This window comes from Streptomyces sp. NPDC054765 (assembly GCF_053612065.1).
The window spans coordinates 1,510-57,349 of record NZ_JBSHBP010000036.1 but is presented as its reverse complement, the minus strand read 5'-3'; the positions used below and the strand labels follow the sequence as shown (position 1 = coordinate 57,349).

Annotated in this window: 51 protein-coding genes, 3 pseudogenes and 1 riboswitch (1 of these 55 cut by a window edge); of the genes and pseudogenes, 19 read left to right on the top strand and 35 right to left on the bottom strand. The window is 70.5% G+C overall.

What is annotated here, in order from left to right:
• On the bottom strand, positions 1–757 hold the 5' portion of the coding sequence (locus tag ACWGJY_RS22510) for a cytidylyltransferase domain-containing protein (protein WP_453262606.1). 470 nt of this gene lie to the left of the window's left edge; only the first 757 of its 1,227 coding nucleotides appear in the window; the start codon lies at positions 755–757; its stop codon lies beyond the left edge, outside the window.
• A 56-nt stretch (positions 758–813) separates the two neighbouring features.
• The gene (locus tag ACWGJY_RS22505; protein ID WP_453262605.1) at positions 814–2,184 is read right to left on the bottom strand and encodes a DUF6716 putative glycosyltransferase; all 1,371 of its coding nucleotides are present in this window, start codon (positions 2,182–2,184) and stop codon (positions 814–816) included.
• A gap of 187 nt (positions 2,185–2,371) precedes the next feature.
• Between ACWGJY_RS22505 and ACWGJY_RS22500 the strand changes: the two genes are divergently transcribed.
• From ACWGJY_RS22500 to ACWGJY_RS22490, 3 genes are read left to right on the top strand one after another with little or no spacing between them, the layout of a single operon-like run.
• Positions 2,372–3,352: a glycosyltransferase family 2 protein gene (locus ACWGJY_RS22500; protein ID WP_453262604.1), complete on the top strand. Its 981-nt coding sequence runs from the start codon at positions 2,372–2,374 to the stop codon at positions 3,350–3,352.
• Positions 3,352–4,707, top strand: a complete 1,356-nt coding sequence (locus ACWGJY_RS22495) for an alpha-2,8-polysialyltransferase family protein (protein ID WP_453262603.1) — start codon at positions 3,352–3,354, stop codon at positions 4,705–4,707. The genes ACWGJY_RS22500 and ACWGJY_RS22495 overlap by 1 nt, the downstream gene beginning before the upstream one ends.
• A complete protein-coding gene (locus ACWGJY_RS22490; RefSeq protein ID WP_453262602.1) occupies positions 4,704–5,882 on the top strand; it encodes an acyltransferase family protein in 1,179 nt (392 codons plus the stop codon). The genes ACWGJY_RS22495 and ACWGJY_RS22490 overlap by 4 nt, the downstream gene beginning before the upstream one ends.
• A 95-nt stretch (positions 5,883–5,977) precedes the next feature.
• Here the strand turns inward: ACWGJY_RS22490 and ACWGJY_RS22485 are convergent, their stop codons facing one another.
• Positions 5,978–6,670 carry a TetR/AcrR family transcriptional regulator C-terminal domain-containing protein gene (locus ACWGJY_RS22485; protein ID WP_453262601.1) on the bottom strand — a complete coding sequence of 231 codons (693 nt, stop codon included), beginning with the start codon at positions 6,668–6,670 and terminating at the stop codon, positions 5,978–5,980.
• A 37-nt stretch (positions 6,671–6,707) separates the two neighbouring features.
• On the opposite strand from ACWGJY_RS22485, the gene ACWGJY_RS22480 reads away from it, so the two are divergent.
• Positions 6,708–8,336, top strand: coding sequence for an FAD-dependent monooxygenase (locus ACWGJY_RS22480; protein WP_453262600.1), 1,629 nt, complete (start codon positions 6,708–6,710; stop codon positions 8,334–8,336).
• 2 nt (positions 8,337–8,338) lie between these two features.
• On the opposite strand, the gene ACWGJY_RS22475 is transcribed toward ACWGJY_RS22480, so the two are convergent.
• From ACWGJY_RS22475 to ACWGJY_RS22440, 8 genes are all read right to left on the bottom strand, one after another.
• Positions 8,339–9,280, bottom strand: coding sequence for an urease accessory protein UreD (locus ACWGJY_RS22475; RefSeq protein ID WP_453262599.1), 942 nt, complete (start codon positions 9,278–9,280; stop codon positions 8,339–8,341).
• Positions 9,277–9,987, bottom strand: coding sequence for an urease accessory protein UreG (ureG, locus tag ACWGJY_RS22470; protein ID WP_453262598.1), 711 nt, complete (start codon positions 9,985–9,987; stop codon positions 9,277–9,279). Before ureG ends, ACWGJY_RS22475 begins: the two co-directional genes overlap by 4 nt.
• 155 nt (positions 9,988–10,142) lie before the next feature.
• Complete coding sequence (locus ACWGJY_RS22465) at positions 10,143–10,829, bottom strand: urease accessory protein UreF (RefSeq protein ID WP_453262628.1); 687 nt, start codon at positions 10,827–10,829, stop codon at positions 10,143–10,145.
• A 116-nt stretch (positions 10,830–10,945) separates the two neighbouring features.
• Positions 10,946–12,670 carry an urease subunit alpha gene (ureC, locus tag ACWGJY_RS22460; protein WP_453262597.1) on the bottom strand — a complete coding sequence of 575 codons (1,725 nt, stop codon included), beginning with the start codon at positions 12,668–12,670 and terminating at the stop codon, positions 10,946–10,948.
• Complete coding sequence (locus tag ACWGJY_RS22455; protein ID WP_453262596.1) at positions 12,670–13,080, bottom strand: urease subunit beta; 411 nt, start codon at positions 13,078–13,080, stop codon at positions 12,670–12,672. Before ACWGJY_RS22455 ends, ureC begins: the two co-directional genes overlap by 1 nt.
• 37 nt (positions 13,081–13,117) lie before the next feature.
• Positions 13,118–13,423: an urease subunit gamma gene (locus ACWGJY_RS22450; RefSeq protein WP_453262595.1), complete on the bottom strand. Its 306-nt coding sequence runs from the start codon at positions 13,421–13,423 to the stop codon at positions 13,118–13,120.
• 4 nt (positions 13,424–13,427) lie between these two features.
• Complete coding sequence (locus tag ACWGJY_RS22445; protein WP_453262594.1) at positions 13,428–14,330, bottom strand: urea transporter; 903 nt, start codon at positions 14,328–14,330, stop codon at positions 13,428–13,430.
• 684 nt (positions 14,331–15,014) lie between these two features.
• Complete coding sequence (locus ACWGJY_RS22440) at positions 15,015–15,614, bottom strand: TetR/AcrR family transcriptional regulator (RefSeq protein WP_453262593.1); 600 nt, start codon at positions 15,612–15,614, stop codon at positions 15,015–15,017.
• Positions 15,615–15,682: 68 nt separating this feature from the next.
• On the opposite strand from ACWGJY_RS22440, the gene ACWGJY_RS22435 reads away from it, so the two are divergent.
• Positions 15,683–16,672: a DMT family transporter gene (locus tag ACWGJY_RS22435; protein ID WP_453262592.1), complete on the top strand. Its 990-nt coding sequence runs from the start codon at positions 15,683–15,685 to the stop codon at positions 16,670–16,672.
• Positions 16,673–16,729: 57 nt separating this feature from the next.
• Here ACWGJY_RS22435 and ACWGJY_RS22430 read toward each other — a convergent pair whose 3' ends face one another.
• On the bottom strand, positions 16,730–18,127 hold the full coding sequence (locus ACWGJY_RS22430; protein ID WP_453262591.1) for a GntT/GntP/DsdX family permease: 1,398 nt from the start codon (positions 18,125–18,127) through the stop codon (positions 16,730–16,732).
• A 63-nt stretch (positions 18,128–18,190) separates the two neighbouring features.
• On the bottom strand, positions 18,191–18,718 hold the full coding sequence (locus ACWGJY_RS22425; protein ID WP_453262590.1) for a gluconokinase: 528 nt from the start codon (positions 18,716–18,718) through the stop codon (positions 18,191–18,193).
• 131 nt (positions 18,719–18,849) lie between these two features.
• On the opposite strand from ACWGJY_RS22425, the gene ACWGJY_RS22420 reads away from it, so the two are divergent.
• On the top strand, positions 18,850–19,551 hold the full coding sequence (locus ACWGJY_RS22420; protein WP_453262589.1) for a FadR/GntR family transcriptional regulator: 702 nt from the start codon (positions 18,850–18,852) through the stop codon (positions 19,549–19,551).
• A gap of 81 nt (positions 19,552–19,632) precedes the next feature.
• Here the strand turns inward: ACWGJY_RS22420 and ACWGJY_RS22415 are convergent, their stop codons facing one another.
• Both ACWGJY_RS22415 and ACWGJY_RS22410 read right to left on the bottom strand, forming a co-directional pair.
• The gene (locus ACWGJY_RS22415) at positions 19,633–19,845 is read right to left on the bottom strand and encodes a hypothetical protein (RefSeq protein ID WP_030981280.1); all 213 of its coding nucleotides are present in this window, start codon (positions 19,843–19,845) and stop codon (positions 19,633–19,635) included.
• Positions 19,846–19,970: 125 nt separating this feature from the next.
• Entirely contained in the window at positions 19,971–21,569 is a 1,599-nt protein-coding gene (locus ACWGJY_RS22410; RefSeq protein WP_453262588.1) for an acyl-CoA mutase large subunit family protein, read from the bottom strand.
• Between the two features lie 133 nt (positions 21,570–21,702).
• On the opposite strand from ACWGJY_RS22410, the gene ACWGJY_RS22405 reads away from it, so the two are divergent.
• Positions 21,703–22,575: a L,D-transpeptidase family protein gene (locus ACWGJY_RS22405; RefSeq protein WP_453262587.1), complete on the top strand. Its 873-nt coding sequence runs from the start codon at positions 21,703–21,705 to the stop codon at positions 22,573–22,575.
• 346 nt (positions 22,576–22,921) lie between these two features.
• On the opposite strand, the gene ACWGJY_RS22400 is transcribed toward ACWGJY_RS22405, so the two are convergent.
• The 4 genes from ACWGJY_RS22400 to ACWGJY_RS22385 form a co-directional block, all read right to left on the bottom strand.
• Positions 22,922–23,998 (bottom strand): hypothetical protein, encoded by a 1,077-nt coding sequence (locus ACWGJY_RS22400; protein ID WP_453262586.1) that lies wholly within the window; start codon positions 23,996–23,998, stop codon positions 22,922–22,924.
• Positions 23,998–24,837: an RNA polymerase sigma factor gene (locus ACWGJY_RS22395; protein ID WP_453262585.1), complete on the bottom strand. Its 840-nt coding sequence runs from the start codon at positions 24,835–24,837 to the stop codon at positions 23,998–24,000. Before ACWGJY_RS22395 ends, ACWGJY_RS22400 begins: the two co-directional genes overlap by 1 nt.
• A 946-nt stretch (positions 24,838–25,783) precedes the next feature.
• On the bottom strand, positions 25,784–27,289 hold the full coding sequence (locus tag ACWGJY_RS22390) for an ATP-binding protein (protein ID WP_453262584.1): 1,506 nt from the start codon (positions 27,287–27,289) through the stop codon (positions 25,784–25,786).
• Between the two features lie 342 nt (positions 27,290–27,631).
• Complete coding sequence (locus ACWGJY_RS22385) at positions 27,632–29,359, bottom strand: beta-N-acetylhexosaminidase (protein WP_453262583.1); 1,728 nt, start codon at positions 29,357–29,359, stop codon at positions 27,632–27,634.
• Positions 29,360–29,749: 390 nt separating this feature from the next.
• On the opposite strand from ACWGJY_RS22385, the gene ACWGJY_RS22380 reads away from it, so the two are divergent.
• The 5 genes from ACWGJY_RS22380 to ACWGJY_RS22360 all read left to right on the top strand — a co-directional run bounded on the left by ACWGJY_RS22380 (position 29,750) and on the right by ACWGJY_RS22360 (position 33,905).
• The gene (locus ACWGJY_RS22380; RefSeq protein WP_453262627.1) at positions 29,750–30,277 is read left to right on the top strand and encodes a 2-oxo-4-hydroxy-4-carboxy-5-ureidoimidazoline decarboxylase; all 528 of its coding nucleotides are present in this window, start codon (positions 29,750–29,752) and stop codon (positions 30,275–30,277) included.
• A gap of 204 nt (positions 30,278–30,481) precedes the next feature.
• The gene (gene sdhC / locus ACWGJY_RS22375; protein WP_030066793.1) at positions 30,482–30,862 is read left to right on the top strand and encodes a succinate dehydrogenase, cytochrome b556 subunit; all 381 of its coding nucleotides are present in this window, start codon (positions 30,482–30,484) and stop codon (positions 30,860–30,862) included.
• Between the two features lie 6 nt (positions 30,863–30,868).
• On the top strand, positions 30,869–31,357 hold the full coding sequence (locus ACWGJY_RS22370; protein ID WP_453262582.1) for a succinate dehydrogenase hydrophobic membrane anchor subunit: 489 nt from the start codon (positions 30,869–30,871) through the stop codon (positions 31,355–31,357).
• A 20-nt stretch (positions 31,358–31,377) separates the two neighbouring features.
• The gene (sdhA, locus tag ACWGJY_RS22365) at positions 31,378–33,132 is read left to right on the top strand and encodes a succinate dehydrogenase flavoprotein subunit (protein WP_453262581.1); all 1,755 of its coding nucleotides are present in this window, start codon (positions 31,378–31,380) and stop codon (positions 33,130–33,132) included.
• Positions 33,132–33,905: a succinate dehydrogenase iron-sulfur subunit gene (locus ACWGJY_RS22360; RefSeq protein ID WP_453262580.1), complete on the top strand. Its 774-nt coding sequence runs from the start codon at positions 33,132–33,134 to the stop codon at positions 33,903–33,905. The genes sdhA and ACWGJY_RS22360 overlap by 1 nt, the downstream gene beginning before the upstream one ends.
• A gap of 258 nt (positions 33,906–34,163) precedes the next feature.
• Here the strand turns inward: ACWGJY_RS22360 and ACWGJY_RS22355 are convergent, their stop codons facing one another.
• From ACWGJY_RS22355 to ACWGJY_RS22310, 10 genes and pseudogenes are all read right to left on the bottom strand, one after another.
• Positions 34,164–34,667, bottom strand: a complete 504-nt coding sequence (locus ACWGJY_RS22355) for an FBP domain-containing protein (protein ID WP_453262579.1) — start codon at positions 34,665–34,667, stop codon at positions 34,164–34,166.
• A 114-nt stretch (positions 34,668–34,781) separates the two neighbouring features.
• Positions 34,782–35,426: a hypothetical protein gene (locus ACWGJY_RS22350; RefSeq protein WP_453262578.1), complete on the bottom strand. Its 645-nt coding sequence runs from the start codon at positions 35,424–35,426 to the stop codon at positions 34,782–34,784.
• A 28-nt stretch (positions 35,427–35,454) separates the two neighbouring features.
• On the bottom strand, positions 35,455–35,970 hold the full coding sequence (locus ACWGJY_RS22345) for a hypothetical protein (protein ID WP_453262577.1): 516 nt from the start codon (positions 35,968–35,970) through the stop codon (positions 35,455–35,457).
• A gap of 225 nt (positions 35,971–36,195) precedes the next feature.
• On the bottom strand, positions 36,196–37,476 hold the full coding sequence (locus ACWGJY_RS22340; protein ID WP_453262576.1) for a putative T7SS-secreted protein: 1,281 nt from the start codon (positions 37,474–37,476) through the stop codon (positions 36,196–36,198).
• Positions 37,476–37,802, bottom strand: a complete 327-nt coding sequence (locus ACWGJY_RS22335; RefSeq protein ID WP_453262575.1) for a hypothetical protein — start codon at positions 37,800–37,802, stop codon at positions 37,476–37,478. The genes ACWGJY_RS22340 and ACWGJY_RS22335 overlap by 1 nt, the downstream gene beginning before the upstream one ends.
• A gap of 77 nt (positions 37,803–37,879) precedes the next feature.
• The gene (locus ACWGJY_RS22330) at positions 37,880–39,061 is read right to left on the bottom strand and encodes a S8 family peptidase (protein ID WP_453262574.1); all 1,182 of its coding nucleotides are present in this window, start codon (positions 39,059–39,061) and stop codon (positions 37,880–37,882) included.
• Between the two features lie 115 nt (positions 39,062–39,176).
• Positions 39,177–40,631 carry a hypothetical protein gene (locus ACWGJY_RS22325; RefSeq protein WP_453262573.1) on the bottom strand — a complete coding sequence of 485 codons (1,455 nt, stop codon included), beginning with the start codon at positions 40,629–40,631 and terminating at the stop codon, positions 39,177–39,179.
• A 57-nt stretch (positions 40,632–40,688) separates the two neighbouring features.
• Positions 40,689–41,000, bottom strand: a complete 312-nt coding sequence (locus tag ACWGJY_RS22320; protein ID WP_453262572.1) for a hypothetical protein — start codon at positions 40,998–41,000, stop codon at positions 40,689–40,691.
• A gap of 338 nt (positions 41,001–41,338) precedes the next feature.
• Positions 41,339–42,005 (bottom strand): annotated as a pseudogene (locus ACWGJY_RS22315) (hypothetical protein).
• Positions 42,006–42,027: 22 nt separating this feature from the next.
• The gene (locus ACWGJY_RS22310; protein ID WP_453262571.1) at positions 42,028–42,318 is read right to left on the bottom strand and encodes an SCO4848 family membrane protein; all 291 of its coding nucleotides are present in this window, start codon (positions 42,316–42,318) and stop codon (positions 42,028–42,030) included.
• Between the two features lie 10 nt (positions 42,319–42,328).
• On the opposite strand from ACWGJY_RS22310, the gene ACWGJY_RS22305 reads away from it, so the two are divergent.
• Complete coding sequence (locus ACWGJY_RS22305; RefSeq protein ID WP_453262626.1) at positions 42,329–43,771, top strand: D-alanyl-D-alanine carboxypeptidase family protein; 1,443 nt, start codon at positions 42,329–42,331, stop codon at positions 43,769–43,771.
• Between the two features lie 93 nt (positions 43,772–43,864).
• Here the strand turns inward: ACWGJY_RS22305 and ACWGJY_RS22300 are convergent, their stop codons facing one another.
• The 3 genes from ACWGJY_RS22300 to trpS form a co-directional block, all read right to left on the bottom strand.
• Positions 43,865–44,926 (bottom strand): YhjD/YihY/BrkB family envelope integrity protein, encoded by a 1,062-nt coding sequence (locus tag ACWGJY_RS22300; RefSeq protein ID WP_453262625.1) that lies wholly within the window; start codon positions 44,924–44,926, stop codon positions 43,865–43,867.
• A gap of 383 nt (positions 44,927–45,309) precedes the next feature.
• Positions 45,310–45,894 (bottom strand): 2'-5' RNA ligase family protein, encoded by a 585-nt coding sequence (locus ACWGJY_RS22295; RefSeq protein ID WP_453262570.1) that lies wholly within the window; start codon positions 45,892–45,894, stop codon positions 45,310–45,312.
• 205 nt (positions 45,895–46,099) lie between these two features.
• The gene (gene trpS / locus ACWGJY_RS22290; protein ID WP_453262624.1) at positions 46,100–47,110 is read right to left on the bottom strand and encodes a tryptophan--tRNA ligase; all 1,011 of its coding nucleotides are present in this window, start codon (positions 47,108–47,110) and stop codon (positions 46,100–46,102) included.
• A 215-nt stretch (positions 47,111–47,325) separates the two neighbouring features.
• Between trpS and ACWGJY_RS22285 the strand changes: the two genes are divergently transcribed.
• Together ACWGJY_RS22285 and ACWGJY_RS22280 are read left to right on the top strand one after the other, a co-directional pair.
• Positions 47,326–47,781 (top strand): hypothetical protein, encoded by a 456-nt coding sequence (locus ACWGJY_RS22285; protein WP_453262569.1) that lies wholly within the window; start codon positions 47,326–47,328, stop codon positions 47,779–47,781.
• Positions 47,782–47,915: 134 nt separating this feature from the next.
• Positions 47,916–48,536 (top strand): annotated as a pseudogene (locus ACWGJY_RS22280) (DUF4158 domain-containing protein); the annotation flags it as partial.
• A 31-nt stretch (positions 48,537–48,567) separates the two neighbouring features.
• On the opposite strand, the gene ACWGJY_RS22275 reads toward ACWGJY_RS22280, so the two are convergent.
• The gene (locus tag ACWGJY_RS22275) at positions 48,568–49,173 is read right to left on the bottom strand and encodes a helix-turn-helix domain-containing protein (RefSeq protein WP_453262568.1); all 606 of its coding nucleotides are present in this window, start codon (positions 49,171–49,173) and stop codon (positions 48,568–48,570) included.
• 144 nt (positions 49,174–49,317) lie between these two features.
• Here ACWGJY_RS22275 and ACWGJY_RS22270 point away from each other — a divergent pair, with 144 nt between their 5' ends.
• The 3 genes and pseudogenes from ACWGJY_RS22270 to ACWGJY_RS22260 all read left to right on the top strand — a co-directional run.
• Complete coding sequence (locus tag ACWGJY_RS22270; RefSeq protein ID WP_328384787.1) at positions 49,318–50,304, top strand: alpha/beta fold hydrolase; 987 nt, start codon at positions 49,318–49,320, stop codon at positions 50,302–50,304.
• A gap of 216 nt (positions 50,305–50,520) precedes the next feature.
• Complete coding sequence (locus ACWGJY_RS22265; protein ID WP_453262623.1) at positions 50,521–50,796, top strand: zinc finger domain-containing protein; 276 nt, start codon at positions 50,521–50,523, stop codon at positions 50,794–50,796.
• A gap of 203 nt (positions 50,797–50,999) precedes the next feature.
• Positions 51,000–51,634: pseudogene (locus ACWGJY_RS22260) on the top strand (cytochrome P450); the annotation flags it as partial.
• Between the two features lie 110 nt (positions 51,635–51,744).
• Here the strand turns inward: ACWGJY_RS22260 and ACWGJY_RS22255 are convergent.
• The gene (locus ACWGJY_RS22255) at positions 51,745–53,016 is read right to left on the bottom strand and encodes a serine hydroxymethyltransferase (protein ID WP_453262567.1); all 1,272 of its coding nucleotides are present in this window, start codon (positions 53,014–53,016) and stop codon (positions 51,745–51,747) included.
• A 41-nt stretch (positions 53,017–53,057) separates the two neighbouring features.
• Positions 53,058–53,149: riboswitch (ZMP/ZTP riboswitch) on the bottom strand.
• A 138-nt stretch (positions 53,150–53,287) separates the two neighbouring features.
• On the opposite strand from ACWGJY_RS22255, the gene rocD reads away from it, so the two are divergent.
• Positions 53,288–54,493: an ornithine--oxo-acid transaminase gene (gene rocD, locus ACWGJY_RS22250; protein WP_453262566.1), complete on the top strand. Its 1,206-nt coding sequence runs from the start codon at positions 53,288–53,290 to the stop codon at positions 54,491–54,493.
• Positions 54,494–54,745: 252 nt separating this feature from the next.
• Here rocD and ACWGJY_RS22245 read toward each other — a convergent pair.
• A partial coding sequence (locus ACWGJY_RS22245; RefSeq protein WP_453262565.1) for an Ig-like domain repeat protein occupies positions 54,746–55,840 on the bottom strand: 1,095 nt, incomplete at its 5' end.

The following is a 55,840-nucleotide window of genomic DNA, read 5'->3' as shown; positions in this document are numbered from 1 at the left end:
TCGGCAGGGCCCCGGGGCGGGCGGCGTCCAGCAGCGGCGCGAGCGCGCGGGCGCGGGCCAGGTCGTGCGGGTCGTCGATCTCCAGCACCCGCGCCGGGTCGGTGCGGACGAGTTCGGTGCGGCCGAAGAAGCGGTGGCCACTGGTGCGGAAGCCGGCCGCGTCCATGGCGTAGGCGGCGCCGGTCTCCAGCAGGTCCTGGGGGCGGTCCTGGCGGCGGGGCCGGAAGGACTTGTCGTGGTTGACGCCATGGCCGCCGTCCATGGCGGCGGCCGCGCCGCCGACCACGGTCTCGGCGTCGCGCCAGACGAAGCCGTGGAACGGCGCCACGGTCAGCGCGCTGTCCGCGCCGTCCTCGACGACCGCGGCGGCCACCGCGTCGATGTCCTCGCGGACCAGGAAAGGGCTGGTGCACTGGACCAGCAGCACCGCGTCGACCGTGGTGTGCTGCTCGGCCTCGTAGGCGTCCATGGCGTGCAGGACGGCGGCCTCGCTGGTGGCGGTGTCGCCCGCGATGTCGCCGGGGCGGCGTACGACGACGGCTCCGGCGCCGCGGGCGGCGGCCGCGATCCCGGCGTCGTCGGTGGAGACGACGACATCGGTGACCAGGCGGGCGGCCCGGCACTCACGGACCGCGCGGGCCACCAGGGGCACTCCCCCGACGGCGGCGAGGTTCTTGGCGGGCACGCCCTTGGATCCGCCGCGGGCGGGGATGACGGCCACCACGGTCGGCGGGCTGCTCTGCGGGTTCGGCGGCATATCGGGCTCCTTCCGGGGGCCGTGCGGGCTCCGGGGGCTGGCGGGCGGCGGGAGGGTCACAGCTGCCCCCAGCGGCGGATCGCGGGGGCCACGCGCTGGACGCCGTGGCGGTAGGCGCCACGGGCGGCCTCGCGGACCGTCTCGCGGGCGACCCGGCGCAGTCCGCCGGTCTCCTCGGGGGCGTCGGTGTGGCCGGCGACCGGCTCACCGTGCGGGTCCAGGCCGTGCCGGGCGAGGATGCCGGGGAGGTAGCCGGGGGCGGTGCGGGCTGTGTAGTACGGGGTGAGCGGCGGCAGCCGGTCGGCGGTGCGCAGCGCGGTGACCCGGGCGCGGACGGCGTCGAAGGCCTGCTCGTAGTTCCCGTCGGCGGCGACGCCCTGCCGGGCGAGCCAGCCGGGGTCGGGCTCGGGGCGGTGCCCGGCGTCCAGCTCGTCCCAGGAGGCGAGGCAGCCGGAGCCGAGGAAGTGGTGATTGCCGAGGATCTCGCGGATGCCGAGGTCGGTGAGGACGGCGGTGGGGATGCCGCGGTGCAGCGACTCCAGGGCGGCGGTCGAGCTGACCGTCACCATCAGGTCGGTGCGGTCCAGGACCTCGCCCATGTTGCCGTACACCAGACGGCAATTGGCGGGCAGTCCACCGGGGGCCTTGGCGGCGAGCTTCTGGTAGGGCAGTTCCTCGATATGGGTGGTGTGCTCGCCCGGCTTGCTGCGGAGCTTGATCAGCACCTCGCGGTCGGGGTGCATACGGGCGTGCTCCACCGCCCGGCGCAGCAGGTACGTACGGTCCGCGCGGCTCTCCGGGACGGAGGGCTGGGCGGCGAACACCACGGTGTAGGGGTCGCGCCCGTCGGTGGAGCGGCCGCCGGTGGAGCGGCCGCTGTCGTAGGGCGCGCCGCCGAGGAACGGCAGGGCGCATTCGACGACGCCGGCGTCATCGGCGCCGACCCCGCGGTAGACCTCGCGGAACCGGTCCGCGTCGTGCCGCGAGTTGGCGAGGACGACATCCGCGCCGTGCCGCAGCAGCAGCCCGTCGGCGAGCTTCTCGTAGACCACGCCGACATAGCCGGTGACGACGACGGGGCGCCGCCCGGCCCCCTGCCAGGCGCGGGCGAGACCGTGCAGCATCGCCTGCACCGCTCCGCCGACACAGGCCAGCACGACGACGTCGTAGGGCGTACGGTCAGGGGACCGCGCACCGTCCTTCATGCGCTCCAGGAAGGCGGTGCCCCTGATTTCGCGCAGCGAGTCCGCACGGGCGCCGACCTCGTCGAGCTGGCGGACCGTGGGAGTGGCGCGGCCGCGGAGAAGGTAGCCGTCGAGCCGGATGTCCGATTGGATTCGGTACGCTGTCAAAGCGCCCCATTTCCATCGGGTATCCGAGTCGGCGAGCACGGCGACCCGCAGCGAAGAAGTGGTACGTGATGGCACGCCGAAGACGCTAGGAAGGCATTCCGTTTGGCGGGCCAACTGGGCCGCAACAAAGGGTTAACAGCGGATCGACGAATGACTAACCAGATCGATTGCCTGCCTGGTTAACCATCCCGCCATTCTTCGTTCACCTGGAGGCCTGCGCCCGGTAAAGACGAATGCCGCCTGCGCACCTAACGTCACCCGGGTGGTTAAGCTCTCCGTCATCGTGCCGTTCTACAACGTGCAGACATACGCGCCCGACACTCTGAAAAGCCTGGCGGCCAATGCCCGCGAGGACTTTGAATTCCTGCTCGTCGACGACTGTTCTCGCGACGAGACCCCGCAGATCCTCGCGCGCGCCGAGCGTGAGCTGCCGGGCGCCAGACTCCTGCGGCACGAACAGAACGGCGGCCTGGCCACCGCCCGGAACACCGGCCTGGACGAGGCCCGCGGCGAGTACGTCACCTTCCTGGACGGCGACGACTGGCTCGCGCCCGGCTACTATCCCCAACTCCTCCGCACGATGGAGGAGTTGGGGTGCGACTTCGTCCGTACCGACCATGTCCAGTGCACCGCCCGCGCCCGCACCGTCCACCGCGTCCCGCACGGGCGGCGCTCGGTGGTGCTGGACCCGCGCGAGGTGATCCTGCCCGCCGACCGCTCCACCTCCGTCGACTACGCCTACGCCTGGGCCGGGATGTACCACCGCCGGCTGCTGGACGAGGGCGTACTGCATTTCAAGGACGGACTGCGCACCGCGGAGGACCGTCCGTGGATCTGGCGGCTGCACCGCGAGGCCGAGTCCATGGCGGTGGTCTCACTGCTCGGTGTTTTCTACCGGCGCGGAGTGGCGTCCTCGCTCACCCAGATCGGAGATGTGCGGCAATTGGACTTTATTCGCGCCTTCGACCAGGTGATCGAGGAAACGGCGCAGGACCGCGATGCCGATCTTCTGCTGCCGAAGGCGGTGCGCACCTATTGCGCGATCATTTCCCACCATCTCGGTTCGATCGAACGTTTCGAACCGCAGGTCGCCCGTAAATTGCGCGCGATGAGCGCCGCGGCCATGAAACGCATGCCGCAGAACGTACTGAAAGAAGCTCTGGAATCGATGGATGTGCAGCGCGCGTCCCGGCTGCGGCGGCTGCGCCGCCGCCCGTCCCCCACGGCGGAGGTCGCCGCCTGATGTCCGCCCGACCGCGTACCCAGATCTTCGTGGCGTCCACGCTCTACGGGGCGGCGACGCTCGCCGCCGCGCTGGACGCCGACTGCTTCGCACCGGCCGACCGCCGGCTGCTGCTGCTCAGCAACAACGCGACCACCCCCGAGACCACCGCGTCGCTGGACACCATGCCGGGCTTCGAGCGGCTGCGCGGCCGCTTCGACCGGGTGCTGTCGTGGAACGAGACGATCAGCCCGTTCCACCCCGGCGGCTGGTCGCCGCGCGCGGACGACGTCCCGCTGTGGGAGCGCCATCTGCGGCTGCTGTGGGGCCTGGGCGAGGACCGGATCGAGCTGGTCGTGGAGTCCATCCAGGTCAATCCGGCGCTGGCGATCGCCCAGCTGTTCCCGGACGCGCCGATCGATGTCTACGCCGACGGGCTGATGAGCTACGGGCCCACCCGCAACAAGCTCGACCCGCTGATCGGCACCCGTATCGGCCGGCTGCTGCATCTCGACCTGGTGCCGGGCCTGACACCGCTGCTGCTCACCGAGTTCGACGTCGCACCGCAGACCGTGCCGACCGAGGCCTTCACCAAGGTGCTTGCCGAACTCGCCGACGTCAGTGGCGAGTTGGCGGTCCCGGAGGGCGCCGCGCTGCTGCTCGGCCAGTACCTCTCCGCGCTGGGCATCCTCACCCCCGAGGAGGAAGAGGAGCTGCATGTGCGGATGGTGCGCGGCGCCGCCGAGCGCGGCCACCGCGAGATCGTCTTCAAGCCGCACCCGTCCGCGCCGGCCCGCTGGTCGCGGCTGCTGGAGCGGGAGGCCGGAAAGCTGGACGTCGCACTGACCGTGCTGGACCGCCCGGTGCCGGCCGAGGTGCTCTACCAGCGGATGCGGCCCGCGCTGGTCGTCGGATGCTTCTCCACCGCGCTGCTGACGGCGGCCACGTTCTACGGTCTGCCGACCGCCCGGACCGGCACCGGACTGCTGCTGGAGCGGCTCACGCCGTACCAGAACAGCAACCGGGTCCCGGTCACGATCGTGGACGCCCTGGTGCCCGATCTGGCGGACCGCAGTAAGCTCCCGCGCTCCTTCGCCACCGCGGAGAGCGTCGAGGGCCTGGTCGCCGCGGTCGGCTATGCGATGCAGCACCAGATCTACCCCGGGCTGCGGCCCGCCGCCGAGCGCTATCTCGCGGCCCACCTCGACCAGGTCACCTGGCGCTACTTCAAGCGCCGCCGGCTGACCGCGCTGGCGCTGCCCGGCGCGATCCCGTCCCAGCTGTCGTTCCTTCCGCGCAATGCCACCGTCCGCAGGGTCGCGCGCCGTGCGCGTGCGGTGCAGCGCCGGCTGAAGAAGCGGGCCGCGTTCGGATGACCGCACCCCAGCTGACGACCGGCGCGCCGCCCGCCGCGCCGGATCCCGTCACCACCGCCCCGAAGCCGGCAATACGGGGGCGCAGCGCGGGGGTCCCGCCGGCCCTTGAGGCCGGCGGAGGACCGTCGCGGCTGCGCGCCCTGGACGGGCTGCGGCTGCTCGCCGCGCTGATGGTCGCCGCGTACCACTACGGGGGCCGCAACGGCGAGATAGCGCAGGCCTGGGGCGGCTCGCCCGCCCACCAGTTCCCCACCGCCGCGCCCCTGTTCGCCTACGGCTGTCTGGGCGTCCAGATCTTCTTCGTGATCAGCGGCTTCGTCATCTGTCTCAGCGGCTGGGGCCGGACGCTGCGGGCCTTCATCGCCAGCCGCGTCTCCCGCCTCTATCCGGCGTATTGGGCCGCGGTCCTGCTGGTCACCGCGGTCTTCGCGCTCCCCTGGGTCGCCTACAAGGCGCTGCCGCCCAGCGAGGTGCTGACCAATCTGACCATGCTGCAGCAGCCGTTGGGCGTGCACCGGGTGCTCGGGGTGTGCTGGACCCTCTGGGCGGAGATGCGCTTCTACGCCCTCTTCGCGCTCTGTGTGGTGCTGCCCGGCGCCACCCGCCGCCGGGTGGTGCTGTTCTGTGCGGGCTGGACGCTGGCCGCCGCGCTGGCGCAGGCCGCGCACCAGCCGTTCCTCGACACCGTCCTGATGCCCCAGTACGCCCCGTTCTTCATCGGCGGAGTGGGCCTGTACCTGCTGCACCGCTATGGCGCCCGCGATCCCATCGCCTGGGCGATAGTGCTGGTCAGCTGGCTGATCGGCCAGCATTACGCGGTTGCCGGGCTGTGGCACGCACCGTCGGCCACCGCGTTCTCCTACCGCTCGGCGGCCGCCGTCATCGCCGTCGTCACCCTCGGTTTCGCCCTGGTCGCCGCGGTCGCGCTGGGCAGGCTCCAGTGGGCGAACTGGCGCTGGCTGACCGTGGCCGGCGCGCTGACCTACCCGTTCTATCTCGTGCACGAGCATCTGGGCTGGGTCGTGGTGCGGGCGCTGCACCACGGCTTCGGACTGCCGTCGTACGCGACGCTGCTGCTGACCGTCGGCCTGATGCTGCTGCTCGCATGGGTGCTGCACCGTTTCGTCGAGCGTCCGCTGACGCCCGTGTTGAAGCGGTCGATCGACCCGCGGTGAACGGATCGGCCGACCCTCGGTGAACGGATCGGCCGACCCACGGTGAAGGGGTCAGCCGACCCGCGGTGAAGAGGCCGGCCGCCCCACGGCGCTGATCAGCTCTCCGCATCCGGGCCCAGGGTGGCCGCGATGCCCGCGACGATGATGCGCAGCCCGGCCTCGAAGGCCTGCTCGATATCGCCGAACATCTCCCGGCCGGCCAGCGCCGCGAGCGGATAGTCGTCGCCGATCCGCCGCTCGCGCTCGGCCTGGTCGTAGGCCGGGTCGCGGGCCTGGGGCCGTCCGGGCTCCGGGTGGACCGACTGCTCCTCGATCACCAGGCCCACGGTGTAGTGGTACGCGGTCCACCAGGCCCGCGACGCGTCGCGCAGGGTGAAGCCCGCGTCGGTGAAGCGGCTCAGCAGGCCGTTGAGCGGCCCGGCGCTGCTGTCGTTCGTCATCCGCGTACCACTGAAGACCTTGCCGCCGTCGCGGTAACTGAGCAGCTCTCGCCGCATCGCCCGGCAGCTGGTGAGGAGCGTCTCCTGCCAGGTGCGGCCGAGCGGGTCCGCGCCGGCCGGCCCGTCCGTGAACGGCCCGTCCCTGAACGGCCTGACCATCCGCTGGAACATCTCGGTGGCCATCTCGTCCAGCAGCTCCTGCTTGTTCTTGAAGTGCCAGTACAGCGCGGGGGCCTGGACATTCAGCTCCTTGGCGATACGTCGCAGGGTGAGCCCGTCGAGGCCCACCTCGTTCAGCAGCCGCAGGGCGGTGTCCACCACTAGTTTCCGGTCAATACGCGAAGCCATGTTGACAACTTAACACCGTTAAAGCCATCCTCGGGACATGGAACTTAACAACGTTAAGGAAACCGTCGGCGCGGCCCTGCCCGACGACGGCACGGTGGTGGACGTACTGATCGCCGGCGCGGGCCCGACCGGCCTCGCCCTGGCCATCGACCTCACCCGCCGCGGCGTGCGCACCCTGCTCGTCGAGCGGCAGGACCGCCTCTCGCCCGGCGCCCGCGGCACCGGTGTGCAGCCGCGCACCCAGGAGGTCTACGACGACCTCGGGCTGCTGGACGCGGCCTTCGCGGCCGGCGGCCGCTACCCGAAGGCCGCCCGCTGGGAGAACGGCGCGATCGTCGACGTCACCGAGATGATCGAGGAGGTCGACCCGACGCCCGCCACGCCGTACTCCAACGGCCTGATGCTGCCGCAGTTCCGCAACCTGGAGGTGCTGTACGACCGGCTGCAAGAGCTCGGCGGAAATGTGGTCTTCGGCACCGAACTCACCGCATTCGACCAGGACTTTGCCGGTGTGACGGCCCGTCTGCGGCACGCCGGCGGGGCGGAGCGCACCGTCCACGGGGCCTATCTGGTCGCCACCGACGGCGGGCGCAGCACCGTACGCCGCGCGCTGGGCGTCAAGATGAGCGGCCCGGAGCTGGAACCGGTCGCCGTGCTGCTCGCGGATGTCCGGGTGGACGGCCTGGACCGCGACCACTGGCACCGCTGGGAGCCGCCGGCCGGCGGGTTCGCGACCCTTCTCCCGCTGGCCGGCACCGACTGCTTCCAGACCATGATCTCGGGCTTCACCGGCACGCCGGACACCTCACCCGAGACGGTCCGTGCCGAACTCGCCGCCCACACGCACCTCGACGCCGAGCAGATCCGCGAGGTCGTCTGGTCCTCCCTCTTCCGCCCCAGGGCCGGCCTGGTCGACAGCTACCGCACCGGCCGGGTCTTCCTGGCCGGCGATGCCGCCCACATCCACTCCCCGGCGGGCGGCCAGGGTCTGAACACGAGCGTCCAGGACGCCTACAACCTCGGCTGGAAGCTCGGCCAGGTGCTGCGGCACGGCGCCCCCGACAGCCTCCTCGACACCTACGAAACCGAGCGCCGCCCGATCGCCGAGAGCATCCTCGACACCAGCACCCGGCTGCACCGCGCCCGCGAGATGCGCCGCGGCCGGGACCTCCACCAGCTCGGCATCGGCTACCCCGACAGCCCACTGACCCGGGAGCTGCGCACGGACCTCGCCGAGGGCACCCCCGCCGCGGGCGACCGGGCCCCCGACGCCCCGTGCGCCACGCCCGACGGCACGCCCACCCGGCTCTTCGACGCCTTCCGCGGCCCGCACTTCACCCTGCTCGACCTGGGCGGCACCGGCGTCGACGACAGTGCGCTGCCCGCCGACCCGGCCCTGCTGCGCCTCGTCCGCGTCGGCGGCCCGGCCCCCGACCTGATCGACACCGACGGCCACCTCCGCGACGCCTACGGCCCGGCCCCCGCCGTCCTCCTCATCCGCCCCGACGGCTACCTCGCCCTCGCCACCCCGCCCGAGAACGCGACGGCGCAGGTGGCGGCGGCCCTGGCGGCCTGCACCGTACTCCCGCCCGGCAGCCGGCCGGATGACACCGTGCACACGAGGCCGCACCAGCGGGCATCCGCTCGTACGGCCTCCCCTGCGTGAGGTCAGGTCTTGCGCAGGTCGGGGGCCGGAACGCCGATGAGCAGGCTGCGCAGGGCGTCCCAGGCGGTGCGCAGCGCGCGGGCCATCGCCGGCGGGTCGCTGCCCATGATCCGTGCCCACGCCCCGCAGTCGTCGGGCAGGACGCTCACGCCGCAGGCGAGCTTGGTGGTCAGCAGGGCCTCGTGCAAGGTGTCGGCGACCTGCGCCGCGGGGGCCAGCGGGGTGAGTGCGTAGAGCGTGGCCATCAGGTCGTGGCCGCCGAAGACCGCCGGTCCGGTGACCGAGCCCGGCTGATGTGGGTCCAGGCGGACGGTGTCTGCCACCAGCAACTCACCGTCGGGGCGGGTGATTTCCAGGTCGCTGAACAGCAGGCGGTAGGCGTGCCGTTCGCCCCGGGCCAACCGGCCTGCCGCGATCGTCTCGCCCAGCAGCACGGTGGCCGTGGGGTCGGCGGTGACGCAGGTCTGCTGGTAGAAGCGCGCGTCGCGGTACGGGATCAGCGGGTCGGGCAGGTACTCGACGTAGCTGCGGGCTCCGGCGGTGAGGTGCACGACCTGGGTGGCGTGGTCGAACTCCATCCGGTGCAGCTTGGTGGCGGCCTGCGTCGTCAGGTGTACGGCCGTGTCGGGGCCGCAGTCGATGTCCATGCGGTTGCGGTCGGCCTGGACGATGCCGCCGCCGGTGGACATCAGGTAGGTCACCGGCATGTCGGGCCGCTGCGGGTCCACATACAGCGGACGCATGATCTGCAGGGGTGATTTCTGGTAGCGGTCGACGAGTTCGGTGCGGTCGCCGACCCGCGCGTAGCGCAGTTCGAGCAGGCCGACCTTGCCGGGGCGCCCGGCGGCCAGGGTGTCCGGGGTGCCGGTCAGGTCGCGCATCCGGGCCGGTACCCGCCGGGGTTCGTAGTGTGCGGCAGCCAGCCGCGCGGGCGCCTGGGTCATACGGACGCCGCCTCCTGGCCGGGGCGCCCGGCGGCCTCCTGGGACAGCAGGAAGTCGGCGATGGTGTCCAGCCCCTCTCCGGTCAGGGAGTTGGTGAGCACCACCGGCCGCCCGTGCCGGACGCGACGGGCGTCCGACTCCATCACGGCCAGGTCGCACCGTACGTACTGAGCGATGTCGATCTTGTTGATGACGAGCAGCTCGCACTCGGTGATGCCCGGACCGCGTTTGCGGGGCATCTTGTCGCCCTCCGCCGTGTCCAGCACGAACAGGAAGAGGTCGACGAGCGCCGGACTGAAGGTGAGTGTCAGGTTGTCGCCGCCGCTCTCGAAGAGCAGCGTGTCCACCTCGGGGAAGCGCTCCAGGATCTCGTCGGCCGCGGCCTGGTTCATCGTCGGGTCGTCCCGGACCGCGGTGTGCGGGCAGGCTCCGGTCTCGACGCCGACGATACGGTCCGGGGCCAGGATCCCGTCCAGGGTGCGGCGCACGTGGGCGGCGTCCTCGGAGGTGTAGATGTCGTTGGTGATCACGGCCGGGGTCCGTCCGCGTCCGATCAGCAGCGGGACGAGCGCCTCGATCAGCGCGGTCTTGCCGGAGCCGACCGGCCCGGCGATGCCCACGCGCAGCACGCCGTCCTTGGGACGCTGAGTGAACTCGTCGTGGTCGTGGTGGTGGTGGGAACCTCGGACCTGTGTGGGGTCGTGCATGGTGATCCTTCCGGAATGGTGTCTTCGCGCGTGGTGTCTTCGCGCGTGGTGTCTTCGCGCGTGGTGTCTTCGCGCGTGGTGTCTTCGCGCGTGGTGTCTTCGCGCGTGGTGTGCTCGCCGTGGCGGGCGGGCGGGGCCGGGCCCGGCTGCTCGCACTAGCTCGCGAACAGCCGGGCCTCGGCGCGCTCGTGCCGGCCGGCCATGACGTCGGCCACCGGGACGCACCCGCCGAGGTCGGCCAACTCCCGGTCGAGGGCGGCCGCCACGGTCTCCTCGATCACGGGAGCGGCCCGGTGCAGGACGGCCTGGGCCCGGCGGTGGTCGGTGAGCCTCAGTCGCAGGGCCGCCCCCACGAAGCTGGCGGCGAAGGCGAACAGCTCGCAGGTGACGGCCTGCCGTGCGGTGAGGCCGTTGCCCGCGTGGACGACGCCCGCGACGACCGGCTGGCAGCCGCGCACCGCACCGTCCCGGTAGAGCGTGCGGTACCGCTCGATCGGCTCTGTGCCGTAGACCTCGCCGGCCAGGTCGAGTAGTTGCCGCCCCGTGCGGACGGCAGCCTGCCGGGCCTCCCGGCCCAGCTTGGTGGCGTGCAGGCGCCGTTCCACGGCCACCACCTCGTCCCAGTCGTCCGCGCTCACCGCGCGGTGGGTGAGCGCGAGTGCGGTGGCGTCGGCCGGGCCCGCGCTGTGGCGGAGCAGGTCGTGGAGGAGGTCGGGCAGGCTGCGCGGGGTGACCGCACGGGCCTGCTGAAAGCCCTCCAGGCCGTGGGAGAGGGTGTAGTAGCCGCTGGGGAAGGCCGAGTCGGTGAGCTGGAGCCCGGTCAGCAGCGCCGGGATCGGCATCAAGTCGTTCACGCCGGGTTTCCGTTTCTGCCGGGTGGCCGTCCGCCGGGGCCGGCCAGGGGTGTCCGTGGGGAGCACGCGGCGCGCGGGGCGCCCCACGGACCGTCGTGGGGCTGTCAGACGATGTAGAAGAGCTGGTTGAGCGGGAGGCGCTCGGCCGGCTCGATGGTGGCGGGCTCGCCGTCGACGGTGACCTTGTAGGTCTCCGGATCCACCTCGATGCGCGGTAGTGCGTCGTTGCGGACCATGTGCTGCTTGCCGACGCTCCGGCAGCGCTGCACGGGCTCGATCCGCCGCCCGAGGCCCAGTTCGCCGGGGACGCCGGCGGCGATGGCCGCCTGGGACATGAAGGTGACGGACGTACGCTGCCGGGCGCGGCCGTAGCTGCCGAACATCGGCCGGTAGTACACCGGTTGGGGCGTCGGCAGGGAGGCGTTGGGGTCGCCCATCAGGGCCCAGTTGACCATGCCGCCCTTGATGATCAGCTTGGGCTTGGCGGCGAAGGAATTGATCGGCCAGAGCACGATGTCGGCGAGCTTGCCGGGCTCCAGCGAGCCGATCACGTCGGAGGCGCCCACCGCGATCGCCGGGTTGATGGTGAGCTTCGCCAGGTAGCGCAGCACGCGCGCGTTGTCGTTGCGCGAGCCGTCCTCGGCGAGCGCACCGCGCACCTCCTTGCAGTGGTGCGCGGTCTGGAAGGCACGGGCGAAGGACTCGCCGACGCGGCCCATGGCCTGAGAGTCGGAGGAGAAGATGCTGATCACGCCGAGGTCGTGCAGTACCGTCTCGGCCGCGATGGTCTCGGCACGCACCCGGCTGTCGGCGAACGAGACGTCCTCCGGGATGTTGCGGGACAGATGGTGGCAGACCATCACCATGTCCAGCAGCTCGTCCACCGAGTTGATGGTGTACGGCAGGGTGGGGTTGGTGGAGGCCGGCAGGACGTTGGGCTCGCCGGAGACCCGCATGATGTCGGGGGCATGACCGCCGCCCGCACCCTCGGTGTGGAAGGTGTGGATGGTCCGGCCGTCGATCGCGGACAGGGTGTCCTCGAAGAAGCCGCCCTCGTTGAGGGTGTCGGTGTGGATGGCGAGCTGGATGTCGTGCTCGTCGGCGACCCGCAGCGCGTTGTCGATGGTGGCCGGGGTGGCGCCCCAGTCCTCGTGCACCTTCAGACCGGCCACGCCCGCCTCGACCTGCTCGCGCAGCGCCTCGGGCAGGCTGCCGTTGCCCTTGCCGAGCAGCCCCACGTTGACCGGCAGGTCCTCGACGGCTTCCAGCATCCGGTGGATGTTCCACGGGCCGGGGGTGCAGGTGGTGCCGTTGGTGCCGTCGGTCGGCCCGGTACCGCCGCCGAAGAAGGTGGTGATGCCGTTGGACAGGCCCTCCTGGGCCTGCTGGGGCGAGATGAAGTGGATGTGGGTGTCGACGCCGCCGGCGGTGGCGATCAGGTGCTCGCCGGAGATGACCTCGGTGCCGGGGCCGATGACCAGCTTGGGGTCAACGCCGTTTTGGGTATGCGGGTTGCCTGCCTTGCCCACCTTGACGATCAGTCCGTCGCGGACACCGATGTCGCCCTTGACGACGCCCAGCACCGGGTCGAGGACCACCACGTTGGTGATCACCAGGTCCAGCGCGCCGTCGCGGCTGAGCGCGGCGGGGTCCTGGGCCATGCCGTCACGGATGGCCTTGCCGCCGCCGTAGACGGCCTCGTCGCCGTAGGAGCCGGCGTTGTGGTCGTACTCGACCTCGACGACCAGGTTGGTGTCGGCGAGGTGGAACCGGTCGCCCACGGTGGGGCCGAACAGGTCCGTGTACTGCTTGCGCGGGATGATCGCCATCAGTGGTCGGCTCCCTCGTTCTCGGTGTCTGCGTTGCCGCCGGTGTCGGCGAATCCCAGCTGTGCGGCGCGGCGCAGCGCGGCGCGCCGGGTGTCGTCGGCGTTCAGGCCGCCGCCCACGAGTCCGGCGAAGCCGACGAGCCGCCGGGTGCCGCCGAAGGCGACCAGCTCGACCTCGCGGGTGTCGCCGGGCTCGAAGCGGACGGCGGTGCCGGACGGGATGTCCAGGTGCATGCCGTACGCGGCTGCGCGGTCGAACCGCAGCGCGCGGTTGGCCTCGAAGAAGTGGTAGTGGGAGCCGATCTGGACGGCACGGTCACCGGTGTTGGCGACCGTCAGACCGACCGTGGCCCGGCCGGAGTTGATCTCCACGGGAGCGTCCCCGTAGAGGTAGTGGGCTCCACCCGACATCGTTGTCTCCTCGTCTCAGGCGGTGATTCAGGCGGTTTCAGGCGCAGATGGGGTCATGGCAGGTGACCAGCTTCGTCCCGTCCACGAAGGCCGTCTCGACCTGGAGGACGGTGAGCATGTCGCGCACCCCGGGCATGACCTCGTCGGCGGTGACGACCTTGCGGCCCAGCTCCATGCACTCGGCCACGGTGTGGCCGTCGCGGGCGGCCTCCAGGACGGCCTCGGTGATCAGTGCGGCCGCTTCGGAGTAGTTGAGCTTGGTGCCCCGCCCCCGGCGGCGGCGGGCCAGGTCCGCCACCACGTAGACGTGGAGCTTGTCGATTTCGCGTGGTGCGAGGTTCATGGCGTCACTTCGCTTTCTCGGACGAGATACCGGGCCGGTCCAGGGCTGGAGCGGCCGCCAGGAAGAGCCAGGTCGTCACGACGAACGGCCAGGTGAAGGGCGATCCGCCGGAGGGCTGGGCGAAGGCCTGCCAGGCGGCGGTGAAGGGGACCGAGGCCACGGCCGCGAGGGTGGCGTACCCGGCGGTCCACGGGGTGAGGGTCAAGAAGGTCGCGCCCAGTGCGATGGCGACGAGCACCGCGTTGTAGCCGTAGAGCCCCTCGGTGATCCGGTCGGCCGGCAGGCCCATGGCGCAGGCGGTCAGGATCGCGACGATGCTGCCGCAGGCCGCGGCGACGGCGGCGGTACGGGAGGCGACGAGCACTCCGAGGAGCAGGATCAGCCCCGCGTACCACTTGTCGAGGAGGAAGACCTGGGCGATGCCGTTGCCGAAGGCCTGGCCGAATTCCGTGGCCGACAGGGTGGTGAACCCGTTCGTGGCGACCGGCGCTGCGGGGGCGGCCTGAGCGGTCGGCAGAGCGATCGCCAGCACTCCCGCGACCAGACAGAAGGGGGCCGTCAGCGAGGGAAGTCCGACACGGCCCAGCAGACGGCCGGCGGCCGCACCCGTCACCGCACAGACGGCCGCGGCAAGAAGGGCGAGCAGCGCCGTCTGCCACGAGGCTCCGAGGCGGACGACGACGGCTATGGCCGTCAGGCAACCGCAGTAGCCCTCCAGCCCCTTGGCCAGACCGTCCCGGTCGGCCCCCAGGACGGCTGCGGCCGCGGTGGACGCGGCGGCACCGAGCAGGCCGTACACGCCGGTCTGCCAGCTCCCCGCGAAGAGCCCGACGGCGAACAGCAGTCCGGTCCACGGGCTCGCGCTGAGCGCGACCTGGGCGATGCCCCGCAGCTGTGTCCGTCCCATGTCGGCGGGAACCCAGCTACTGTGCTGTACCACCCGCCCGCCTGTAGGCATACTTCCTCCTTGTCCGCGAGCACCTCAACGCGGCGGCACGCACGGAATGCACGGCGGCCGCCTCTTGATCAACAGCTGGTTGGAGGCTACGCCTGGCCCCGGCGCCACACGCCCGCCAGCGCGAAGCGACAGCCCGAACACGCTCCGATATCACCGCAGATGACGAGGCATCACGGGCGGGCCGGAGCGGGAAAGTCTTGATCTTGAATAGGGAATCTTGGGCCACCCTTGGCGTTTCCCAGATGAAAATTCAACCAAATAGTGGGACTGTCGGGTGAGTCCACGCACCTCCTCGGGCCGCACCGAGGAGGCGCCTGCGCCTGCGTCTACGTCTGCCGCCTGCCGGGCGCCTGCGCCTGTCGCCCGCCGGGAAGTCGTGTCGCACACCCCGAGGCGCTCGGCGGGGAGCCGGCTCGCCGCCTCGTCCAGCGCCTGGTTCTCGAATGCCTGACCGGTGTACCCGAAGTGACCGGCGGTCAGCACCTGAGGCTCCTTCGGCCCCGCCGAGCGCCCCGTACACCGCTCACCGCCCCGGCGGCGGCGCCGACGGATCGAACGGTGCTCCCACGACGACCACAGCGACTGGGCCCGGCCCGACGCAGCCGGCGGCCGGCGCGGGTGCCCGGCCGCCGGTCACACCGCCACCCCCGCGGCGGCGAGCAGCGCCTCCGCCTCGTCGCGGGCGCTGCCGACCGGGTCGGGGAAGACCCCCAGGCCGTGGGCGACCAGGGCCCCTTCGTGAAGGAGCATCAGCGCTCGGCCCAGCCGGTCGGCCCGGCCGGGCGCCGCGGCCCCGGCCAAATCGGTGAACAGCGCGAGCATCCACTGCTTCTGCGCGGTGATGATCGCGTACGCGGGATGGGCCGGGTCGCTGATCTCGGCGTGGGCGTTGACCATGCTGCACCCCTTGGCGCTGCGCTCCGCCGCCCAGGCGCGCGAGGCATCGAAGACGGCCAGGATCCCGGCGGCGGGCGACTCCCCCGCGGCGTCGAGGTACGGCGCCAGGAAGGCCCGCCAGCGTTCGTCACGGTCCGCGAGGTACTCCACGACGAGCTGCTCCTTGGAGCCGAACCGGTCGTAGAGCGTCTTCTTCGTCACCCCCGCCTCGGCCGCAATCAGGTCCACCCCGACGGCATGGATGCCGCGCTCGTAGAACAGCCGCTCGGCGGCCGCCAGAGCGCGGCGGGCGGCGGGCGTCATGGTGATCCGTCGGGGTGTCTGCGAGGTACCCATGGCAAAAGTATACCGATCTGTATAGTGAAACGGGAGGTATACAGATCGGTCTACCCAAGGAGGACGCCATGCACTTCCTGCTCTCGGCCGCGTTTGTGCTCTGCTGGAGCTCCGGATTCATCGGGGCCCGGCTCGGCACGGGCAGCGCGCCCGCGGCCACGCTCCTGATGTGGCGCTTCCTGCCGCTCGCCGCCGTCCTCGTCCTCGTGGCGGTCACCGCCGCCCGCGCCTCGTGGCGGGGCCTGACGGCACGGGACCTGGCCCGGCAAGCCGTCGTCGGCGCGCTGTCGCAGAGCGGCTATCTGCTCACCGTCTACTACGCGATCCAGCTCGGGGTCTCCAGCGGCACCACGGCCCTGATCGACGGCACCCAACCCCTGGTGGCCGGGGCGCTCGCCGGGCCGGTGCTGCACCAGTACGTCTCCCGCCGGCAGTGGCTCGGGCTGTGCCTGGGCCTGGCCGGCGTCGTCCTGGTCACCACGGCCGACGCGGCCTCCGGGGCGGGGGTGAGCTGGTGGGCGTACCTCGTCCCGTTCCTCGGCATGTCCTCGCTGGTGGCGGCCACCTTCCTGGAGGGCCGCTCGCGCACCCGGGTCGCGCCGTCGGTCGCCATGACCGTCCACTGCACCACCAGTGCCGTCCTCTTCACCGCCCTCGCCGCCGGGACCGGCGCCCTGCGGCCGCCCGCCGCGCTCTCCTTCTGGGCCGCGGTCGGCTGGCTGGTGGCACTGTCCACCTTCGGCGGGTACGGGCTGTACTGGCTGATCCTCAGGCGCTTCGGCGTCACCGAGGTGAACACCCTGATGTTCCTGATGGCACCGGTCACGGCGCTGTGGGGAGCCGCGATGTTCGGCGAACCGTTCGGCCCCCAGACCGCCGCGGGACTGGCGGTCGGCCTCGCAGCGGTCGTCCTCGTGCGCCGTGGCGCGACCGCCGCGGCCGCGGCTCCCACGAGGAAGCCGCCGCCCCGCGCACCAGGCCGTACCAGCGGGCATCCGCTCGTACGGCCTCGTGACGGGGACAGGCGCCTGAGGGGGGTGGGGCGTCCGGGGCGGTGACCCGCCCGGAAAGAACAGTGGTCCGACGGACCTGGGGCAGGTGTCTCCGCCTCGGCTCTAAAGGACCAGGGAGAGCAGCAGCACGCACCCGATCCCGACGACCGAGATCAGCGTCTCCATCACCGACCAGGTCTTCAGCGTCTGGCCGACGTCCATCCCGAAGTACTCCTTGACCAGCCAGAATCCGGCGTCGTTGACATGGCTGAAGAACAGCGACCCGCAGCCGATGGCCAACACCAGCAGCGCGGCATGGGTGGTGCTCAGGTCCGCGGCGAGCGGGGTGACCAGTCCGGCGGCGGAGATGGTGGCCACCGTCGCGGAGCCGGTCGCGAGCCGGATGGCGACCGCGATCAGCCAGGCCAGCAGCAGCGCGGAGATGTTCCAGCCCTTGGAGACGTCCAGGATCATCCGGCCGACTCCGGCGTCCACCAGCGTCTGCTTGAAGCCGCCGCCCGCGCCGACGATCAGCACCACACCCGCGATCGGGCCGAGCGACTTCTCGACGGTGGCGGCGATCCGGCCGCGGGTGAAGCCGGCCGCCCGGCCGAGCGTGAACATCGCGACGATGACGCCGGTGAGCAGCGCGATCAGCGGGGAGCCGACGACATCGAAGACCCTCTGAAGGCTGTCCTTCGGATCGTCGACGACGATGTCCACCAGCGCCTTGGCCAGCATCATCACCACCGGCAGCAGCACGGTGGCCACGGTGATCCCGAAGCCGGGCCGCTTCTCCAGGTCGTCACAGGTGCGTTCGGGCACCATGTTCTGCGGCGGGCGGATGTCCACCCAGCGGGCCGCGTAACGGGAGAAGACCGGACCGGCGATGACCGCGGTCGGGATGGCGACGAGCACACCGAGCGCGAGGGTGACCCCCAGGTTCGCGCCGACCGCGTCGATCGCCGCGAGCGGTCCGGGGTGCGGGGGTATCAGCCCGTGCATGACGGACAGTCCGGCCAGCGCGGGGATGCCGATCCGCATCAGCGAGAAGTTGCCGCGCTTGGCGACCAGCAGCACCACGGGGATCAGCAGCACGATGCCGACCTCGAAGAAGATCGGCAGCCCCACGATCCCGGCGATCAGCACCATCGCCCAGGGCATCGCCCGCCGGCCCGCCTTCGCCAGGATCGTGTCGACGATCTGGTCCGCACCCCCGGAATCGGCGAGCAGCCGCCCGAGGACGGCACCGAGCGCGATCAGTACGCCGGTGCCCGCGACGGTCGTGCCCAGCCCCGTCGAGAAGCTGGCGATGGCCTTGTCGAGCGGTGCGCCGGCCACCGCGCCGAGCACCAGCGAACCGATGATCAGCGACAGAAAGGCATGCAACTTGAACGTGGTGATGAGCCAGACGATGACGGCGATGCCGACCAGGACGGCGATGCCCAGCTGTGCGTGACCGGCCGAGGTGATGGGCTCGGTCACGTCCGCTGCGAGCATCTCGACGCTGAGATGAGTCACGGCGATTCCTTGGTGGGACGGAGGGGGAGGGGGAATGCTGCGGTACGGGTGGGGAGTTCGGGACTATCCGGCCGGTGCGTCCGCCGCGCACAGTGCGGCCACCGCGCGCTCGGCGATCTCCTGCGGGCTGCCGGAGACATCCACCGCGGCACCGGCCTCGTCGCACCCGAGCGGTTCGAGCGTGGCGAACTGGGAGTCCAGCAGCGCGGTCGGCATGAAGTGGCCCGTGCGCTCGGCCATCCGCGCCTCGATCAGCGCGCGGTCCCCGGTGAGATGTAGGAAGACGACCCCGGGGGCGGCGGCGCGCAGCCGGTCGCGGTAGGCGCGCTTGAGCGCGGAACTGCTGACCACGCCGCCGCGCCCGGCCCGCTCATGCGCCCAGGAGCCGATGGCATCCAGCCACGGACCGCGGTCGGCATCGTCCAGCGGGGTGCCGGCCGACATCTTGGCGATGTTGGCCGGCGGATGGAAGTCGTCACCCTCGGCGTAGGGGACGCCCAGTCCGGCGGCCACCAGCGGGCCGATGGTGGTCTTGCCGGTGCCGGCCACGCCCATCACGACGATCACGTCGATCACGTCGGGGGTGCTCATCCCGTGTACCTCGCTGTCTTCATCGACCTCGTGCGGCCCCCACTGAAACCCATTAGGTACGACGTATTCAAGACCCTGTGATGCAAACGTCATACTTAATTGGCCGGGGTACGGGAACGTAGGCTTGCCCCATGGAAAACGAGGGGAAGGGACTGCACGCCCGGGTGCTGGAGTCCCTCGGACCCGCGATCACCGCGGGCGACTACCCCCCGGGCACGATCCTGCGCACGGACGAACTGGAGCAGCGCTTCGACGTCTCCCGCACGGTCATCCGCGAGGCGGTCCGGGTACTGGAATCCATGCAACTGGTCGCCTCCCGGCGCCGGGTGGGGGTGACCGTCCGGCCCGCCGAGGAGTGGAACGTCTACGACCCGCGGGTGATCGGCTGGCGGCTGGCCGGCCGCGACCGCCCCCGGCAGCTGCGCTCACTGACCGTTCTGCGCTCGGCGATCGAACCGGTCGCCGCGGGCCTCGCCGCCCGGCACGCCACCCCCGAGCAGTGCGCCCACCTCACCGAGCAGGCCATGGGCATGGTCGCCACCTCACGCGGCCAGCAGCTCGACGGCTACCTCGTCCACGACACGGCCTTCCACCGGATCGTCCTGACCGCCTCCGGCAACGAGATGTTCGCCCGGCTCGGCGATGTGGTCGCCGCCGTCCTGACCGGCCGCACCCAGCACCATGTGATGTTCACCGACCCCGACCCGGCCGCGGTCACCCTCCATGTCCAGGTCGCCGAGGCGGTACGCACCGGCGACGCGGCGCGGGCGGAATCCCTGACCCGCGAGATCACCGCCGGCGCCATGGCCGAACTCGACGTCCTGGCGCCGTAGTTGGCCCCGGCCGACGGGCCCCGGCCGGCGGGCCCCGGCCGGCGGGCCCCGGCCGGCGGGCCCCGGCCGACGAGCCCCGGGTCAGAACAGCGGCTGCTGCCCGGGAATCGGCGGCTCCTCCGGATCGAACAGCTTCTCCGCCGGCGCCATCATCGGCGCGATCCTGCGCGACCCCGGGCAGGAGATCAGCTCCAGCACCGTCCGGCGGCCAGGAGGGTCATGACGGGCGAAACGGCCGCCGACAACGGCGATCTCTCGGGTGCAGACGGGACACGCACGGCGGGGTGACGACATGACACCAGTCTGACGCAGCCCGGCCCACCGGTCACAAGCTCCCGCCCCCGCACCGCGTGCACCCACCGCCCGGCGCCGGCCTCGGCCCCGGCTCCGGCCCCGGCTCCGCCCGCCCAGCTTCCCCCTCAGAACGCATCCGTCGGCACATACGTCCCCCACACCTCCCGCAGCGCATCGCACACCTCGCCCAGCGTCGCCCTTGCCCGCAGGGCCTCGCGCATCGGGTGGAGGACGTTGTCCGTGCCCTCGGCCGCCTTGCGCAGGTCGCCGAGCGACGCCGATACCGCTCGGGCATTGCGGCGGTCCCGGAGCACGGCCAGCCGTTCGGTCTGCTGGGCCTCGATGGCCGGGTCGACCCGCAGGGGCTCGTAGGGCTCCTCCTCGTCGAGCCGGAAGCGGTTGACGCCGACGACGGTCCGCTCGCCGGCGTCCGTCTCCCGGGCGATGCGGTAGGCGTTGCGTTCGATCTCCTCCTTCTGGAAGCCGCGCTCGATGGCGGCGACCGCGCCGCCCATGTCCTCCACCCTGCGCATCAGCGCGACGGCCGCCTCCTCCACGTCGTCCGTCATCGACTCGACGGCGTAGGAACCGGCGAACGGGTCGACGGTGGCGGTCACATCGGTCTCGTAGGCCAGCACCTGCTGGGTGCGCAGCGCCAGGCGGGCCGACTTGTCCGTGGGCAGGGCGATGGCCTCGTCGAAGGAGTTGGTGTGCAGCGACTGGGTGCCGCCGAGCACGGCGGCGAGCCCCTGGAGGGTGACCCGGGCGAGGTTCACCTCGGGCTGCTGGGCGGTGAGCTGCACCCCGGCCGTCTGGGTGTGGAACCGCAGCATCAGCGACCTGGGGTTCTTCGCACCGAACTCCTCCCGCATCACCCTGGCCCAGATCCTGCGCGCGGCCCGGAACTTGGCGACCTCTTCGAGCAGTGTCGTACGGGCGACGAAGAAGAAGGACAGCCGCGGTGCGAAGTCGTCGACGTCCATCCCGGCGGCCAGGGCGGTACGGACATAGGCGATGCCGTTGGCGAGCGTGAAAGCGATCTCCTGCGCGGGCGAGGCACCCGCCTCCGCCATGTGGTAGCCGGAGATGGAAATGGTGTTCCACCGGGGGATCTCGGTCCGGCAGTACCGGAAGATGTCCGCGGCCAGCCGCAGTGACGGCTGCGGCGGAAAGATGTAGGTCCCGCGCGCGATGTACTCCTTGAGCACATCGTTCTGCACGGTCCCGTTCAGCCGGCCGGCCGCCACCCCTTCTTCCTCCCCCACCAGTTGGTAGAGGAGCAGCAGCAGTGCGGCAGGCGCATTGATGGTCATCGACGTCGACACCTTGTCCAGCGGGATGCCGCCGAACAGCACCCGCATGTCCTCGACGGAGTCGATGGCCACCCCGACCTTGCCGACCTCACCCGAGGCGATCGGGGTGTCCGAGTCATGGCCCATCTGCGTCGGCAGGTCGAAGGCGACCGACAGTCCCGTGGTGCCGTGGGCGATCAGCTGCCGGTAGCGGGCGTTGGACTCCCGCGCGGTACCGAAGCCGGCGTACTGCCGCATCGTCCAGGGCCGGCCGGTGTACATCGACGGATACACCCCGCGGGTGAAGGGGTAGCTGCCGGGCGCCCCGAGCCTGCGCTCCGGTTCCCAGCCGTCCAGCGCCTCGGGCCCGTACACCGGCTCGATGGGCAGGCCGCTCTCGTTGTACCGCTCACTGCCCGACTCGTGCGCCATGGGTGTACGCCTCCCACTGGGTGACCGGCACCGGGTATCCGCTTGCTCACAGCATGCCCGCAGGTTCGCCGCCCCGCAGCACTGGGAAGAGTCACCGATGGCCGGTCGGGCCGCCGAGATCCGGGGGTTGCGCATGCAGCGGAGCAGTGGACGACGTACGGCGCCTGCGGTGGCCGCGGTGCTGGTGGCGGCGCTGGCGGTGGGCTGCCACCCGGTGACGGTCACCAAAGCGGGTGCACCGGCCGGCCCGCACACGCGCTACGCCCCGACCATCCCCGCTCCCCCGCCCCTCGGCCATCCCGCACCACCCGCCCCGTCCGGGCACTCCACCGCGCCGCGCCCGCACCGCCCCGCACCGCACGCTTCTCCGGCTCCCCGGCCGCTGATGGCGGCCGGCGCGCGCGGCACCCCGGTGCGCGAACTGCAGGCGCGACTGGCCCAGCTGGGGCTTTTCGACCCCTCCCCGACGGGCTACTACGCCTCGGTGACGGCCGCCTCGGTCCGGGCTTTCCAGAAGCGGCAGGGCCTGCCCCGTACGGGCGCCGTGCAGTCCACGGCCTGGAGGGCGCTGCGGTCCCACACCCGCCGGCCGTCGCACCAGGAGCTGTATCCGGCCACCACGAGGCCGGTCGGCACCCCCGACCCGCGCTGTATGACGGGCCGGGTGATCTGCATCAGCAAGCGGAGCAACACCCTCACCTGGAGGGTCGACGGCCGGATCGTGTCGGCGATGGATGTCCGCTTCGGCTCCCAGTACACCCCCACCCGCGAGGGGGCCTTCGCCCTCACCTTCAAGAGCCGCCACCACATCTCGACGCTGTACCACACGGCCATGCCGTACGCGATGTTCTTCAGCGGCGGCCAGGCCGTCCACTACTCCGCGGACTTCGCCGCCCGCGGCTATCGCGGCGCCTCACACGGCTGCGTCAACGTCCGCGACAAGAACAAGATCGCCGCCCTGTTCGCCACGGTGCGGAAGGGAACCAAGGTGGTCGTCTACCACTGAGCGGCACCCGGCACCGACCCGCACCCGGGCGACGACGTGAGCGGCACGGCCTGCCCGCACCTCCCACGCGGGGCCGGCCCGGATCACGACCCCGGATCACGGACCCGGATCACGACCCAGCTCTCTGACCGAAGCGGCAACTGAGCCACCCCCGCCCGCGGATCCACCTCCGCGAGAGCGCGCGCCGGCTCGGGCACAAAAGAGAGAAGGGCGCGGGCAGGACCGGGGGAACGTGCCCTGCCCGCGCCGAATGCGCTGAGCCGAAGGTACGGGGGGAACCCCGGCTCCTCGCGCAGCCGATGACCAGTCGGCTTCATTCCTTACTGCGTCACGGGCTCAAAAAACGTCACACCGTGCCGGTGGCGGTGCCACTCGGCGTGCCGCTGCCGGAACCTGGGGCGGTCGCCGAGGGGCCGGGGGCCGGGGTGGACGTGCCGGAGCCCGGGTTGGCGCCGGGCGACCGGGGCGGGTGGCCTTCGTCGTCCTCGTTGCCGCCCGCGCCGCCGCTCTTGCCGGTGCCGCCGCCGGTGATGCCACCGGTGATGCCACCGGTGATGCCGCCGAAGCCGTCGCCGCCGCCCGAGCCGCCGCCGTTCTGGTAGCGCGCCAGGTAGGCACGGCAGAAGACATGCACCTTCGCCGGTCCGCCGGCCGTGCGTTCGAGGCGCCGCAGCGTGTCGCGGTCCAGGGCGTCGCGTTTGCCGGACTCGTAGTTCCGGCACAGGCCGAGCAGGAAGTTCTTCTGGTCCGTGCCGCCGGGCAGGCCGGTGCCGCCGCTGCCGCCGCGCTGGTGGCCGCCGCGTCCCGTTCCGTCGCTGGGCGTGCCGCTGCCGGGGGGCGTACCGGCGCCGGGGCTGCTGCCGGGGGTGGGGCTCTCGGTGGGTTCGCTGCTCTTCCCGCCGGGCGTGGCGTCGGGCGTCTGCGCCGTGGTGCCGTCGGTCTGCGCGCCGGGTTCACCGGAGTGGAACGGTCGGGGGGGTTCCACGGCGGAGACGCTGGAGGCGGGTGCGGGGTCGCCGCCCCGGAACGGGGTGGGCAGCACGCCGGTGCCGGCCGCGACGGCGACGCCGCCGATGGCGCAGGCGGCGAGGGCGACGGCGAAGCCGCGCCGGAGGGGGCGGCCGAGCCGGGTGCGCTCGGCGAGGCCCGCGGTGTGTGCGCCGCCCAAGCCGGTGAGCGGTTCGCCTGCGGTGCGGCTGCGGGCGCCGGAGCCGCTGCGGGCGGCCCGGCGGAACGCGGCGACGGCCGCCTCTTCGCCGGGCAGCTCGACGGTTTGGGGCGTCTTGGCGGCGACCGCGGCGGCGGCCTCCAGGAGCTGTTCGAGTTCACGTGCGCCGTCGCCGTGCCGGGCACCGACCTGTTCACCGCGCAGCAATCGCTCCGCGGTGTCCTTGTCGAGCCAGTCGTACCGGTCGTCGGCCATCACATGTCCTTCTGCGTTCGTGCGGCCGTTTCCGTCACACCTGGTACGTACGATTCCGCCACGCCGTCGCGACGTCTTCCGCCCTGGACGGGCACTCCGTTCACCATTCCACCACCTCCGTGCGGGCCTCGTCCGGGCCGGCCGGAGGGGGCTCCTTCTCCCTGGCCGGCGCCGCCCTCGCCGCCGTCCCGCCCGCTGCCCCCGGGTCCGTCGTGGCTGCCGTCCACAGCTTCGTCGTGGCTGCCGTCCGCCGGTCCGTCGTGGCTGCCGTCCGGCTCCCCGCCGATCAGCTCGGCGAGCCGCCGCAGCCCGCGGTGGGCGGCGGTGCGCACCGCGCCGGGCCGCTTGCCGAGCACCTGCGCGGCGCTCTTGGCATCGAGCCCGACCACCACCCGGAGCACCACGGCCTCGGCCTGGTCCTGCGGCAGCCGGGCTATCAGCCGCATGGTGCGGCCGGTACCCAGGGCTTCGAGCGCCTCGCCCGCGGTGTCGGACGCGGCGGGGGTGTCGGCCAGTTCGCTCTCGTCGCCACCGGTCGCCGGGCGGCGGCCGCGCATCCTGATGTGGTCGAGGGCGCGGTTGCGGGCGATACGGGCGGCCCAGCCGCGGAAGCGGTCGGCGTCGCCGCGGAAGCGGGAGAGGTCGCGGGTGATCTGGAGCCAGGCTTCGGAGGTGACGTCCTCCACATCCGGTTCGCTCACCAAGGTCCGCACATACCCCAAAAGCCGGGGATGTACGGCGCGGTAGACGGTACGGAACGCCGCCTCGTCACCGTCCTGTGCCGCCTGCACGGCCACCGTCAGCCGACGGTCGTCCGGCTGAATGTCGTCCCCTCGCACGGGTCCATCCTGTCGCACGCGGAATGTCCGCCGCCCGGTCCTTGCTGCATTGCTGCTTCGCTCGGCCGTGCCACCGGCCTCGCTTCCCCGCTCCCTGCGCCGTCCGGACGGGCTCGCCCTCCGCACGGCGCCGGGGACCGGGACGGCTGCCGCATGCCATCGGCCGCGGCTGGCCTGAAACCTCCGGTAACCCGGATCTTCCCGCTGACCGTATCCCGTGTGTGCGAACGATCCGAACCCGGGATGGGGGCACTGCGCGCTGCGGCGGAGCCGGGAACGAGGGAGCGCCGAGCGGCCGGCGCGCCGGCGGAGTGCGCACCCGGACGCCTCTGCCGACTCCCGGGGAGAAGAACTTTCCCCCGCCGCGGCACATGGCCTGAACTCTGCGCCGACCAGCGCGGATCCGCACGTGACGGGCCTGTCCGGGGCCGCGTCCGGACCACTGGCCGTACCCCTGCCCGTACCCCGTGTGACGCTTTCGCGCCGTCTGGCGCTGTATCGGATAGAGGGCCGTCACAGGCCCTTCGCGAACGACGGCCGGGGCCTCTCCTGTGGGGGGTGGTGGCCCCGGCCGTCCTTTCGCATCTAGCGCTCTGACCAGGGATGTTGCGCGGAGTCGGTGACCAGCGTGACCAACCGGCCCGATGCCTCATGCGATCACCCCCAGCCCGATGCGCCGAGCCGTCCCGGACGCCGGCTTGCAGGCTCCTTCTACTCGATGCTTGCCGTGCTGGGCCATGGCGTAGCCCGGTGACTGGTGTCTCACCTTGACCGAGACCTCAACGAGATTCTCACCTGCTTCCAGATCGTTCGTGACCTTGCTGTGACGCCAGTCGTGGTGCGGAACCGCTCAGGTAGGTCCCACTTCTCTCTCGTGGCCCACCATCGGCACTGACCTGACCGGCATCCTGAGGACCACCGGGCGTGATCCTGGCCGCTCTTGGTGTCAGCCGCCGTAAAGGGCGGGCAGATCTACCAGGAGGAGATCGTCACGACGGTCGGCCAGGTCGACCAGGTCGGGGTAGAAGCCGTGCAAGGAGTACAGGGCCAACGTGGTGGCAGCGGTGTCGTACCCCTGATTCGCGAGCAGGGCACGGATACGTTCCAGGCGCTCCAGGTCACCAGTCCCACGGCGGGCGGCGGTCGCCTTGGCCTCGCCCAGCAGCGCGATCCTCGCGCGGGGAGCCTGCGGGCGCTCGCCGGCGGCCAGGGCGATGACATCGACCTCGTGCTTCGTCCGAGCGGCCTGGTCGGCGACCTCGGTGGTACCGACCGGGCCGGGCAGTCCACCGGGCAACAAGGTGTGGGCGTAACTACGGGTGAAGTCGCGAGCCAGGTCCTCGAAGTGCGGCCCGAGGATCTTGGAGTTGAAGGTCGGAGCGGCCTGCTGCCACACCTGCTCGGCGAATCCCTGTTCCACGGCGGCGGCCTGCGGGACGGTGATGAGCTGGTTGAAGCGGATGACGGGGTCGGCGAGCGTGATGACGGGGTGCCTGGAGCGGAGGATGTCCTGTTCCCGCCGGACGTATCCGGTGGATTCCAGCACTCCGAGCGGGTGAGCGACGGCGTTGCGCGGGCGCTCCAGGGCGGCACCGATCTTGCTCGGGGTACTGGCGCCCTGCGCGATCGCGGTGAGGATGTCGTAGTACAGCGTGTGCTGCGTGATCCTCGGGTCCTCACGCAGCAGGTACTCGGTCTCCGTACGCGAGTACACCGCCCGCCCCGGGTCCAGCAGCGTCCGGGTGAGCCAGGTGTCGAAGCCGTCGTCCGGATGCGGCCGTGCGGCCACCGGTCGGTAGCCGGGTGCGCCGCCCAAGACCGCGTGCACCTTCAGCGCGGTCAGCGGGTCGGCGATCTGCCAGAACGCCCGGCTCTCACGATAGTCGAAGGCGCCCAGCCGTAGATCAACCACGGCCCGACCCCGCAGCGGCTTGGTCCCCGAAAGCAGTTCGTGCATCACGCTCATCGCGGAGCCGCACAGGATCAGCCGCGGCCCCGGCCCGGCACCCGGCCGGGTGCCCCGCTGACGTTCGTCGTAGAGCTGTTGCAGCAGCCCCGGGATTTCAGGCGAGTGCTGGAGCAAGTACGGCAACTCGTCGATCACCAGGAACGGGTGCGACGAACGGGCGGTCACATCAAGGGCATTGGACAGCACGTCACGCCAGTCGGTCAGACGCAGACTCCCTGGCCGCAGGCCGGCATGGGCAGCGACCGCGTCACTGAACCGCTGGATCGCAGGCAGCCGCCCCTCCTCCCGGACCGCTGTGACGTACAGGCCACCGACCTGCTCGGACAGGGCCTGCAGAAGGTACGACTTCCCATACCGCCGCCTCCCCGACACGATGCCGAGCCGCATTGCCGGATCCGGATCAGTGAGGAACTCAGCGAGCAGATCCCACTCCCGGTCCCGGTCGACCACGTCGTCCGGCTTGACCGGCAAGCTCTTCTTCACTCGCCCTCCTAGACTGCGACGAAATTCGTCTAAGTCTACTTCGACGAAATGCGTCGTACTGGAATACGCCCCTGAATCAACGGAGCCCAACGGATCCGGCGGGATGCTCGGCAGATGCACGACGGCCTTCACCACTTCCCAGCGGCCGAGCCGACGGTTGGTCGCATGACCAACCCGTGACCAACGGCGGTCAGGAACAGTCAGAAGCACTCAGACGAGGGCCGATCCAGGCAGTAATCGAGAACGTGCACCCAGGCAACAAAGTGCCTGGTCAGAGCCCCTTTCTAGCTCGGTCGGGCCGGGGGTGGTGGCCCCGGCCGTCCTCGTTCTCCCACCCGTTTCTTACCGGGTCGTCACTCCCACGCGGTTGGCCAGCGCCGTGAAGTCCGTCCAGGACAGGGCGGGCGTCCGCGGGTCCCAGGTCTTCTGCGCCAGCGCCGCCAGCGGCAGCCGGATTCCGGCGGCCACCTGCTGTGTGGTCTGCGCCTGGGACCGGTCGCACCAGATCGCGAAGCGCGCCCCGGGAATGCGGTCCGGGCCCGTCATGCCCGCGGGCACCGCCACCGGCCGGGTGCCGCGGATCACCCGCGGGGTCCAGCTCTCGTAGATCCGCTGACCGGTCGGATAGGTGAACTGGTTGGGCTCGCCGAGCACGTAGTAGAGGTACTCGTCGTTGAAGTTCATGACGTTGCGCCCCTCGCGCAGGAATTCCGCGGGGTCCCGCTTGCCGATCTCCTTGCCGGTCCAGTAGGCGACCATCCGGTTCTTGCTGGCGGTCACGACCCCGCCGGCGAAGAATCCGTCGTTCCAGGCCTCGACGCGGTTCTTGCCCCTGGCCTCCACCGTCTTCTGCCGGTCGTTGAGCCAGCCGGTCGTCAGGTCCTCGATGGTGCCGCCCGACCCGTACTTCTGCCGCGCGGCCCGCGCGAGCTGCGGATACGAGGTGGACGGCGAGGACGACATCAGGGCCTGGTACTCGTCGCCGCCCAGATGCCAGTACGCCGGGGCGCCCTTGGGGTTGGTGAACAGGTCGCTGAATTCCCGCAGCAGCGAGTCGATCAGGGGGGCCGACTTGGGGTTGGAGATATCGATCGCGCCATGGACCGGCCGGCCCTGGGCGTTGCGCAGCGTCAGATCGGGATAGTGGTCCAGTACGGCGCCCAGGTGGCCGGGCGAGTCCAGCTCCGGGACGACGGAGATATGCAGGGTGCGCGCCAGCGCGATGATCTGGCGGACCTGGGCCTTGGTGAGATGGTCGGCGGAGACGATCTCGGGGTGGGTGTCGCTCTGGATACGGAAGCCCTGGTCGTCGGAGAAGTGCAGCTGGAACTGGTTGAGCTTGAGGTCGGCAATCTCCCTCAGCCGGGCCTCGATCCAGTCCTGGCTGAACGGCTTGCGGGCGTTGTCCAGCGACATGCCGCGCTGCGGACGGTCCGGCCGGTCCTGGATGGTGCCCTCGGGAAGTCCGCCGGCGGCGCGTACGGCCTGCTTGACGGTGCGGGTGCCGTAGAAGATTCCGGCGTCGGTGGGGGCCGTGAGAGTGAGTTTGGTGCCGCCGGCGGTCAAGGTGTAGGCCTCGTCGGCGGCGCTCTGGACGGGGACGTTGTTGTCGCTGTTGTTGCCCGTGAGCTTCACCTCGATGTCGCCGGGCCGTACCGTCTGGTCGCCGTAGACGATGGCGAGGCCGAGGTCGTTGGCCATCCGCTGGGCCTCGTCGGCGACATTGCTCCGCTCGCCGGCCGGCACCACCACACGGGCCGCCTTGGACGGGCGCCAGCCGCGCCCGTCGGCCCGGCGGAAGTCGCGGACGGCCGGGATGACCTGCGGTGATCCGGTGACCGGGGCCCAAGTGGGAGTGGCGGCGGACGAGGGGTTCATCTTGGCGCTGGTGCTCCCGGGCGGTTCGGTGTCCGCGGTGCCGGAGCAGCCGGCGAGCAGCAGTGCCCCGGCCAGCGCCGCGGCCGGAAGGGCGGACCGGGCCGCCGGGCCCGTCCGTGTCCTGGGCCTTGTCAGGGGGCGCAGGGAGGCCGAGGGCCGCGGGGCGCGCGGCGGCCGCATCGGATTCGACATCGTGCAATCCTCACTTTTCGGGGCGAAGGCATTGCCAGGTGTGCGGAGCCGGTCGTCCACCGAACGCGCGAAAGCTCTCCCATCCGGGTGAAATTCGCGCATCCGTCGGACACTGAACGACAAGCGTCGTTAGCGTGGCGGTTCCAGTCACCCCCTTCACAGGGCTTTCCGAAACCGCTGGGGTGTCGTGTCATACGCACCACCACCACACCCGCCGCCGCTTCCCACGCGTCCCGGCTTCGGTCCGCTTCCCCCCAGCTTCCGTCAGCCGCCCGTCCCGCACCCGTCGAAACGTTCCCTTCGCATCCGTCCGAGGAGCCCACGCTGTCCGGTGACACCCCGGCCGCCCGGCCGACGACGCTGCGCCCTCCGCAGCCCCCGTGGTGCGGCATATCTCCACGGGCCCTCGGCGGCGCCCTGCCCCACCCCCGCCGCGAGGACCTCGGACTCAGGCGCTTCAACGCCCTCACCCGGGACGACACCCTGACCGCGCTGCTCAGCTGCTGCGGCAGCCGCCGCTGGGCCGAGCGGGTTGCCGCACACCGCCCGTACCCGGATCCGGAGTCCCTGCTCGCCGCCGCCGACGAGGCCTCTTACGACCTGACGCCCGCCGAACTGGAACAGGCGCTCGCCGAGGAGTCCCTCTCGCCGCAGCCGCTCGTCGGCGCCCGCGGGCCCGGCACGCTCGCCGCCCACACCGCACTGCGTGCCGCGCATGCCGAGTACGAGCGGCGCTTTCGTCATGTCTTCGTCATCTGCCTGGACGGCTACCGCGACGACGAACTGCTCGACCAGGTGCTGTCCGGTATCCGCACCCGGCTGGGCCATGAACGGGACGAGGAGCGGGCGGTCGCCGCGGAAGAGCTGCGCCGGCTGGCCCGTGGCCGGCTGACGCGGCTGATCAGCTCCGGACCATAACGGAAATGCGCCTTATGGCCGGCAGATCCCGTTTCGCACCTGCGGGATAGCCCGTTGGTGCCTGTTTGATCACACCTAAGGACCCCGGCGCAAGGATCCGACAGCACGTCGCTACGATGGCCAGGGCCGGTGGACCGTACCCGGCCGGGCCCGACCGACAGAGAAGCCGGCTGGCCCTAATCCCCGCTCCCGGAGGGTTTTTCCGTGCCGGCTGGAACGCTGTACCGCGGCCGGGAAGGCATGTGGTCCTGGGTGGCTCATCGAGTCACCGGCGTCCTCATCTTCTTCTTCCTGTTCGTTCACGTCCTCGACACCGCTCTCGTACGCGTCTCCCCCGAGGCGTACGACAACGTCGTTGCGACTTACAAGACGCCGATCGTCAATGTGATGGAGTACGGCCTGGTGGCCGCCATCCTCTTCCACGCGCTCAACGGCCTGCGGGTCATCGCCGTGGACTTCTGGTCGAAGGGCCCGAAGTACCAGAAGCAGATGCTGTGGACCGTTGTCGGTGTCTGGGTCGTGCTGATGGCCGGTGCCTTCTACCCCGTGCTGCAGCACACCCTGCGCACGCTGTTCGGGAGCTGACGCGAGATGTCTGCTGAAACCACCTCCGCAGGTGCTACCGCGGCGGGCGCGCCCGACAGCGTCTCGCTCTACGACGTGGACAATCCCGCGCCCGTCATCGAGCCGCCCCGCAAGCGCACCAAGAAGACCGGGAGCGCCTCCCGCGGCAACTTCGAGATGCAGGCCTGGCTGTTCATGCGGCTGTCCGGCATCGTGCTGGTCGTCCTGGTCCTGGGTCACCTGCTGATCCAGCTGGTGCTGGACGGCGGCGTCTCCAAGATCGGCTTCGCGTTCGTGGCCGGCCGCTGGGCCTCCCCGTTCTGGCAGGTCTGGGACCTGCTGATGCTGTGGCTGGCCATGCTGCACGGCGCCAACGGCCTGCGTACGGTCATCAACGACTACGCGCAGCGGGACAACACCCGCTTCTGGCTGAAGATGCTGCTGTACACCGCGACGGTGTTCACCGTCCTTCTGGGCACGCTGGTGATCTTCACCTTCGACCCGAACATCTCCTAAGGCCGGGGCTGACTGGAACCATGAAGATCCACAAGTACGACACCGTCATCGTCGGCGCCGGTGGCGCGGGCATGCGTGCGGCCATCGAGTCGACCAAGCGCAGCCGCACCGCGGTCCTGACGAAGCTCTACCCGACCCGCTCCCACACCGGCGCCGCCCAGGGCGGTATGGCCGCCGCCCTCGCGAACGTCGAGGAGGACAACTGGGAGTGGCACACCTTCGACACGATCAAGGGTGGCGACTACCTGGTCGACCAGGACGCCGCCGAGATCCTGGCGAAGGAGGCCATCGACTCGGTCCTCGACCTGGAGAAGATGGGCCTGCCGTTCAACCGCACGCCGGACGGCACGATCGACCAGCGCCGCTTCGGCGGTCACTCCCGTAACCACGGTGAGGCCCCGGTCCGCCGGTCCTGCTACGCCTCGGACCGCACCGGCCACATGATCCTCCAGACGCTGTACCAGAACTGCGTCAAGGAGGGCGTGGAGTTCTACAACGAGTTCTACGTGCTCGACCTGCTGCTCCAGGACGTCGACGGCGTCCAGAAGTCCGCGGGCGTCGTCGCGTACGAGCTGGCCACCGGCGAGATCCACGTCTTCCAGGCGAAGTCGATCATCTTCGCGTCCGGCGGCACCGGCAAGTTCTTCAAGGTGACGTCCAACGCGCACACCCTGACCGGTGACGGCCAGGCCGCGGCCTACCGCCGCGGGCTGCCGCTGGAGGACATGGAGTTCTTCCAGTTCCACCCGACGGGCATCTGGCGCATGGGCATCCTGCTGACGGAGGGCGCCCGTGGTGAGGGCGGCATCCTCCGCAACAAGGACGGCGAGCGCTTCATGGAGAAGTACGCGCCCGTCATGAAGGACCTCGCCTCGCGTGACGTCGTCTCGCGCTCCATCTACACGGAGATCCGCGAGGGCCGCGGCTGCGGTCCCGACGGCGACCACGTCTACCTGGACCTGACCCACCTGCCGCCGGAGCAGCTGGACGCCAAGCTCCCGGACATCACCGAGTTCGCGCGGACCTACCTCGGTATCGAGCCCTACACGGACCCGATCCCGATCCAGCCGACCGCGCACTACGCCATGGGCGGCATCCCGACGAACGTCGAGGGTGAGGTCCTGGCGGACAACACCACCGTCGTACCGGGCCTGTACGCGGCCGGCGAGGTGGCCTGTGTCTCCGTGCACGGCGCCAACCGCCTGGGCACCAACTCGCTCCTGGACATCAACGTCTTCGGGCGCCGGGCCGGTATCGCCGCCGCCGAGTACTCCGCGGACGCCGACTTCGTCGAGCTCCCCGAGAACCCGGCGCAGCAGGTCATCGACCAGGTCGAGCGGCTGCGCAACTCCACCGGCAGCGAGCGGGTCACCGAGATCCGCAAGGAGCTCCAGGAGTGCATGGACGCCAATGTGATGGTGTTCCGCACCGAGCAGACGATCAAGACCGCGGTCGAGAAGATCGGCGAGCTGCGCAAGCGCTACCTGAACGTGTCCATCCAGGACAAGGGCAAGCGGTTCAACACCGACCTGCTGGAGGCCGTCGAGCTGGGCAACCTGCTCGACCTGGCCGAGGTGATGGCGGTGTCCGCGCTGGCCCGCAAGGAGTCCCGCGGCGGTCACTACCGCGAGGACTACCCCACCCGCGACGACGTCAACTTCATGCGGCACACCATGGCGTACCGCGAGGTGGGCGCAGACGGCACCGAGTCGATCCGCCTCGACTACAAGCCGGTCGTGCAGACCCGCTACCAGCCGATGGAGCGTAAGTACTGATGAGCACCCCGACTCTCGACAAGCACTCCGCGGCGCTGGACGCGGCCGAGGACGGCGCTTCGCATCTGATCACGGTCACCTTCCGGATCCGCCGGTTCAACCCGGAGGTCTCGGAGGACGCCGGCTGGGAGGACTTCCAGCTGGAGATCGACCCGAAGGAGCGCGTCCTGGACGCCCTCCACAAGATCAAGTGGGAGCTGGACGGGACGCTGACCTTCCGCCGTTCCTGCGCCCACGGCATCTGCGGCTCGGACGCCATGCGGATCAACGGCCGCAACCGTCTCGCCTGCAAGACGCTGATCAAGGACATCAACCCGGAGAAGCCGATCACGGTCGAGGCCATCAAGGGCCTGACCGTGCTGAAGGACCTTGTCGTCGACATGGAGCCCTTCTTCCAGGCCTACCGCGATGTGATGCCCTTCCTCATCACGACCGGCAACGAGCCGACCCGTGAGCGCCGGCAGTCCGCCGAGGACCGCGAGCGCTTCGACGACACCACCAAGTGCATCCTGTGCGCCGCCTGCACGTCCTCGTGCCCGGTGTTCTGGAACGACGGCCAGTACTTCGGCCCGGCGGCGATCGTCAACGCGCACCGCTTCATCTTCGACTCGCGCGACGAGGGCGGCGAGCAGCGGCTCGAAATCCTCAACGACAAGGACGGCGTCTGGCGCTGCCGGACGACCTTCAACTGCACGGACGCCTGCCCGCGCGGTATCGAGGTCACCAAGGCCATCCAGGAAGTCAAGCGGGCGCTGATCACGCGGCGGTTCTGACACCCTCTGGCGCCTGCCGGCCGGCGCCTGGTGCCCGGCGCCTGGTGCCCGGCGCCTGACGGCGGTCCGGGTTCCGACCCGGCCGCCGAGCAGTGCCGGTACGTCCCGCAGGGCCTCGCCTCCGTATCCCGGAGGCGGGGCCCTGCGGCATGGGCGCGCTCGCTCTACCGAGCCCAAGGGAAAGGGGGAGCGGCTGCCCGCTCCCCCTGCGCCCCCGATTCCGCCCGCGGCGCTCCAGGCCCGCTACCGCCGCACTGCTCACTCGCCCTCAAGGACCTTGTCCAGGAAGGCGTCCAGGTTCCGTACGGTGCGGGCGATCCGCTCCTCCAGCGGCAGCGTCTCCTCATGCCGCCCGGCGAGCTGGGACCGCTTGCGCCCCCGGACGTAGAGGGAGCAGGCAAGGTCGGCGCACAGATACGTCCCGACGGTGTTGCCCTGCCGCCCCAAGGAACCGGCCCGGCGCGCGGCGAGCAGGCTGACGCCGGATCCCGGATGCCCGGTCACACAGACCGAACACACCGTCGTCTTCGTGAAGCTCCGGCGCACGCCTTGCGGCACCCGCAGCGTCACACCGATCAGCCCGTCACCCCGCGGGGCAATCAGGTAACTCCGGTCCGGAGCCCCCGGATCACGCCATCCCAGGAAGTCCAGGTCACTCCAAGGGAGTTCGTCCAGTCCCTTGGGCAGATGGATTCTGCCCGCCTCGCCCTTCGAGCAATTGACGAACGAGGCACGTATTGCTTTTTCACCTACGGGGTCCATGACGCCCGAAGCTAACAGCGCGCCCCGGGGGCCGTCGCCTCATTTATCTCCGGGCGGGACGGGACGGGAAGGGCACTTTCCGGGCGGCGTCCCCGGACCGGCCTCGGCGCCGCCTCACGCACCAATCCTCATCATCCACGACCGGTTGGTCATCCGGTGCAGCCCGGCCTGCTGTGCCCTTGCGTTCCGCTCCACGCCGGCCTCCTCCCGTTTGCGCGCGGTCTTGTCCCAATCCGCCGGCTTCAGGAACAGCATGGCGTTACTCCCCGGCACCACCAGGACACCGCCGAAGGGCAGGTCACCCGCCAACCACGCGCCTTCTTCCGCCTCTTCCGGCCAACGCCGACGTCCCGCCGCATTGATCGCCAGCATCAGCGGCGCCCCGTGCTGCCCTCGCGTCGTCACGCGGATCTGATGGACGTCGCCGTACTGAGTCCACTTTGCACGCTTCATGAGCACCCGGGGATGGAACTCCAGCGGGTAGTGACGGAGCACTTTCTCGCACTGGAAGACCCGGATTCCGTAAAGAGCGCGCCACACCGTCATGATGAGTACGCCCACACCGGCAGGAATGGGCAAAGCAAGGAAGAACGAGTGAGACCCTGTCACGCGGAGCAACATCACAGAGACTGCCACAAGAACCACGCCGATCAGCAAACGCACGGTCATGAGCCGGGCCAGGGCGAGGCGATTGGCTTTCAGTACCTGCGCGAGGTCCGGAGCTTCCGGCGGTGCCGGAGTATGCGCGTCGTGCCCCATAGCATCCTCTTTCTGGGTCGGTAGGAGACTATCCAAATGGGTTCTTCGACGTGTCGGCTGCTCCCCCTGGCCCCAGGGTTCCAGCCCCCTCCGTCTTTTCAGCAAGCGACGGGTCGAAGAACGACACCGAATGCCCGACACCCACAAGTACATCCCGGTACTCGTCGGCCAGTTCCAGAGCAGGAGTGACCAACTGCACCACGACGATGTCGGAGGCCCCTGGCCCCGTTACCGCTATCGTGCCCTGCCAGACCGGCTCCTCTTGAAGACTTCCGTCCTCCTCGGGGCGCCTGCCCGGCGCGACTGTGCGCCGGGTCTCGGCAGCAAGGAAGCCCGTACCGCACGGCAGATCCAGCGGCTGGACGTCCTTGTCCGGGGTCTCGGCGGCCGCCACCGCCATATTGGCCAGCACCAGGGCTGCGTTCACGCCCGGAGCGGCCACGGTGGAAAACGTCAGAACGGAGGAGGCAAAACCGCCCTCGTCATCCGGATGCAAACCGATGGCGCACCCTTGGACATTATGGGAATTCAGCGTCGTCACCACGCTGGCATAGAACCGGAGCACCCGCTCCGCCTGGTCCCTGGCCTCCTCAGGAAGCCCGAGTACGAGGTTTACCAACGCCCTGAGCTGGTCGACCGGAGGGTCGAGGTCCAACGGCAGGTAGCCGTGCGGAAGTCCGTACCAGTAGGCCGGATCTGACCGCTCGTCGGCTCTTTCCAGACATCAGCCACTGCCGCATTCACCTTTCAGGAAGTGCATCAACGCGCCTCACAGCCAACCGATCAAGCCTGCGATGTCATGGGCTGTGGCGGCGGCCTTGGTGCTCTCCGCGAAGTTGTGGCCCGCCCCTTCCTCCGGAAGAACGCCCAAGCTCTCCATGGACGACATCATGTTCGCGCCGACGTTCAAGCCACCGGCGCTGATGGCGCCCATCATTTTGGCCGAGCCGCCAACGGTTTCACGAGCCGAATCCCAAGCCTTGGTGACTTCACTGGCAGCACTCGTTTTGAAGGCCGGGACGATTTCTCTGAAGAATGCCGCCCCCTTTTCGGTGTTCGACACGCTCACTCCCAGCCGGCCTGCCAGTCTCAAACCCCCCGCGACTTCTCGCCCTGCGGCAGACAACGCCTGTCCTCCCGGGACCATGCCAACGAAGTCCCCAGCCATGGAGGCCCACGCGGAGAAGATCTCCATGCCGCTTCCCTGGAACATCAAGGCATCCAGGAACTTCGGATCGGAGAGGTTCTTGCTCATCGATGCGGCACTCGCCACCACTGCGATACCCGCGAAGAGCGGGGCGAACGGCGTAGGGAAAAGGGCCAGCATCCCCGCGATGGCGCCGATGGTCCCCGCATGCTCGTAGAGGAACCCGGCAACTGCCGCGAGCGCCTCCCCGATCGCATTGACAGCCTTGCTCAGCCAACCGGGCTCCTTCGGCGCCAGTTTGTCGGTGGCGCCGTCCAGTTCCTTGGCCACCGTGCGCGCCTGGTCACCATGCGTGGTTTCCAGGGTGTGTGCCTTGGTGATGACATCGCTGTACGCCTGATTGGCATGGTTCAGATGGGTAGTTGCCTCGTTCAGGCTGCGTTCCGCGGCTCGCAGCCGCGCCGTTGCGGCGTCGGCATCGGCCTGCGTGGGAAATTCCTGGTCGGCGAGCTTGAGATCCGGGTGGCGCTGAGCCTGTGCGTGATGCGCCTTGGCGCTCTCCGCCGCCGCCTTCTTCTCGGCGGCGGCATCGTCGTACTTCTGCGCCAGATCACGATTGGCCGACAGATGCTCGTCCCAGATCTTCAGCTGGGACGATGCCTTCTCCAGCGAACGGGCGGCATTCTTGACGTACGTCGGCAGCTCACCGTCGATCGCGTCCCGGAACGCATCTGCCGCGTCACCCTGCCAGTAACTGCTCTCACCGATCAGCTTCTCGATCTGGCCGTGGCAGTTTCGCAGTGCCGTCGCCGCCGAGGCGACCTTGCGCTGCAGCGCACCGACCTCACCGGGAACGCCGGGTACGGGGTTCCAGCCGAGGTGTGCATAAGGGTTCGTGGCCACTACTTCGAACCCCCGTGACCGCTCGTGGCTTTGCTCGCGATCGCCTTGAGCGTCTTCTCCAAGGCCTCTTCGACTTCTTCGTAGTTCTGCTTGTTGGCCTTCACGCCCTTGCTGATGGCGTCGACCATCTTCTTGGTCTGTTCGGACCCGTATTTCCAGCGTTCTTGGAAACCGTCACACGCCTCGTCGAGCTCTTCCGTGCCTATCTGATCGGCACGGACATGTGACAGCGCCATCCGGGCCTCGTTGAGCTCCTTGACGCAGCCCTCAAGGGCTTTGAGGAATTGCCCCAATTGATCCACGTCCGCCTTGAAGCGGTCCCCCATGTCCGAATTCTCCCTGCGCTGTTCACTGATTGATCTCGATTACCCGGCGCGATCAACCCTCTGGCTGCGGCAGCCCCTCAGCCCCAATTCTGACCGCCGGCGTTCTTGCGGCGACGGGACACCAGGACGATGGCGACAACGGCCCCGACGACCACCAGAACGCCAACGCCGATGCCGCCGTAGAGCAGAGTCGTATTCAACGCCTCCTTGCCGCCCATCGGCGGGTCGGCGTCGGGCGCGCCGGCGTCCAGCTTCGATGAGGCCTTGCCGTTCGGCATCGGCAGCGGGCCCTCCTTGGGGCCCGCGGGGATATTCTTCCGCAAGGCGGGGCCGGGCTGGATGAAGCCGTAGCCGTAGTGCGCATCCGGGAGCTTGAGACCCTGCTGGTCCTTGGGCAGTCCGGCCGTCTTCACCAGTCGGTTGGCGATCTGACCGGGAGTGAGGTCGGGGTACTTCTCCTTGAGGAGGGCGACTGCGGCGGAGACGTAGGCGGCGGCCTGGGAGCTGCCTTGCCTGGTCTGGTAGTCCGAGTCGCTCTTGGCCGTAGCTGAGGGAATCTTCACGCCGGGCGCGAGCAGGTCCGTGTCGGAGTTGTAGTTGTTGAAGTCGGCCGACTTGCCGTATTCATCGACTGCACCGACGCCGATCACTCCGGGGCAGCCCACCGGATACCTCTTGTCGCTGAGGGCCTCATTTCCCACGGAGGCCACGACCACGGCACCCTTTGAAATGGCGTAGCTGATGGAATCGCAGTCGTCACCCGATGCGTCTCCACCGAAAGACATGTTGATGACGTCAGCACCGTGGTCCGCAGCCCAGCGGGTGGCCTGCCCGTTGCTCTTGTACACCGGAACAGGGAGCAGTTTGGCGCCAGGCGCGAGCCCCTTGACGCCCTCTGAACCGCCCGGACCGTGTCCGTGGCCCGCGATGATCGAAGCCATACTGGTGCCGTGGTCGCGAATGTCTTCGCCCGACTCGAGGTGTTTGCCCGCCTCTTCCGTCACTGCCTTCCCGAAGTCCGGCCCGGGGAGGAACTGCCCCTTCAGGTCCTGATGGGTCTCCCGGAAGCCATTGTCGAGCACGGCCACCGTCACGCCCTTTCCGGTGGCCTCCTTCCACAGCTGCTCGGCCCCGAACGCCTCCAACGGCCACAGATCCTTGCGTGTTTGATCTGCGGAGGCGGTACCACTCGCGGTGATGAGCAACGCGCCGGTCAGCGCGGCACCCACCGTCGCGCGCAGTGTTCGGGTGACCCTCATGCTTGGCTCCTTCTCGCTGTGCTGTCCGGGCGGCAGTGTTCCATCCGAAGAGAAGCCCCGCACCCTCGGGCGCGGGGCCACTCCTTACCAACGGCCGTACGACGATGCCGGTGTCCTACTCGATGACGCGGGGCACCACATTGCGTTGCGGCGTCCACGTCTCTTCGTCCTCGACCAGGTAGTCGGGGCGCTGACCAGTGGTGCGCTCCTTCTCCTTCTTGTCCTTGCCCTTGGCTCCGGGGGCGCCCATGCCTGCCTGCTTGCCGCCACGGCTGCGGTGCAGACCCGAGCCGCCCTGCTTGGCGCCACCGGCGGGGCCCCCCGGCTTGCCGGCCATGCCGCCACGTGTACGTGCCTGCGCACCGCTGCGTCCGACCGCGCCCGGCTTGCCGCCCTTGGCGCCGCCTGTGCCGCCCGCGCCCGGCGTGCCTCCGCGCATACCTCCGGCACCAGGCGCACCACGCCCGCCGCCGGGCCGCACGGCACCCCCGGGGATGCCCAAAGGGCCCGGCGGCATCACGCCGCCGCCCGAACCGCCGCCCGGACCGCCGACCACGCCATGTCCGCCACCGGACGGGCCACTGGGGTATCCACCGGAAACCGAGGGCGGGTTCATGGTGCTGCCCTCCACGCTGTCGAGCCCGGTGTGGACCGGCAGGTCCGGTCGGCTGATCTTGGGGCCGTCGAAACCTGGCGGAACGGCTCCGCCGCCTATGCCCTTGCGTGCGTGCGGTGTGATCGAGGCCGAGGACGGGTCCGGGTGAAACCTGTCTCTCGTATCGGGCATACGCACCGGGGGCGGCGGCGGAGTATTGGAGGGTTCCTTCGGCCAGTCACCGTGGAGGCCGTCGTCGGCACTGTCCCCGAAGTCCTGTGTGCGGCTGGTGTAGTGGTATGCCAGCTCATCCATCACAATGACCGCCTCGACCTGGCGCTCCTTGCTCAGGGACAGCTTGTCCCGGTTGAGCTCCAGCGCCTGGCGGGCGTCCATGTTCGGGTTGGCCATGTCCCGGTGGAACTGGGCGTCGTCGCCGCTGTCGTCCTTGAAGCTGTCCCAGTTGCTCGGGTCATGGATCTTCGACATGGAATTCTTGGCCTGGCGAAGGGTGTGGGCGAGGCCGATTTGCGGGCCCGACTCACGCGAGCCGATCAGCGACGTCTCGGTCCTCCGGGCGTGCCGGTACGTCCTGTCGATCTTGCCCAGCACCTTGACGGCTTCCTTGCGGAACGCGTCGGCCGCCGAGCCCTCCCAGTGCGCCGTCGCGTGATCGACGGCATCCATGAACTTCTTACGGATGCCACCGTGCCCGTCCTGCCCACCGAGCAGATCGGCGGACTTGCGCCAGTGGTCGCCGGCGGTCTCGAGCGTCTCGGGTCTGGCGTTCGCGATCATCTTCCGGAGCGCGTCGATGCCGTGGTGATGGAAGTCGGAAGGGGAGTGCGGGGTCAAGCGCTCGCTCTTGAACGACTTCAGCTTGTTTTCCCGCTCATGCGCCTTGCGCTGCTCCTCCTCCTTCCGCTGCTTCTCCATCGCCTGAGCACTCTCGCGCTCCTCCATGGCGCTAACCACAACGCCCCCCCTTCATCGTCATCCCGCTCGTCCTCATCCCTGCGCCGCCGTGGAAGGTCAGCCGTTCATCGAGACCTTGGTCTCGTGATCCTGGTCCTCGTAGGCACCGCGGCTTGCCTCTGTCTTCTCGCCGAACTTGTGGGTGAGGTCCTGGAGCGCCTTGACGACGTCTTTCAGGTACGTCTGCATGCGGTCATGGGCGTGGGAGACTTCCTCCGCCTCGCCGAAGTTGATCCCGAATGCCGACTGCGGGATGTTCGTGCCGTACTCCACCGTCTGGCCGGTTTCAGCCATATCGCCCTGAAGGTGCCTGAGCTGGCGCACGACGCCGTCCAGCTCGTCCAGATCAACCTTGAAATGCTTGCCCATGACCACTCTCCCCGTAATGCGCGCACCAAGCTGGACCCCGTCGCCCCACTCGCCTCGGCGTCCTGTCCGGCACCGCCACGGCGAGGGGCGAAGGGCAGCGTAAAGCCAATAAAGATTACGGAGTTGGCGGCCCAAATAGCAAGATCGTAAGTCGTGATCCGGCCGATCCGAGGTGGCATGCGACCGCACTTCGTAGACAGTCCGTTACCCAATCCCGGAGCGGCAGCCCGTTCGCCCCTTCCGGGTCGCCCCAATGGCGCCGAGAATCCTCGAGTCCCCCGAACTACATCCCGTGTCGAAGCCGGCTCGACGATCGTGACATCCGGTGGCGCCCTCGCTCAGACCGGCGCCCCCAGCCCCCGCGCAGCGGGTGACATGCAGCGGGTGACATACAGCTGGGTACCGCCGTACCGCGCCAGGCCCGCGACGGTGGGATGGGTGGCCGCGGCGAAATGGGTGACGGCCACGTCTGACCGCCGTGGGTATGGCCGGAGAGCTGGAGATCCGCGCCGTGGCGGACGGTTTCGTGGAGGGTCACGGGCTGGTGCGCCGGAAGGACGACGGGGCGGGCGGTGGCGCGGCCACCGAGAGTCGATTTCGTAGTCCGGACTCGCCCGCGCGCGCTCCCCCGCGAGGTCGTTGATGCCCGCGAGGCGGCGCGTCGCCGGCCTGCTCGCGATAGCGGAGCGCCCGTAGCCGCACGGCCCGTGATCCCGCCGCCCGGACCAGTTCCCCCGCCAGTAGCGCCAGAGTGAGATAGAGCACCAGGGCCAGCCAGAGGTAGCCGGGCCAGGCCAGTGCCTGCTGGATGGGGAAGGGGGCGCCGGCCCGGCCGGACAGCAGGGCGGCGAGGGCGGTCAGGGGGAGGACGAAGGCGGCGGCGGTGCCCGTACGGCGGGGGCGGCTGCCCGGTGTGGTGGTGTCGCGGACGAGCCGGCACCACAGATAGCGGTGCACGCCGAAGAACAGTCCGAGCACCGGGAGCACGATCAGGGCGAAGATCACGGCGTCTCCCCGTGCCCGTGGTTCAGGAGGCGGACGAGGAGGGAGCGGCGGGCCGGTCGGGCGTGCCCTGTGCGGCCTCGCGGCGCAGGGCCCGTACTCCGCGGAACCCGATCACGCCAATCGCCGTCCCCAAAAGAAAGGAAGCCACCGCGAGCAGCAGATGAACCCAGAAGTAGGCGGTCGGGTCACCCGCAGCGTCGAAGGCGAGGCCGCTCCCGTCCTTCCAGAGGTTTTTGACGAAAGTGATCCAGATGAACCAGCTCCACACCCCGAAGGCGAGCAGGAACCAGGACACGGGGCGAGAGAGCTTCATGAGGTCCAGTATGGGCAGCGGCTCCATCCGGCGGGCGGCAGGGGCACTCTTCCGTGGGGTGCTGTCGGAGTCCCGGGCAAAGGCGGGTACGTTCACCGACGTGCCGACGATCTCCTGTGCTTCCACGGCTTCCACCGCCCCGACCGCCCCGACCGCATCGGCGGCCTCGGCAGCATCGGCTGCCCCGGCCGCGACCGGCAGCGCCGGGCGCGTGGTGCGCAACGGCTTCCCCCTGCGCACCGCCACCGCACTGGCCGCCTCCGGACTGCTGGCGTCCCCGCTGCTGGCCGGCACCGCGTACGCCGACCCCAAGGCTCCCGCGCCGCCGGCGAAGATGTCGCAGATCGGCGGGGAGCGGCTGGGCGCGCCCGGCGTCCAGGTGGCGCCGAAGCCCGGCGCCCCGCAGCTGCCCGGCACGGACACGCTGACGGCCCGCTCCTGGATCGTGTCCGACGCCGCGTCCGGCAAGGTGCTGGCCGCCAAGAACCCGCACTGGCAGCTCGCCCCGGCCAGCACACTGAAGATGCTGTTCGCCGACACGGTGCTGCCGAAGTTCCCCAAGAACCAGAAGCACACGGTCAAGCCCGCCGACCTCGCCGGGATGGGCGTCGGCAGCAGCCTGGTCGGGATAAAGGAGAACCTGAGCTATTCGGTCCATGACCTGTGGCTGGGTGTCTTCCTGCGGTCCGGCAACGACGCGGTGCACACCCTGTCGGCGATGAACGGCGGGACCGCGGCCACCGTCGCGCAGATGCAGCAGCACGCCAAGGAGCTGAACGCCACCGACACCCATGTCGTGACCCCGGACGGCTATGACGCGCCCGGCCAGGTCTCCAGCGCGTACGACCTGAGCCTGTTCGCCCGCTCGGGACTGCGGAACGCCGACTTCCGCGAGTACTGCTCGACGGCGAGCGCGCAGTTCCCCGGCGACAAGGGCAAGAACGGCAAGCGGGCCTCGTTCGGCATCCAGAACACCAACCGGCTGCTCAGCGGCGATTTCGACATGAAGCCGTACCCGGGTATCGCGGGGGTGAAGAACGGCTCGACCACCAATGCCGGCTCCACCTTCACCGGCGTCGCCCAGCGCGGGGACCGCAAGCTTCTCGTGACCGTCATGCACCCGGAGAAGCGGGAGCACAACGAGGGCTACCGGGAGGCCGCCAAGCTTCTCGACTGGGGCTTCGCGGCGGCCGACAAGGTGGACCCGGTCGGCCGGCTCGTCGGTCCCAGGAGCGAGGACGACGGCACCGGCGCCGTGAGCGCCAAGGGCAAGGGCAAGGGCGCGAACGAGAGCACCCAGGCCGCGCTGAACAGCTCCGGCAGCGCGGGCGGCACCTGGACCGCGCTGGGTATCACCGGCGGCGTGCTGGCGCTGCTGGGCATCGTGGCGTACGTGGTGCACCGCCGCCGGCCGCTGCCGGAGCGGCTGCGGGGTCGTCGGCCCCGGAATTGACCGCAGACGCCGCAAGCCATGGCGGCAGGCGCCGGGAAGCGGGGGAAGGCGGCCTGGTCCGGCGGCCGGGGCCGGGCTGAGGGCGGCCCGGTGTCACGCCGCCCGGGGCCGCTCCGGTCCCTCCGGCCGCTCCGGTGCCTCCGATCCGTCGGGTGTCTCCCGCTCCTGCCGCCCCTCTGGCCCCTCCGGCCCTTCCCGTCCCTCCGGCCCTTCCCGTCCCTCCGGCCCTTCCCGTCCCTCCGGCCCTTCCCGTCCCTCTGGCCGCTCCGGGTCGCCCGGCACCTTGAGTTCCCCGGCCTCGCCGCGTCCCTCCCCCTCCGTAGCTGTCCAGGAGGCGCAGTACACCAGCAGCTTCGCGGTGAAGTTGATCCACAGCAGCAGGGCGATCGGGGTGCCGAAGGCGCCGTACATGCTCCGGGAGGCCACGCCCTGGAGATAGCCGCTGAGCAACAGCTTCAGCAGTTCGAAGCCGATCGCGCCGAGGAGGCCGGCGATCACGACGGCGCGGCGCGGCGGATGGACGCCGGGGAGCCTGGTCAGTATGTAGGCGAGCAGCAGGAAGTCCGCGAGGACGGCGATGACGAAGCCGGCGCCCGAGAGCAGGACGCTGCCGGTGCCGCCCTCCGACAGGCCGATCGCGTCGGCCACCTTGCCCACCGCGGCGGACGCGAAGGTCGAGCAGGCGAGGGAGAGTACGGCGACGCCGCCGACCCCGAGCAGCAGAACGCCGTCCCGGAGCTTGCCGAGGAAGAAGTTGGTCTCCTCGTCGTCCTTCTCCCATACGGCGCGCAGGCAGTCGCGCAGTGAGTCGACCCAGCCGATGCCGGTGAGCAGCAGGGCGGCACCGGCGACCAGGCCGATGGTGGCGGCGTTGTCGACGAGTGCGGCGATATCGAGCTGTCCCGAGATGCCGGGGAGCTGCTCGGCGATCTTGCCCTCCAGCTCGTGCAGCCGGCTGTCGCTGAGCAGTGCGGCGCCGATCGCGGCGGCGACGGTGAGCAGCGGGAAGAGCGCGACGAAGCTGGTGAAGGTGATGGCGGCGGCGAGCCTGGTCCAGTGCACCCGGAGCATCCGCTCGTAGGCGCGCCAGAGGTGAGTGGTCATCAGCCGGCCGACGACCGGTCCGATCACCGGCAGTTTGCGCAACCAGTCCATGGCGTTCCCCTCGTACGGCCCGAGGCGTTCATTGGCGTTCATTGGTATTCGTTGGTATTCGTTCGCGTTCGCTCGCGTTCGTTCGTCTTGTGCCTCTTGTTCCCCTTGTGCCCACCGGCCTGTGCAGGATGTCAGCCGGCTGCTCCGGTCGATCCGGAATGCAAGACTCCTGGTACCCCGTAAATGCACTCGGTCATACGTCCCTGATGGCACGGGCGAGGCGCGGAGGGTGCCGCTCTACGCGCGGGCAGCCGCCGACCGGCAGGACGGGGCGGGCAGCACGGGGCGGGCAGCACGCACGGCCAACAGGACAGGTCCGGGGCCCGCGTTCAGCGGGACAGGGCCGGCGCCCGCACTCAGCAGGGCGAGGCCAGTGGCCGCGTTCAGCAGGACGGGGCCGGTGGCCGGGAAAGACCGGCGGCCTGGCGCGGGACGGCGGCCGTCTGCGGCCCGAAGGGGTACTCGCGCTCCAGGCGCCACACCGCGTCCGGGCCCTGCTGGTAGAGCGCGAAGCCGCCGATCGTCCAGGTGGCGGTGAAGTCCCTGAGGCCGGCCTGGGCGCGGTCCATGGCCGCTTCGTCGATGCCGTGGGCGATGGTCACATGCGGGTGGTACGGGAACTGCAGCTCGCGGGCGCAGGGGCCGGAGGCGGCGCGGATCCGGGCCTGAAGGGCGGTGCAGCCCGCCACGCCCTCGGTGACCTTGACGTAGACGACCGGGGAGAGCGGCCGGAAGGTTCCGGTGCCTTCGAGGCGCAGCGGGAACGGGCGGCAGCCGGCCGCGACCTCGGCGAGGTGGCGCTCGATGCCGGGCAGCGCGTCGGCGCGGGCCTCCGTCGGCGGGAGGAGGGTGATGTGTGTGGGGATGCCGGGTGCGGCGGGATCCCCGAAGCCCTCGCGCTCCCTCTGGAGGAAGCGGCCGTATGGCTCCGGGACCGCGATCGAAACGCCCAGCGTTACGGTCCCCACTGTGTTCTCCCTCCTGACGTGTGTGCGGCACGCTCGCGCACCCTCTTAGTGTGCCGGGTACGCGCCCTTCACGGGGAGCGTCCTCGGTCGTCTTGTGCCCAGGCGCAGGAACCCCCACGGGTGGGGACCCCCGGGCCCGGTGCGGCCCGCGCGGCCGGGGACGGCCCGCCGAGCGGACGTTCCCGACCGTGCGCGGGCGGTTCCTTCAGTGCTTGGCCGGCAGCAATCCGAGCCGGTCATAGGTGGTGGCGAGGGTCTCCGCGGCCACCGCACGAGCCTTCTCCGCACCCTTGGCCAGGATCGCGTCCAGCGTCTCGGGGTCGTCGAGGTATTCCTGCGTACGGTCCCGGAACGGTGTGACGAAATCGACCATCACCCCGGCCAGATCCGTCTTGAGGGCGCCGTACATCTTGCCCTCGTACGACTGCACCAGATCCGGGACGGAGGTGCCGGTGAGGGTGGAGAGGATGCTGAGGAGGTTGCTGACGCCCGGCTTGGCCTCGCGGTCGAAGCGGATGACGGTGTCGGTGTCCGTCACCGCGCTCTTGACCTTCTTCGCGGTGACCTTGGGGTCGTCGAGCAGGTCGACGATGCCCTTGGGCGAGGACGCGGACTTGCTCATCTTGATCGACGGGTCCTGAAGATCGAAGATCTTCGCCGTCTCCTTGACGATGTACGGGTTGGGGACCGTGAAGGTGTCGCCGAAGCGGGTGTTGAAGCGGTCCGCGAGATCGCGGGTCAGCTCCAGGTGCTGGCGCTGGTCCTCGCCGACCGGGACCTGGTCGGCCTGGTAGAGGAGGATGTCGGCGACCATCAGCACGGGGTAGGTGAACAGGCCCACCGTCGTACGATCGGCGCCCTGCTTGGCCGACTTGTCCTTGAACTGGGTCATCCGGGACGCCTCACCGAAGCCGGTGACGCAGTTCATGACCCACGCGAGCTGGGCATGCTCGGGCACATGGCTCTGGACGAAGAGCGTGCAGCGCTCCGGGTCGAGGCCGGCGGCCAGCAGCTGGGCGGCCGCGATCCGGGTGTTGCGGCGCAGCTCCGCCGGATCCTGCGGGACGGTGATCGCATGCAGGTCGACCACCATGTAGAAGGCGTCGTGGGACTCCTGAAGCGCCACCCACTGGCGTACCGCACCGAGGTAATTGCCGAGGTGGAAGGAGCCGGCGGTGGGCTGGATACCGGAGAGCACACGCGGAGGACGCTGCATGGCGGAGCCATTCCCCTGAGAGTGGTGGTGGGCGGCGGGCGGGCGATCGAGAGCCATGGCATCGATTGTCTCAGGTCCTCAAGGGAGCACCGGCGCATGGTGGCGGAAGACGGGGGAAAGGACCGCGTACCGGCCGTGCGTGGCCCCGAAGTCGTGGTCCGCTCCCGGACCCGTGCACCGCCCCGGATCTCCGCCTCGATCTGTGAGGACCGCCGATGACCGACGCCCGCCGCTCCGCGCCACCGACCGACGCCGCCTGCCCCGCACACTCCGGCGGGGCGCCGCGCCCGCTCGCCCCCGGCGGCGCCGGCCGGGCCGCGGCCGACGCACTGCTGCGGGAGGCCGGGGCGGTGGTCCCCGTACTGCTGCCCGGGGAGGTGCCCGCGGTCGCCGTCACCCGCCACGAGGTGCTGCGCGAGGTGCTCGCGCACCCCGAAGTCGCCAAGAACGCCTGCCACTTCACCGCGCTGCAGGACGGCACGGTGGATCTGCGCCGGCACTTCGCCTATCCCCTGCCGATGAGCGTGATCAGCGAACTGCTGGGGGTGGACGCCGCGTTGCGCGACCGGCTGCACGAGCTGTCGAACCTGATCGTGGGGACGGACGGCACGGCGGACGAGGTGCTGGCGGCCAACCATGAGATCACCGCCGTCCTCGGACAGCGGGTGTGAGTAGTTGAGGTACAGGAAATCCCGGTGAGAACGATCATGGTCATCTAGCACACGTGATCGGCCTGGTGCGGGGGTTCGGAGGAAGATCCTCGATCGCTGTCGGGGCCTGGCTACCGTTCGCCGCATGCCGGTGGGTCCGCTACATCGGCCGGTTCCTGGGTGAGGACCCACTCGCGGTGCCGTGGGAGGCCGTGGAGTACCTGGCCGGGCAGCTCGGCATCGCCGACGCCTCGTGCGTGAAGCGGTACCCGGAGCGCCGATCGACGGTGTACGAGCACGCGGCGGAGATCCAGAAGCGGTTCAAGCACCGGGACTTCACCGATCGGAAGTGGGGTCGGGAGTTCCGCGGCTTCCTGTACGGGCGGGCGTGGACGCATGCCGAGGGGCCTGTGGCGCTGTTCAACCACGCGGTGACGTGGCTGCGGAAGAACCGGGTGCTGCTGCCCGGCGTTTCGGTGTTGGCCCGGCAGGTGTCGGAGGCCCGGACGGTTGCCGAGCGGCGCTTGTACGAGGCGGTGGCCCGCGCCGCGTCCCGGGCCGATCCGTCGCTCGCGCCGGCGCTGGCTGAGCTGCTGGTCGTGCCGGAGGGCAAGCGGGTCTCTGAGCTGGAGCGGCTGCGTACTCCGCCGACGAAGTCGACGGGTACGGCGATGGTGCGGGCCATGGAGCGGGTGGAGGAGATCTCGGCGTTCGCGCTGGGGCGGGTGAACCTGTCCCGGGTGCCGGTGAACCGGCTGTCCACTCTGGCCCGGTATCCGGGACGTCAGGCCGTTCGTTCGCTGCTTGCTACCGGGCCCTGGGGCCGGGGGCGGGCGGGGTGCGCGGTCGCAGGCGCTCTCCCTGCGGCCCGAACATGATCAGGTACTCGACCGGGCCGCCGGGGCCGGCGTTCGCGACCCCATGGGGATTGCGGGTGTCGAACTCGGCGACATCCCCGGCACTCAGGACGAGGTCCTGGTCGCCGAGTGCGAGCCACAGCCGCCCGTACAGGACGCACAGCCATTCCCAGCCGTCGTGGGAGACCTGCCGAGGCCGCGCGGACGGCTCCTGGACGGCGGGTAGGACGTGTTTGTGGGCGTGCAGGCCCCCGACGTACCGGGTCAGCGGCAGCACCGCCTTGTCGTCGCCGAAACGCTGGAGCGCGGAGGTGCGGGGCTCGGCGGCGGGAGCGGTGCCGGCCAGCTCGTCCAGGGAGACGCCGTACTCCTTCGCCAACTGCAGCACCACTTCCAGGGTGGGCTTGCGTCGGCTGGTCTCGATCCGCGACAGCGTGCTCGGGGAGATGCCGGTCGCACAGCTGACGCCGGTGAGCGTGGAGCCGCGGTGTTCGCGCGCGGCCCGCAGCCGGGGGCCCATCGCCGCCAGCGTGTCGGCCACGTCGTCGCCTGTCACCCGCTCTGCCCCCTTCCGGACGTGCCGCCCCACCATCCTGTCCTGCAAGTTTGCCAGATTGGCAAGGGTAGTCGCGGTGGACGGTCGCTGCGCCGCATGATCGATGCGTACCTGCATCCACCCGCGAACCGAGGAGAAGCCCCCATGCAGCCCGAGCCGTCCGCCGCACTCCGCCACCGCACCGTCGAGGCCCCGGCCGGGCGCCTTCACCTGGTCGAGCAGGGCACCGGCCCGCTGGTCCTGCTCGTGCACGGCTTCCCCGAGTCCTGGTACTCCTGGCGCCACCAGCTCCCGGCCCTCGCCGCGGCCGGCTACCGGGCGGTGGCGCTCGACGTGCGCGGCTACGGCCGCTCCTCCAAGCCTGCGGAGACCGACGCCTACCGGATGCTGGACCTGGTGGAGGACAACGTCGCCCTCGTGCACGCCCTCGGCGAGGAGAACGCGGTGGTGGTCGGCCACGACTGGGGCTCCAACATCGCCGCCACCTCCGCCCTGCTCCACCCCGAGGTCTTCCGGGCCGTCGCCCTGCTGAGCGTCCCGTACGCGCCACCCGGCGGCCCCCGCCCCACCGACATCTTCGGCCAGATCGGCGGCCCCGAGCAGGAGTTCTACGTCTCCTACTTCCAGGAGCCCGGCCGCGCCGAGACGGAGATCGAGCCTGACGTGCGGGGCTGGCTCGCGGGCTTCTACGCCGCCCTGTCCGCCGACACCATGCCCACCCAGGGCGAGCCCGACCCGCACTTCGTCGCCCACGGCGGCCAGCTGCGTGACCGTTTTCCCGCCGGCATCCTCCCGGCCTGGCTGGCCGAGGACGACCTCGACGTTTACGCCGGAGAGTTCGAGCGCACGGGTCTGACGGGCGCCCTCAACCGCTACCGCAACGTGGACCGCGACTGGGAGGACCTCGCCCCCCACCGCGGAGCCCCGATCAAGCAGCCGTCCCTGTTCATCGGCGGCGCCCTGGACGCCTCCACCACCTGGATGTCCGACGCTATCGACGCCTTCCCCACCACCCTCCCCGGCCTGACCGCCTCCCACCTCGTAGAGGGCTGCGGCCACTGGATCCAGCAGGAACGCCCCGAGGAGATCAACCGTCTGCTGACCGGCTGGCTCAACACCCTCACGGGTTGAACCGCCAGGCGCGGCCGGGGCTTCTGTACACGGAACAGTTCGGCCCGCGTACCGGAGCGCAGCGGCTACGGCCGGGTGCTGCGTGATTCTCACAAATGACCAGTTACGAGAGTTCTGCGAACACACCGGTGCTGCTCACGAATCCGCAGGTGGCCGTTCGCAGAACCCCTCTCAAAACCAGCATGTTGTGCGAGACAGTTCTGACAGACTGCGCGGCTGGACCTGACGCCCAATCAAGCAGCAAACGCGGTAGAACGAAACGACTGTCCGAAGTGTGAAGCCCCGGCGGGCAGCGCCTGCCGCACTCGGAGCGGGAAATGCGTAACGAAGTACCACACCGCCCGCTTCATCCTCGTCCCCGCGCTCCGCGAGGAACTGGAGGTGACCGTCCCCGAGGACCGCGGCCCGGGGCGGCCGTGGAAGGCGGGCCCGCCCGTCGAAGCTCCACGAGGGGGGTGTGATCGACAGGCCCGGAACGGAAACGCACAGTGATCCCCGTGCCGCTGCACCGCTGGAAGGGTCCCGGCCTCCTCGGCGCCACCGGCCCCGGGGAACACGGTCCCTTCGGCCCCTGGCCCGAACCCGAAGAGGATGAGACCGCTGCCGTATGCAGCACACCCGGGCCTCATCAGGAGTGGGGAACCGCAGCAAGATCAATCTCACCGGGATTTCCTGTACCTCAACTACTCACACCCGGACAGGTCGCCGAGGCCCGGCGGGCGGACCCGGGCGACGATCTGACCAGCGCGCTGCTCGCCGCCCAGGAGGAGGACGGCGACCGGCTGAGCGCACGGGAGCTGGTCGGCACCCTGCTGCTGATGATCATCGCCGGGCACGAGACCACGCTCAATCTGATCACCAACGCGGTCCGGGCCCTGTGCACCGACCGCACGCAGCTGGAGCTGGTGCTGACCGGGCGGGCCACCTGGGACGACGGGTGGAGGAGACACTGCGCTACGACAGCCCCGTCGCCCACTTCCCGTTCCGCTATCCCGTACGGGACCTGGAGATCGGCGGCACGGTCGTCCCCCGCGGCACCCCGATGCTGGCCTCCTACTCCGCGGCCGGCCAGGACCCGGACGCCTACGGCCCCGACGCCGGCCGGTTCGAGGTCACCCGGCGGCCCGCCGTCCGGCATCTCTCGTTCGGCCACGGGCCGCACTACTGTCTGGGCGCACCACTGGCCCGGCTGGAGGCGACCCTCGCCCTGGAGGCGCTCTTCACCCGCTATCCGGCCCTGGACCTCGCCGTCCCGGACGCGGAGCTGCCGCCGCACCCGAGCTTCATCGGCAACAGCACGCATGTGCTGCCGGTCCGGCTCACCGGCTGACCGCGGGCCGGGGGCCGACGGACGCGGGCCGGGGGCGCGCGGCAGCCGGTGGGCGGCAGTCGATGGGCCGGGGGCGGGCGGCAGCCGGTGGGCCGGGGAGTTCCGGGCTCTCAGTCCGTGGGCAGCCCCGGCGCCGGGTAGCCGGCCATCAGCTCGGCGACCTCGCCGCGGATCACGGACAGCGCCTCCTCGTCCCCCTTCGCCGCGGCCTGGACGCTGCGGTCGATCCACTCGGCGACCAGCGGCATCCGGTCCGTACCCAGCCCGCGGGAGGTGAGGGACGGGGTGCCGATGCGGATGCCGGAGGGGTCGAAGGGCTTACGCGGGTCAAAGGGGACGGTGTTGTAGTTGACGACGATGCCGGCCCGGTCCAGCGCCTTGGCGGCGACCTTGCCCGGGACGTCCTTCGAGGTGAGGTCGATCAGCACCAGGTGGTTGTCGGTGCCGCCGGAGACCAGGTCGTAGCCGCGGGCCAGCAGTGCCCCGGCGAGCGCCTTGGCATTCGCGACGACGGCGTGGGCGTAGTCCCGGAAGGACGGGGCGGCCGCCTCGCGCAGCGCGACCGCGATGGCGGCGGTGGTGTGGTTGTGCGGACCGCCCTGCAGACCGGGGAAGACGGCCTTGTCGACGGCCTTGGCGTGGCTCGCGCGGGACATCAGCATGGCGCCGCGCGGGCCGCGCAGGGTCTTGTGGGTGGTGGTGGAGATGACGTCCGCGTGCGGCACGGGCGACGGGTGGGCGCCGCCCGCGATCAGGCCTGCGATATGGGCGATATCGGCGACCAGGACGGCGTCGACCTCGCGGGCGATCTCACCGAAGGCGGCGAAGTCGATGGTGCGCGGGACGGCGGTACCGCCGCAGAAGATGATCTTCGGCCGTTCCTTGCGGGCAAGGTCGCGCACCTCGTCGAAGTCGATCAGCGCGCTGTCGGGGCGTACGCCGTACTGGACGCCGCGGAACCACGTGCCGGTCGCCGAGACGCCCCAGCCGTGCGTGAGGTGGCCGCCCATCGGCAGCGCCATGCCCAGCACGGTGTCGCCGGGCTCGGCGAAGGCGAGGTAGGCGGCGAGGTTGGCGGGCGACCCGGAGTAGGGCTGGACATTGGCGTGCTCGACGCCGAAGACGGCCTTGGCGCGCTCGACGGCCAGCGTCTCGACGCGGTCGATGTTCTGCTGGCCTTCGTAGTAGCGACGGCCCGCGTATCCCTCGCTGTACTTGTTCTGCAGGACGGTGCCGGTGGCTTCCAGGACGGCGGCGGAAACGTAGTTCTCGCTGGGGATCAGTCGCAGCGTGTCGGCCTGGAGCTGCTCCTCGGCGCCGACCAGAGCGGCCAGTTCGGGGTCGGCAGCGTGCAGCGCGGGATGCGGAAGGGGCAGTGACATGGCGTCCTCCGGGGCGGTCGATCGGTGGTCCGGTCGTGGTCCCGGGGTGCCCAGGCGGGGCGGCACCTCGTGATGGTTGCCGCACACCGCTTCCTCGAGGTTGTTTCCCCGTACGCCAGTCGCCGTGCGCACCGCAGAGTCTAGGACACCCGTCAGGCCCTGTCCGGCGGATCTTCGCAGGCCCACGGCCCGGCCGGGGCGCAACAGGCGCAACAATGGAGGGGGACGCGGCAGCGCCCGCGCCCCCACGGTCCACCGAACGGAGACACCGGTGACGTCCACAGAACGCAGCATCGCCGCCGCCGAAGCCCACAGCGCGCACAACTACCACCCGCTGCCCGTCGTCGTGGCCACCGCCGAGGGTGCCTGGGTGACGGATGTGGCAGGCCGACGCTATCTGGACATGCTCGCCGGCTACTCCGCGCTGAACTTCGGGCACGGCAACCGCCGGCTGCTCGACGCGGCCAAGGCCCAGCTGGAGCGGGTCACCCTCACCTCGCGTGCCTTCCACCACGACCGGTTCGGCGACTTCTGTACGCAGCTGGCCGAGCTGTGCGGGATGGAGCTGGTGCTCCCGATGAACACCGGCGCCGAGGCGGTCGAGACGGCGGTGAAGACGGCCCGTAAGTGGGGCTATCAGGTCAAGGGCGTCCCCGACGGCCGGGCGAAGATCATCGTCGCGGACAACAACTTCCACGGCCGGACGACCACCATCGTCTCCTTCTCCACGGACCCCGAGGCCCGTGCCGGCTTCGGCCCGTACACGCCCGGCTTCGACATCGTTCCGTACGGCGATCCGGCCGCGCTGGAGGCCGCCGTCGACGCCGACACGGTCGCGGTGCTGCTGGAGCCGATCCAGGGCGAGGCGGGGGTGCTGGTGCCGCCGCCGGGCTATCTGGCGGGCGTACGGGAGCTGACCCGCAGCCGGAACGTGCTGTTCATCGCCGATGAGATCCAGTCGGGGCTGGGCCGTACGGGGCGGACCTTCGCGTGCGAGCACGAGGACGTGGTGCCCGACATGTATGTGCTGGGCAAGGCGCTGGGCGGCGGTGTGGTGCCGGTGTCGGCGGTGGTGTCCTCCCGTGAGGTGCTGGGTGTGTTCGCGCCGGGCGAGCACGGCTCGACGTTCGGCGGGAATCCGCTCGCCTGCGCGGTGGCGCTGGAGGTGCTGGCGATGCTGCGGACCGGTGAGTTCCAGCAGCAGGCCAGGGAGCTGGGCGAGCATCTGCACAGCGAGCTGGGGCTGCTGGTGGCCGGCGGTGCGGTGGACGCGGTCCGCGGCCGCGGGCTGTGGGCCGGTGTGGACATCAACCCGGCACGCGGCACCGGACGGGAGATCTCCGAGCAGCTGATGGCGCGCGGGGTGCTGGCCAAGGACACCCATGGCACCACGATCCGGCTCGCGCCGCCGCTGGTGATCAGCAAGGAGGACCTGGACTGGGGGCTCGAACAGCTGCGGGGCGTGCTGGAGACGTAGCAGCCGGCCGGGGCGGGTGCGGCGAGGGGGCAGCGGACGGGCGCGGGTGAGACGAGGGGCCCGCAGGGCCGGCTCGGCGGCGCCCGGCTCGTGCGGCGTGCCACCGGCGCCCGGCTCGTGCGGCGTGACACCGGCGCCCTCCCGGCCGGGCAGCGGCTTGGCGGACCGGCCTCGGGTGCACGCCGGCGACGGGCCGCCCTCGGGATGAGGACGGCCCGCCGCCGGTGTGCTGTGACCGTGTCAAACGGACGGTCAGGGACCGGCGAGGACGGTCTGGGTGTCGGTGTCGGTGGAGGTGGTGAAGTTGGCGTCACCGCCGTAGACCGCCGTGATGAGGTAGCTGCCGGGGGTGACCAGCGGGGTGCTGACCGCGGCGACACCGGAACCGTCGAGCGTCCCGGTGAGGCTGATGGTGGTCACTCCGTCCGTGACGGTGAAGGTGACCGTCCCGGTCGGGACGCCGCTGCCCGGGGCCACCGCCGCCACGAACGCGAGGATCGCGACCGTGTCACCGGAGTTGGACGGGTCGGGGAACGAGGTGGCCGTGATGGTCGTGGACGACTGGCTGACGGTCTGGGTGTCGCTGCCGCTGGAGCCGGTGAAGTTGGCGTCACCGCCGTAGGTCGCAGTGACGCTGTGGACACCGGCGTCGAGTGTGCTGGTGGTGACGGTGACCACGCCCCCGGAGACGGTGCCGGTCAGCGAGCCGCCCCCGCCGCCGCTGATGACGAAGGTCACGGTGCCGGTGACCGTGCCGGCACCGGGCGAGACCGGCGCCACCGTGGCGGTGAACGTCACCAGCTCCCCGAACACCGACGGGTCGGGAGACGAGGAGACCGTAGTGGTCGTCGCCGCCTGAGCCACCGTCTGCGTGTCCGTACCACTGGAGCCGCTGAAGTCGGCGTCACCGCTGTAGGTCGCGGTGACGGGGAAGCTCCCGGCACCGAGCGCGCTGGTCGAGACGGAAACCGTGCCCCCGGAAAGGGTGCCGGTCAGCGTCGGACCACCGGTGATCACGAACGTGACCGTCCCGGTCGGGGTACCCGCCCCCGGCGCGACCGGGACGACGGTGGCCGTGAAGGTCACCGACTGCCCCGCCACGGACGGGTCCGGCGACGACGTGACCGTGGTGGTCGTCGACGCCTGGGTGACCGTCTGCGTGTCCGTACCACTGGAGGCGGTGAAGTCTCCGTCACCGCTGTAGGTCGCCGTGACGGTGTACGTGCCTGCCGTCACCAGCCCGTTGCTGCTGACGCTGGTCGTACCGCCGCTGAGCGTCCCGGTCAGCGTCACCGTCGTGACCCCGTCGGTCGCCACGAACGTCACCGTCCCCGTCGGGGTACCCGC

What these genes read in the sequence shown, in the direction of transcription:
- ACWGJY_RS22475 (WP_453262599.1), bottom strand. Translation starts at nt 9,280, where the DNA reads ATGACCCAGGCGCCCGCGCGGCTGGCTGCCGCACACTACGAACCCCGG.
- ACWGJY_RS22330 (WP_453262574.1), bottom strand. Translation starts at nt 39,061, where the DNA reads ATGAGGGTCACCCGAACACTGCGCGCGACGGTGGGTGCCGCGCTGACC.
- ACWGJY_RS22300 (WP_453262625.1), bottom strand. Translation starts at nt 44,926, where the DNA reads ATGGACTGGTTGCGCAAACTGCCGGTGATCGGACCGGTCGTCGGCCGG.
- ACWGJY_RS22485 (WP_453262601.1), bottom strand. Translation starts at nt 6,670, where the DNA reads ATGGCTTCGCGTATTGACCGGAAACTAGTGGTGGACACCGCCCTGCGG.
- ACWGJY_RS22495 (WP_453262603.1), top strand. Translation starts at nt 3,352, where the DNA reads ATGTCCGCCCGACCGCGTACCCAGATCTTCGTGGCGTCCACGCTCTAC.
- ACWGJY_RS22335 (WP_453262575.1), bottom strand. Translation starts at nt 37,802, where the DNA reads ATGGGGGACCGCTTCAAGGCGGACGTGGATCAATTGGGGCAATTCCTC.
- ACWGJY_RS22405 (WP_453262587.1), top strand. Translation starts at nt 21,703, where the DNA reads ATGCAGCGGAGCAGTGGACGACGTACGGCGCCTGCGGTGGCCGCGGTG.
- sdhA (WP_453262581.1), top strand. Translation starts at nt 31,378, where the DNA reads ATGAAGATCCACAAGTACGACACCGTCATCGTCGGCGCCGGTGGCGCG.
- ACWGJY_RS22435 (WP_453262592.1), top strand. Translation starts at nt 15,683, where the DNA reads ATGCACTTCCTGCTCTCGGCCGCGTTTGTGCTCTGCTGGAGCTCCGGA.
- ACWGJY_RS22410 (WP_453262588.1), bottom strand. Translation starts at nt 21,569, where the DNA reads ATGGCGCACGAGTCGGGCAGTGAGCGGTACAACGAGAGCGGCCTGCCC.
- ACWGJY_RS22480 (WP_453262600.1), top strand. Translation starts at nt 6,708, where the DNA reads ATGGAACTTAACAACGTTAAGGAAACCGTCGGCGCGGCCCTGCCCGAC.
- ureG (WP_453262598.1), bottom strand. Translation starts at nt 9,987, where the DNA reads ATGCACGACCCCACACAGGTCCGAGGTTCCCACCACCACCACGACCAC.
- ACWGJY_RS22385 (WP_453262583.1), bottom strand. Translation starts at nt 29,359, where the DNA reads ATGTCGAATCCGATGCGGCCGCCGCGCGCCCCGCGGCCCTCGGCCTCC.
- ACWGJY_RS22255 (WP_453262567.1), bottom strand. Translation starts at nt 53,016, where the DNA reads ATGTCACTGCCCCTTCCGCATCCCGCGCTGCACGCTGCCGACCCCGAA.
- ACWGJY_RS22320 (WP_453262572.1), bottom strand. Translation starts at nt 41,000, where the DNA reads ATGGGCAAGCATTTCAAGGTTGATCTGGACGAGCTGGACGGCGTCGTG.
- ACWGJY_RS22270 (WP_328384787.1), top strand. Translation starts at nt 49,318, where the DNA reads ATGCAGCCCGAGCCGTCCGCCGCACTCCGCCACCGCACCGTCGAGGCC.
- ACWGJY_RS22305 (WP_453262626.1), top strand. Translation starts at nt 42,329, where the DNA reads ATGGGCAGCGGCTCCATCCGGCGGGCGGCAGGGGCACTCTTCCGTGGG.
- ACWGJY_RS22310 (WP_453262571.1), bottom strand. Translation starts at nt 42,318, where the DNA reads ATGAAGCTCTCTCGCCCCGTGTCCTGGTTCCTGCTCGCCTTCGGGGTG.
- ACWGJY_RS22440 (WP_453262593.1), bottom strand. Translation starts at nt 15,614, where the DNA reads ATGGGTACCTCGCAGACACCCCGACGGATCACCATGACGCCCGCCGCC.
- ACWGJY_RS22370 (WP_453262582.1), top strand. Translation starts at nt 30,869, where the DNA reads ATGTCTGCTGAAACCACCTCCGCAGGTGCTACCGCGGCGGGCGCGCCC.
- ACWGJY_RS22445 (WP_453262594.1), bottom strand. Translation starts at nt 14,330, where the DNA reads ATGGGACGGACACAGCTGCGGGGCATCGCCCAGGTCGCGCTCAGCGCG.
- ACWGJY_RS22285 (WP_453262569.1), top strand. Translation starts at nt 47,326, where the DNA reads ATGACCGACGCCCGCCGCTCCGCGCCACCGACCGACGCCGCCTGCCCC.
- ACWGJY_RS22465 (WP_453262628.1), bottom strand. Translation starts at nt 10,829, where the DNA reads ATGCCGATCCCGGCGCTGCTGACCGGGCTCCAGCTCACCGACTCGGCC.
- ACWGJY_RS22420 (WP_453262589.1), top strand. Translation starts at nt 18,850, where the DNA reads ATGGAAAACGAGGGGAAGGGACTGCACGCCCGGGTGCTGGAGTCCCTC.
- ACWGJY_RS22490 (WP_453262602.1), top strand. Translation starts at nt 4,704, where the DNA reads ATGACCGCACCCCAGCTGACGACCGGCGCGCCGCCCGCCGCGCCGGAT.
- ACWGJY_RS22415 (WP_030981280.1), bottom strand. Translation starts at nt 19,845, where the DNA reads ATGTCGTCACCCCGCCGTGCGTGTCCCGTCTGCACCCGAGAGATCGCC.
- ACWGJY_RS22350 (WP_453262578.1), bottom strand. Translation starts at nt 35,426, where the DNA reads ATGGGGCACGACGCGCATACTCCGGCACCGCCGGAAGCTCCGGACCTC.
- ACWGJY_RS22400 (WP_453262586.1), bottom strand. Translation starts at nt 23,998, where the DNA reads ATGGCCGACGACCGGTACGACTGGCTCGACAAGGACACCGCGGAGCGA.
- ACWGJY_RS22355 (WP_453262579.1), bottom strand. Translation starts at nt 34,667, where the DNA reads ATGGACCCCGTAGGTGAAAAAGCAATACGTGCCTCGTTCGTCAATTGC.
- ureC (WP_453262597.1), bottom strand. Translation starts at nt 12,670, where the DNA reads ATGGCGATCATCCCGCGCAAGCAGTACACGGACCTGTTCGGCCCCACC.
- ACWGJY_RS22360 (WP_453262580.1), top strand. Translation starts at nt 33,132, where the DNA reads ATGAGCACCCCGACTCTCGACAAGCACTCCGCGGCGCTGGACGCGGCC.
- ACWGJY_RS22425 (WP_453262590.1), bottom strand. Translation starts at nt 18,718, where the DNA reads ATGAGCACCCCCGACGTGATCGACGTGATCGTCGTGATGGGCGTGGCC.
- ACWGJY_RS22455 (WP_453262596.1), bottom strand. Translation starts at nt 13,080, where the DNA reads ATGTCGGGTGGAGCCCACTACCTCTACGGGGACGCTCCCGTGGAGATC.
- trpS (WP_453262624.1), bottom strand. Translation starts at nt 47,110, where the DNA reads ATGCAGCGTCCTCCGCGTGTGCTCTCCGGTATCCAGCCCACCGCCGGC.
- ACWGJY_RS22450 (WP_453262595.1), bottom strand. Translation starts at nt 13,423, where the DNA reads ATGAACCTCGCACCACGCGAAATCGACAAGCTCCACGTCTACGTGGTG.